The sequence below is a fragment of the Ruegeria sp. CG11 genome, from assembly GCF_056537245.1.
The window spans coordinates 171252-226251 of the sequence record NZ_JBQFRE010000001.1; the positions used below are offsets into that span (position 1 = coordinate 171252).

Annotated in this window: 60 protein-coding genes, 1 tRNA gene and 1 riboswitch (2 of these 62 only partly in view); of the genes, 34 read left to right on the forward strand and 27 right to left on the reverse strand. The window is 57.6% G+C overall.

Annotation, left to right across the window (positions count from 1 at the left end):
* Window positions 1-1003, forward strand: partial view of a PQQ-dependent sugar dehydrogenase gene (locus tag ACR0KW_RS00805; RefSeq protein ID WP_480803313.1) — the 3' portion only. Its footprint begins 92 nt before the window's first position; 1003 of the gene's 1095 nt are visible here — the last part of the coding sequence; its start codon lies beyond the left edge, outside the window; it ends in the stop codon at window positions 1001-1003.
* Between the two features lie 7 nt (window positions 1004-1010).
* On the opposite strand, the gene ACR0KW_RS00810 is transcribed toward ACR0KW_RS00805, so the two are convergent.
* Window positions 1011-2015, reverse strand: coding sequence for a GlxA family transcriptional regulator (locus ACR0KW_RS00810; protein ID WP_170324926.1), 1005 nt, complete (start codon window positions 2013-2015; stop codon window positions 1011-1013).
* 168 nt (window positions 2016-2183) lie between these two features.
* On the opposite strand from ACR0KW_RS00810, the gene ACR0KW_RS00815 reads away from it, so the two are divergent.
* Window positions 2184-3554 carry a class II 3-deoxy-7-phosphoheptulonate synthase gene (locus ACR0KW_RS00815; protein ID WP_480803314.1) on the forward strand — a complete coding sequence of 457 codons (1371 nt, stop codon included), beginning with the start codon at window positions 2184-2186 and terminating at the stop codon, window positions 3552-3554.
* Window positions 3555-3611: 57 nt separating this feature from the next.
* On the opposite strand, the gene ACR0KW_RS00820 is transcribed toward ACR0KW_RS00815, so the two are convergent.
* Window positions 3612-4286 carry a PAS domain-containing protein gene (locus ACR0KW_RS00820; RefSeq protein WP_480803315.1) on the reverse strand — a complete coding sequence of 225 codons (675 nt, stop codon included), beginning with the start codon at window positions 4284-4286 and terminating at the stop codon, window positions 3612-3614.
* 231 nt (window positions 4287-4517) lie between these two features.
* Here ACR0KW_RS00820 and ACR0KW_RS00825 point away from each other — a divergent pair, with 231 nt between their 5' ends.
* The 12 genes from ACR0KW_RS00825 to ACR0KW_RS00880 all read left to right on the forward strand — a co-directional run bounded on the left by ACR0KW_RS00825 (window position 4518) and on the right by ACR0KW_RS00880 (window position 16276).
* Complete coding sequence (locus tag ACR0KW_RS00825) at window positions 4518-5408, forward strand: YicC/YloC family endoribonuclease (RefSeq protein ID WP_480803316.1); 891 nt, start codon at window positions 4518-4520, stop codon at window positions 5406-5408.
* A gap of 17 nt (window positions 5409-5425) precedes the next feature.
* On the forward strand, window positions 5426-6067 hold the full coding sequence (gene gmk, locus ACR0KW_RS00830) for a guanylate kinase (protein WP_480803317.1): 642 nt from the start codon (window positions 5426-5428) through the stop codon (window positions 6065-6067).
* The gene (locus tag ACR0KW_RS00835; RefSeq protein ID WP_480803318.1) at window positions 6064-6588 is read left to right on the forward strand and encodes a gamma carbonic anhydrase family protein; all 525 of its coding nucleotides are present in this window, start codon (window positions 6064-6066) and stop codon (window positions 6586-6588) included. Before gmk ends, ACR0KW_RS00835 begins: the two co-directional genes overlap by 4 nt.
* Before the next feature lie 18 nt (window positions 6589-6606).
* Window positions 6607-7653 (forward strand): sensor histidine kinase, encoded by a 1047-nt coding sequence (locus ACR0KW_RS00840; protein ID WP_480803319.1) that lies wholly within the window; start codon window positions 6607-6609, stop codon window positions 7651-7653.
* A 203-nt stretch (window positions 7654-7856) separates the two neighbouring features.
* The gene (locus ACR0KW_RS00845; protein WP_480803320.1) at window positions 7857-8912 is read left to right on the forward strand and encodes a substrate-binding domain-containing protein; all 1056 of its coding nucleotides are present in this window, start codon (window positions 7857-7859) and stop codon (window positions 8910-8912) included.
* Between the two features lie 83 nt (window positions 8913-8995).
* On the forward strand, window positions 8996-10468 hold the full coding sequence (pstC, locus tag ACR0KW_RS00850; RefSeq protein ID WP_480803321.1) for a phosphate ABC transporter permease subunit PstC: 1473 nt from the start codon (window positions 8996-8998) through the stop codon (window positions 10466-10468).
* Window positions 10465-11826 carry a phosphate ABC transporter permease PstA gene (pstA, locus tag ACR0KW_RS00855; RefSeq protein ID WP_480803322.1) on the forward strand — a complete coding sequence of 454 codons (1362 nt, stop codon included), beginning with the start codon at window positions 10465-10467 and terminating at the stop codon, window positions 11824-11826. Before pstC ends, pstA begins: the two co-directional genes overlap by 4 nt.
* A gap of 12 nt (window positions 11827-11838) precedes the next feature.
* A complete protein-coding gene (pstB, locus tag ACR0KW_RS00860; protein WP_480803323.1) occupies window positions 11839-12636 on the forward strand; it encodes a phosphate ABC transporter ATP-binding protein PstB in 798 nt (265 codons plus the stop codon).
* A 16-nt stretch (window positions 12637-12652) separates the two neighbouring features.
* The gene (gene phoU / locus ACR0KW_RS00865; RefSeq protein WP_480803324.1) at window positions 12653-13354 is read left to right on the forward strand and encodes a phosphate signaling complex protein PhoU; all 702 of its coding nucleotides are present in this window, start codon (window positions 12653-12655) and stop codon (window positions 13352-13354) included.
* A gap of 11 nt (window positions 13355-13365) precedes the next feature.
* Window positions 13366-14055: a phosphate regulon transcriptional regulator PhoB gene (gene phoB, locus ACR0KW_RS00870; protein ID WP_170324914.1), complete on the forward strand. Its 690-nt coding sequence runs from the start codon at window positions 13366-13368 to the stop codon at window positions 14053-14055.
* Between the two features lie 111 nt (window positions 14056-14166).
* A complete protein-coding gene (locus tag ACR0KW_RS00875; protein WP_480803325.1) occupies window positions 14167-15396 on the forward strand; it encodes an acyl-CoA dehydrogenase in 1230 nt (409 codons plus the stop codon).
* A 112-nt stretch (window positions 15397-15508) separates the two neighbouring features.
* Window positions 15509-16276, forward strand: coding sequence for an SDR family oxidoreductase (locus ACR0KW_RS00880; protein WP_480803326.1), 768 nt, complete (start codon window positions 15509-15511; stop codon window positions 16274-16276).
* Here ACR0KW_RS00880 and ACR0KW_RS00885 read toward each other — a convergent pair.
* Both ACR0KW_RS00885 and ACR0KW_RS00890 read right to left on the reverse strand, forming a co-directional pair.
* Complete coding sequence (locus tag ACR0KW_RS00885; RefSeq protein ID WP_480803327.1) at window positions 16273-17142, reverse strand: acyl-CoA thioesterase; 870 nt, start codon at window positions 17140-17142, stop codon at window positions 16273-16275. The genes ACR0KW_RS00880 and ACR0KW_RS00885 overlap by 4 nt on opposite strands.
* Before the next feature lie 51 nt (window positions 17143-17193).
* Window positions 17194-18414: a serine hydrolase domain-containing protein gene (locus ACR0KW_RS00890; RefSeq protein WP_480803328.1), complete on the reverse strand. Its 1221-nt coding sequence runs from the start codon at window positions 18412-18414 to the stop codon at window positions 17194-17196.
* 175 nt (window positions 18415-18589) lie between these two features.
* On the opposite strand from ACR0KW_RS00890, the gene ACR0KW_RS00895 reads away from it, so the two are divergent.
* A complete protein-coding gene (locus ACR0KW_RS00895; RefSeq protein WP_480803329.1) occupies window positions 18590-19195 on the forward strand; it encodes a DsbA family protein in 606 nt (201 codons plus the stop codon).
* Here the strand turns inward: ACR0KW_RS00895 and ACR0KW_RS00900 are convergent.
* The gene (locus ACR0KW_RS00900) at window positions 19192-20214 is read right to left on the reverse strand and encodes a phosphotransferase family protein (RefSeq protein ID WP_480803330.1); all 1023 of its coding nucleotides are present in this window, start codon (window positions 20212-20214) and stop codon (window positions 19192-19194) included. The two genes, ACR0KW_RS00895 and ACR0KW_RS00900, sit on opposite strands and share 4 nt — an antisense overlap.
* 21 nt (window positions 20215-20235) lie before the next feature.
* Entirely contained in the window at window positions 20236-21054 is an 819-nt protein-coding gene (locus ACR0KW_RS00905) for an SDR family oxidoreductase (protein ID WP_480803331.1), read from the reverse strand.
* Window positions 21055-21187: 133 nt separating this feature from the next.
* On the opposite strand from ACR0KW_RS00905, the gene ACR0KW_RS00910 reads away from it, so the two are divergent.
* From ACR0KW_RS00910 to ACR0KW_RS00920, 3 genes are all read left to right on the forward strand, one after another.
* Window positions 21188-22201 (forward strand): NADPH:quinone oxidoreductase family protein, encoded by a 1014-nt coding sequence (locus tag ACR0KW_RS00910; RefSeq protein ID WP_480803332.1) that lies wholly within the window; start codon window positions 21188-21190, stop codon window positions 22199-22201.
* Between the two features lie 92 nt (window positions 22202-22293).
* Window positions 22294-22743: a type II 3-dehydroquinate dehydratase gene (gene aroQ, locus ACR0KW_RS00915; RefSeq protein WP_480803333.1), complete on the forward strand. Its 450-nt coding sequence runs from the start codon at window positions 22294-22296 to the stop codon at window positions 22741-22743.
* Window positions 22740-23495, forward strand: a complete 756-nt coding sequence (locus tag ACR0KW_RS00920) for a helix-turn-helix transcriptional regulator (RefSeq protein WP_480803334.1) — start codon at window positions 22740-22742, stop codon at window positions 23493-23495. The genes aroQ and ACR0KW_RS00920 overlap by 4 nt, the downstream gene beginning before the upstream one ends.
* A gap of 381 nt (window positions 23496-23876) precedes the next feature.
* On the opposite strand, the gene tsf is transcribed toward ACR0KW_RS00920, so the two are convergent.
* The 5 genes from tsf to ACR0KW_RS00945 form a co-directional block, all read right to left on the reverse strand.
* Window positions 23877-24752, reverse strand: coding sequence for a translation elongation factor Ts (tsf, locus tag ACR0KW_RS00925; protein WP_480803335.1), 876 nt, complete (start codon window positions 24750-24752; stop codon window positions 23877-23879).
* A gap of 77 nt (window positions 24753-24829) precedes the next feature.
* Window positions 24830-25618 (reverse strand): 30S ribosomal protein S2, encoded by a 789-nt coding sequence (rpsB, locus tag ACR0KW_RS00930; RefSeq protein ID WP_480803336.1) that lies wholly within the window; start codon window positions 25616-25618, stop codon window positions 24830-24832.
* A gap of 210 nt (window positions 25619-25828) precedes the next feature.
* Window positions 25829-26680, reverse strand: coding sequence for a lyso-ornithine lipid O-acyltransferase (gene olsA, locus ACR0KW_RS00935; protein WP_480803337.1), 852 nt, complete (start codon window positions 26678-26680; stop codon window positions 25829-25831).
* Entirely contained in the window at window positions 26667-27422 is a 756-nt protein-coding gene (gene olsB / locus ACR0KW_RS00940; RefSeq protein WP_480803338.1) for an L-ornithine N(alpha)-acyltransferase, read from the reverse strand. Before olsB ends, olsA begins: the two co-directional genes overlap by 14 nt.
* Window positions 27423-27520: 98 nt before the next feature.
* Complete coding sequence (locus ACR0KW_RS00945) at window positions 27521-27703, reverse strand: DUF3553 domain-containing protein (protein ID WP_170324899.1); 183 nt, start codon at window positions 27701-27703, stop codon at window positions 27521-27523.
* Between the two features lie 43 nt (window positions 27704-27746).
* Here ACR0KW_RS00945 and ACR0KW_RS00950 point away from each other — a divergent pair, with 43 nt between their 5' ends.
* The gene (locus ACR0KW_RS00950; RefSeq protein ID WP_480803339.1) at window positions 27747-28343 is read left to right on the forward strand and encodes a histidine phosphotransferase family protein; all 597 of its coding nucleotides are present in this window, start codon (window positions 27747-27749) and stop codon (window positions 28341-28343) included.
* Here ACR0KW_RS00950 and ACR0KW_RS00955 read toward each other — a convergent pair.
* The 8 genes from ACR0KW_RS00955 to ACR0KW_RS00990 all read right to left on the reverse strand — a co-directional run bounded on the left by ACR0KW_RS00955 (window position 28340) and on the right by ACR0KW_RS00990 (window position 35353).
* Window positions 28340-29602 carry a glutamate-5-semialdehyde dehydrogenase gene (locus tag ACR0KW_RS00955; RefSeq protein ID WP_480804183.1) on the reverse strand — a complete coding sequence of 421 codons (1263 nt, stop codon included), beginning with the start codon at window positions 29600-29602 and terminating at the stop codon, window positions 28340-28342. The two genes, ACR0KW_RS00950 and ACR0KW_RS00955, sit on opposite strands and share 4 nt — an antisense overlap.
* A 46-nt stretch (window positions 29603-29648) precedes the next feature.
* On the reverse strand, window positions 29649-30755 hold the full coding sequence (gene proB / locus ACR0KW_RS00960) for a glutamate 5-kinase (protein ID WP_480803340.1): 1107 nt from the start codon (window positions 30753-30755) through the stop codon (window positions 29649-29651).
* Window positions 30743-31777, reverse strand: coding sequence for a GTPase ObgE (obgE, locus tag ACR0KW_RS00965; RefSeq protein ID WP_480803341.1), 1035 nt, complete (start codon window positions 31775-31777; stop codon window positions 30743-30745). The genes proB and obgE overlap by 13 nt, the downstream gene beginning before the upstream one ends.
* A gap of 37 nt (window positions 31778-31814) precedes the next feature.
* A complete protein-coding gene (locus ACR0KW_RS00970) occupies window positions 31815-32351 on the reverse strand; it encodes a GNAT family N-acetyltransferase (RefSeq protein ID WP_170324896.1) in 537 nt (178 codons plus the stop codon).
* A gap of 249 nt (window positions 32352-32600) precedes the next feature.
* Entirely contained in the window at window positions 32601-32870 is a 270-nt protein-coding gene (gene rpmA / locus ACR0KW_RS00975) for a 50S ribosomal protein L27 (protein ID WP_010440093.1), read from the reverse strand.
* An 11-nt stretch (window positions 32871-32881) separates the two neighbouring features.
* On the reverse strand, window positions 32882-33502 hold the full coding sequence (locus tag ACR0KW_RS00980) for a 50S ribosomal protein L21 (protein ID WP_170324895.1): 621 nt from the start codon (window positions 33500-33502) through the stop codon (window positions 32882-32884).
* A 208-nt stretch (window positions 33503-33710) separates the two neighbouring features.
* Complete coding sequence (locus ACR0KW_RS00985; RefSeq protein WP_480803342.1) at window positions 33711-34511, reverse strand: DUF2059 domain-containing protein; 801 nt, start codon at window positions 34509-34511, stop codon at window positions 33711-33713.
* Complete coding sequence (locus ACR0KW_RS00990; RefSeq protein WP_480803343.1) at window positions 34511-35353, reverse strand: DUF2059 domain-containing protein; 843 nt, start codon at window positions 35351-35353, stop codon at window positions 34511-34513. The genes ACR0KW_RS00985 and ACR0KW_RS00990 overlap by 1 nt, the downstream gene beginning before the upstream one ends.
* A 123-nt stretch (window positions 35354-35476) precedes the next feature.
* Between ACR0KW_RS00990 and ACR0KW_RS00995 the strand changes: the two genes are divergently transcribed.
* Window positions 35477-35566: transfer RNA gene (locus ACR0KW_RS00995), tRNA-Ser, on the forward strand.
* 298 nt (window positions 35567-35864) lie between these two features.
* Here the strand turns inward: ACR0KW_RS00995 and ACR0KW_RS01000 are convergent.
* Complete coding sequence (locus ACR0KW_RS01000) at window positions 35865-37631, reverse strand: tetratricopeptide repeat protein (protein WP_480803344.1); 1767 nt, start codon at window positions 37629-37631, stop codon at window positions 35865-35867.
* Window positions 37632-37876: 245 nt separating this feature from the next.
* Between ACR0KW_RS01000 and ACR0KW_RS01005 the strand changes: the two genes are divergently transcribed.
* The 3 genes from ACR0KW_RS01005 (at window position 37877) to ACR0KW_RS01015 (ending at window position 40081) form a co-directional block, all read left to right on the forward strand.
* The gene (locus ACR0KW_RS01005; RefSeq protein WP_480803345.1) at window positions 37877-38155 is read left to right on the forward strand and encodes a hypothetical protein; all 279 of its coding nucleotides are present in this window, start codon (window positions 37877-37879) and stop codon (window positions 38153-38155) included.
* A gap of 73 nt (window positions 38156-38228) precedes the next feature.
* Entirely contained in the window at window positions 38229-38822 is a 594-nt protein-coding gene (locus ACR0KW_RS01010) for a hypothetical protein (RefSeq protein ID WP_480803346.1), read from the forward strand.
* Between the two features lie 98 nt (window positions 38823-38920).
* Window positions 38921-40081, forward strand: a complete 1161-nt coding sequence (locus ACR0KW_RS01015; RefSeq protein ID WP_480803347.1) for an MBL fold metallo-hydrolase — start codon at window positions 38921-38923, stop codon at window positions 40079-40081.
* Window positions 40082-40151: 70 nt separating this feature from the next.
* On the opposite strand, the gene ACR0KW_RS01020 is transcribed toward ACR0KW_RS01015, so the two are convergent.
* Together ACR0KW_RS01020 and ACR0KW_RS01025 are read right to left on the reverse strand one after the other, a co-directional pair.
* A complete protein-coding gene (locus ACR0KW_RS01020) occupies window positions 40152-40691 on the reverse strand; it encodes a DUF3987 domain-containing protein (protein WP_480803348.1) in 540 nt (179 codons plus the stop codon).
* Between the two features lie 24 nt (window positions 40692-40715).
* Window positions 40716-40958: a helix-turn-helix domain-containing protein gene (locus tag ACR0KW_RS01025; protein ID WP_480803349.1), complete on the reverse strand. Its 243-nt coding sequence runs from the start codon at window positions 40956-40958 to the stop codon at window positions 40716-40718.
* A gap of 255 nt (window positions 40959-41213) precedes the next feature.
* Between ACR0KW_RS01025 and ACR0KW_RS01030 the strand changes: the two genes are divergently transcribed.
* From ACR0KW_RS01030 to ACR0KW_RS01045, 4 genes are all read left to right on the forward strand, one after another.
* Window positions 41214-41732, forward strand: coding sequence for an alpha/beta hydrolase (locus tag ACR0KW_RS01030; RefSeq protein ID WP_480803350.1), 519 nt, complete (start codon window positions 41214-41216; stop codon window positions 41730-41732).
* Window positions 41733-41780: 48 nt separating this feature from the next.
* Complete coding sequence (locus ACR0KW_RS01035) at window positions 41781-42149, forward strand: hypothetical protein (protein WP_480803351.1); 369 nt, start codon at window positions 41781-41783, stop codon at window positions 42147-42149.
* 324 nt (window positions 42150-42473) lie between these two features.
* Window positions 42474-43622: a Hint domain-containing protein gene (locus ACR0KW_RS01040; protein WP_480803352.1), complete on the forward strand. Its 1149-nt coding sequence runs from the start codon at window positions 42474-42476 to the stop codon at window positions 43620-43622.
* Between the two features lie 151 nt (window positions 43623-43773).
* A protein-coding gene (locus ACR0KW_RS01045; RefSeq protein ID WP_480803353.1) for an IS630 family transposase occupies window positions 43774-44732 on the forward strand; the annotation gives its coding sequence in 2 pieces (ribosomal slippage) (window positions 43774-44115 and window positions 44118-44732; 957 coding nt in all).
* 71 nt (window positions 44733-44803) lie between these two features.
* On the opposite strand, the gene ACR0KW_RS01050 is transcribed toward ACR0KW_RS01045, so the two are convergent.
* The 5 genes from ACR0KW_RS01050 to ACR0KW_RS01070 form a co-directional block, all read right to left on the reverse strand.
* A complete protein-coding gene (locus ACR0KW_RS01050; protein WP_480803354.1) occupies window positions 44804-45700 on the reverse strand; it encodes a metal ABC transporter solute-binding protein, Zn/Mn family in 897 nt (298 codons plus the stop codon).
* On the reverse strand, window positions 45697-46599 hold the full coding sequence (locus tag ACR0KW_RS01055; RefSeq protein WP_480803355.1) for a metal ABC transporter permease: 903 nt from the start codon (window positions 46597-46599) through the stop codon (window positions 45697-45699). The genes ACR0KW_RS01050 and ACR0KW_RS01055 overlap by 4 nt, the downstream gene beginning before the upstream one ends.
* A complete protein-coding gene (locus ACR0KW_RS01060; protein ID WP_480803356.1) occupies window positions 46592-47350 on the reverse strand; it encodes a metal ABC transporter ATP-binding protein in 759 nt (252 codons plus the stop codon). The genes ACR0KW_RS01055 and ACR0KW_RS01060 overlap by 8 nt, the downstream gene beginning before the upstream one ends.
* Complete coding sequence (locus ACR0KW_RS01065) at window positions 47350-47484, reverse strand: hypothetical protein (RefSeq protein ID WP_480803357.1); 135 nt, start codon at window positions 47482-47484, stop codon at window positions 47350-47352. Before ACR0KW_RS01065 ends, ACR0KW_RS01060 begins: the two co-directional genes overlap by 1 nt.
* A 203-nt stretch (window positions 47485-47687) precedes the next feature.
* A riboswitch (cobalamin riboswitch) is annotated at window positions 47688-47896 on the reverse strand.
* A 122-nt stretch (window positions 47897-48018) separates the two neighbouring features.
* The gene (locus ACR0KW_RS01070) at window positions 48019-48564 is read right to left on the reverse strand and encodes a hypothetical protein (RefSeq protein ID WP_480803358.1); all 546 of its coding nucleotides are present in this window, start codon (window positions 48562-48564) and stop codon (window positions 48019-48021) included.
* A gap of 217 nt (window positions 48565-48781) precedes the next feature.
* Here ACR0KW_RS01070 and ACR0KW_RS01075 point away from each other — a divergent pair, with 217 nt between their 5' ends.
* From ACR0KW_RS01075 to ACR0KW_RS01105, 7 genes are all read left to right on the forward strand, one after another.
* Window positions 48782-49306: a hypothetical protein gene (locus tag ACR0KW_RS01075; protein ID WP_480803359.1), complete on the forward strand. Its 525-nt coding sequence runs from the start codon at window positions 48782-48784 to the stop codon at window positions 49304-49306.
* 221 nt (window positions 49307-49527) lie between these two features.
* The gene (locus ACR0KW_RS01080; protein WP_480803360.1) at window positions 49528-50556 is read left to right on the forward strand and encodes an alcohol dehydrogenase catalytic domain-containing protein; all 1029 of its coding nucleotides are present in this window, start codon (window positions 49528-49530) and stop codon (window positions 50554-50556) included.
* Between the two features lie 74 nt (window positions 50557-50630).
* Window positions 50631-51506, forward strand: a complete 876-nt coding sequence (locus ACR0KW_RS01085; protein ID WP_480803361.1) for a branched-chain amino acid ABC transporter permease — start codon at window positions 50631-50633, stop codon at window positions 51504-51506.
* Between the two features lie 4 nt (window positions 51507-51510).
* Window positions 51511-52608, forward strand: coding sequence for a branched-chain amino acid ABC transporter permease (locus ACR0KW_RS01090; RefSeq protein WP_480803362.1), 1098 nt, complete (start codon window positions 51511-51513; stop codon window positions 52606-52608).
* Window positions 52605-53369: an ABC transporter ATP-binding protein gene (locus ACR0KW_RS01095; RefSeq protein WP_480803363.1), complete on the forward strand. Its 765-nt coding sequence runs from the start codon at window positions 52605-52607 to the stop codon at window positions 53367-53369. The genes ACR0KW_RS01090 and ACR0KW_RS01095 overlap by 4 nt, the downstream gene beginning before the upstream one ends.
* A complete protein-coding gene (locus ACR0KW_RS01100; RefSeq protein ID WP_480803364.1) occupies window positions 53366-54139 on the forward strand; it encodes an ABC transporter ATP-binding protein in 774 nt (257 codons plus the stop codon). Before ACR0KW_RS01095 ends, ACR0KW_RS01100 begins: the two co-directional genes overlap by 4 nt.
* 4 nt (window positions 54140-54143) lie before the next feature.
* On the forward strand, window positions 54144-55000 hold the 5' portion of the coding sequence (locus tag ACR0KW_RS01105; RefSeq protein WP_480803365.1) for an AMP-dependent synthetase/ligase. 1030 nt of this gene lie beyond the right edge of the window; only the first 857 of its 1887 coding nucleotides appear in the window; its start codon is at window positions 54144-54146; the stop codon falls past the right edge of the window.

A 55000-nucleotide genomic window follows, 5' to 3' on the forward strand; every position in this document is an offset into this window, starting at 1 on the left:
GGAAATGGCCGGTGGTCTAGACACGCCGTGGGCAGTTGGAGTGTTGCCGGATGGCGCGTTTCTGGTGACGGAACGCGACGGAGAGCTTTTGCATGTCAAGGGCGGCGGCATTCAGCGTGTTTCCGGTGTGCCCAATGTTCTGGCCGAGGGGCAGGGTGGTTTGCTGGACGTGACTGTGGCCCGCGATTTCCCTCAGACCAGAGATGTTTTCCTGACGTTTTCGAATCCCCAACAGAGTGGTGCCGGAACGGCCCTTGCAGTGGCTCAACTGTCAGAAACGGGTGACCGACTATCCAACCTGCGCGTGATCTTTGAAGCGGTCCCGGGCGGATCAACCGGGCGGCACTATGGCTCGCGCGTGGTAGAGGCCGAGGACGGCACCCTTTTTGTCACGATCGGAGACCGGGGCGAGCGCCCAAAGGCGCAGGACCGCTCCAATTACAATGGCACGGTCATTCGCGTAAATAGGGACGGATCGGTGCCTTCAGACAACCCCTTTGTTCGGGAGGATGGCGTGCGCCCCGAGATCTGGTCTTTCGGCCACCGCAACCCGCAGGGGGCCGGGCTAGACGCGCGCGCGCGGCTTTGGATTTCCGAACATGGCGCCAGAGGCGGGGATGAGGTCAATCTGGTCCGGCCCGGTCGGAACTATGGTTGGCCCGTGATCTCTTACGGCGTGCATTACTCCGGCAAGAAGATCGGAGAGGGTACTGCGAAACCGGGCATGGAGCAGCCAGAGTATTATTGGGACCCGTCAATGGCTCCATCCGGGCTGATGGTCTATTCCGGCAAGCTGTGGCCCGAGTGGAAAGGCAATATCTTTGTCGGCTCGCTGAAATACGACTATATCGCGCGGCTGGCGGGATCGCCGTTGCAAGAAGTCGAGCAGATCAAAGGCCCCGAGACCGAACGCGTGCGCGATATTGTCGAGGCTCCGGACGGATCGATCTGGTTCATTTCGGTCGGGCAGGGGGGAGTCTATCGCATGGCGCCGGGCACTTAGGGGCGGGTCATATCGACAGCCGGTCGCCCTGTGCACCGCGTTCCCGATAGGGCGTGGTGTTGTAATGCGCCCGGTAGCATTTCGAGAAATGCGACGGGCTGGCGAATCCACAGGCGAGCGCCACGTTGATCACGCTCATATCCGTCTGCATCAGCAGGTTGCGTGCCTTGTGCAGGCGCAGCTCCATGTAATAGCGCTTGGGCGAGCGGCTGAGGTAGCGGCGGAACAGACGTTCCAGCTGCCGGGTGGACATGCCGACATCCTTGGCCAGAATCGAAGGCGAGATCGGTTCTTCGATGTTCTTTTCCATCATCAGGATGACCTGGCTCAGCTTGGGGTGACGTACACCGATGCGGGTCGGGGTCGACAAGCGCTGGGTGTCCTGATCGGTGCGGATCGAGGAATAGATCATCTGATCCGCCACCGCATTGGCAAGGTCCTCGCCGTAGTCGTCGGCGATGAGCTTCAGCATCAGGTCGATGGACGATGTGCCCCCTGCCGTGGTCATCCGGTTCCCGTCGACGATAAAGACCGATTTGGTCAGTTCGACCTCATCGAATTCCTCAACAAAGCTGTCGGCGTTTTCCCAGTGGATCGTGGCGCGCTTGCCGTCCAAAAGCCCGGCCTTGGCAAGCGTATATGCCGCAGTGCACAGACCACCGATGCGCAGGCCTCGGCGTGCCTCCCGGCGCACCCAGTTCAGCACTTTCTTGGTGGTTGCGGCCTGCACGTCCACGCCGCCGCAGATCAGAACAACATCGTCTCGCTGAAGTTCGATCAGGTCCTCGTCCAGTGAAAAGTTGGTACCAGCCGAACAATTGACCGTTTCGCCGCCTTCGCCCATCAGGGTCCAAGTATACAGCGTTCTATCCGCCATACGGTTGGCAATTCGCAGGCTGTCCAACGCGGAAGCGAACGACAGCAGCGAGAATTTGTCCAACAGGACAAATACGAAGTTGCGCGGGTTGGCCGCAGTGTCTTCCACCGTGACAACTTGGCGTTGCTCTTGCATGGCGAGGTGTCCTTGATTCGGCGCTCGGTCGTTTTTACCCAGCGGCAGATTTGGCAGCCACCATGATCAAAGCTTGTTTACGACGTCAAGGGGCGCAAAAGGGATATGGTCACTCTTGAACGCATTTTGTATAGAGACCACCTGAACACTTCAGCGGAGATCAAAGCTATGACCGAATGGCAAAAATCGAACTGGCGCAACAAGCCCCGGGTTCAGATGCCAGACTATACCGACGAGGCCGCTTTGGCCAAGGTCGAGGCTCAGCTTTCCCAGTATCCCCCGCTGGTCTTTGCCGGTGAGGCGCGGCGCCTCAAGCAACATCTGGGTGCCGCCGGTCGCGGCGAGGCCTTCCTGCTGCAGGGTGGGGATTGCGCCGAAAGCTTCGAACAATTCAGCGCGGATGCGATCCGTGACACTTTCAAGGTGATGCTGCAAATGGCAATGGTGCTGACCTATGGCGCCAAAGTGCCGGTGGTGAAAGTTGGCCGCATGGCTGGTCAGTTCGCCAAACCGCGCAGCGCGCCGACCGAGGTTGTGGATGGCGTAGAACTGCCCAGCTACCGCGGTGACATCATCAACGAGCTGGCCTTCACGCCCGAGGCACGTATCCCGAATCCCGGCAAGATGCTGCAGGCCTATACCCAGGCCGCCGCAACGCTGAACCTGCTGCGCGCGTTCTCGACCGGTGGTTTCGCGGACATGAGCATGGTGCACTCCTGGACTTTGGGCTTCACTGACGAGCAAGATGTCAGCAAGTACTCGGAAATCGCCGACCGTATTCAGGACACCATCGACTTCATGCACGCGGCCGGGATCACGGCTGATACTACGCATGAATTCTCGACCGTCGAGTTCTACACCAGCCACGAAAGCCTGCTGCTGGAATACGAAGAGGCGCTGACCCGTCTTGATTCGACCTCGGGTAACTGGCTGGCCGGTTCCGGCCATATGATCTGGATTGGTGACCGCACGCGTCAGCCGGACGGCGCGCATGTGGAGTTCTGCCGCGGCGTGCTGAACCCGATTGGTCTGAAGTGCGGTCCAACGACCACTGCTGAAGACCTCAAGGTTCTGATGTCCAAGCTGAACCCCGAGAACGAAGAAGGCCGTCTGACCCTGATCGCGCGTTTCGGCGCGGGCAAAGCGGGTGAGCACCTGCCGCGTCTGATTCAGGCCGTCAAGGAAGAAGGCGCCAAGGTGACCTGGGTCTGCGACCCGATGCATGGCAACACGATCAAATCGGCGACTGGTTATAAAACCCGTCCGTTCGACTCCGTGCTGCGCGAGGTGCGCGACTTCTTTGGTGTGCACCAGGCCGAGGGCACCATCCCCGGCGGCGTGCATTTCGAGATGACCGGTTTGGATGTCACCGAATGCACCGGCGGTGTGCGGGCTGTGACCGAAGAGGACCTCTCGGATCGTTACCACACAGCTTGCGATCCGCGTCTGAACGCGTCGCAATCGTTGGAACTGGCCTTCCTTGTTGCGGAGGAGCTAACCAATCTGCGTCGCAATGGCAGCAAACGCGCAGCCAGCTGAGTTCTGGGCAAATTGCAAAAGAAAGGCGGGCCATTCGGTCCGCCTTTTTTGTTGGGATCAGTCGTCGCGGGACGAAACCAGTCGCAGATGTGATCCGGGGCGTTTGAACGCCTCCTGATCCTCGGCAAAACCGGCAAGTTCGCGTTCCACCTGTTGCTGCGGCGCCTGCACGTCGGAAACCGCCCGAATGCGTGTGTCCGGTATGGTGAACCAGCGGGGCGTTGCGCCGATTGCTCCGTCACAGACCATCACACCCAGCACACGGCTGACGTCGCCAAGATCGCTTTTCAGCGGCAACAGGATCATGCGGGCCTGCAATTGGATGCGGCCCAGTCTGCCAGCGGACACCAGGCCAAGCTCGGCAATCGCAGGCCCGGCAAAGACCTGCTCCAATGCGTCCGAGATCTGGCCGCGGGCACTGGGTTCGAAAAACGCGGTCAGGGGCATTCCTCGCACTTCCATGCCCGCCAGTTTGTTCAGATGACTGCCGGCCAAACGGAACCGGGCCAGCCCCGGCGCAATGCGCTCCAGAATGAATGTGTATTCCAGAATATTCTCAAGACCACGCGGATCGACTTGCGATCGTTTGGGCACGCTGTCACCAGTCAGAAGCGCAGTCCAGTACGCTTCGACCTGTCGGATGGGCGAGAGGCTGCGCCCGCTGGCAAAACGATCCATAGCGACGATCTTTCCAAAACTTGACCCGGAACCGTTTCCGAAAAAGGTTTTCATTTCATCACCCTAGCGTCGATTGACCGTCATTTTTCTAAAATGCCAGATACCGGGACCATTTGCGTCCGATCGGCCTTTGGCCTTGGTCAGGTTGACACGGGTTAAATCAATTTTGGAGTAATTCTTTAATGAATGGTTAACTTCTGGCGTTCGGTTCAAAGTGAGCAAACTCTTGCCCTGCGCCTGCCGATGGCATTAGGTGCAGCAAGCGAGCAGACAGGGGCAGCTAAAATGATCAGATCCATGACCGGTTTCGCCTCGGGCAAAGGGGCTTTCGGCCCCCATAGCTGGACGTGGGAGTTGCGCAGTGTGAACGGCAAGGGGCTGGACATGCGCCTGCGCGTGCCCGACTGGCTGACCGGACTTGAAGCAGCATTGCGTTCGCAAATCTCAAAAGCATTGAGCCGGGGCAATGTCACGCTGTCGTTAAAGCTAAGCCGCGATGAAACTGCGCCCGATCTTGCCCTGAACGAAACCGCCATGACCGCCGCGCTGACCGCGTTAGCCCGCACGCAGGAAATGGCAGCCGCAAGCGGTGTCACACTGGCACCGTCAACGGCGGCTGACCTAATCGCTATCAAGGGCATGTTGGACGCTGGTAGCGAAGTCGATAACCCCGCGCCGCTGGTCGAGCAGCTGACCAAGGAGTTCGCTCCGCTTTTGGTGGCCTTTGTCGATATGCGCCAGACTGAAGGCAAGGCGCTGGCCGACATACTGGACGGGCAACTGACGCAGGTGTCTAAACTCACCGAACAGGCGGCTGACCTTGCCGAGCAGCGCAAGGACAAAACCGCCGAGGCGTTGCGGGAAAATCTGGCGCGGGTTCTGGACAACGCGCAGGGCGCTGACCCGGACCGGGTGGCGCAGGAACTGGCGCTACTTGCCGTCAAATCGGATATCACCGAGGAAATCGACCGTCTTAAAGCCCATGTTGTCGCCGCGCGGGACTTGCTGTCTCAGGACGCGGCCGTCGGACGCAAACTGGACTTTCTGATGCAGGAGTTTAACCGCGAGGCCAACACGCTGTGTTCGAAAGCGCAAAGCGCCGATCTGACCTCGGTGGGGCTTGAGTTGAAGGCGGTAATAGACCAGATGCGCGAGCAAGTGCAAAATGTTGAATGACTATGGGAACGACTGACATGGCAGATCGCCGCGGCCTACTTATTATCCTGTCTTCGCCTTCGGGCGCTGGGAAATCCACTCTGGCCCGTCGGCTGATGGCGTGGGACGAGGGGCTTGAGTTTTCGATCTCGGCCACAACCCGCGCACCCCGTCCGGGTGAAGAACACGGGCGCGAATATTACTTTCTGTCGGAAGATGAGTTCAAACAACAGGTCGCGGATGGGCAGATGCTGGAACACGCCCACGTGTTCGGGAACTTCTATGGCTCGCCCGCTGGTCCGGTGCGGGATTCCATTAATTCAGGGCGGGATGTGCTGTTTGACGTCGATTGGCAAGGTGAAGTTCAGATCCGCAATTCGGATTTGGGCAAGCACGCGCTGTCGATCTTCATCCTGCCGCCCTCGATTCCCGAACTGCGCCGCCGTCTGGAGACCCGCGGGCAGGACAGCGAAGATGTGATCGCCAAACGGATGCTGAAAAGCTGGGATGAGATCAGCCACTGGGGCTATTACGACTATGTTCTGGTGAATGACGATCTGGATGCGACCGAGGAAAAGCTGAAAACCATCGTCAGTGCCGAGCGGATGCGCCGTATTCAGCAGCCAAACCTGCAAAACCACGTGCGCACCCTGCAAAACGAATTCGAGGGGCTGTCATGACCATCTACGCTTTGGGGGAACACACTCCGCAAATCCACGAGAACACTTGGGTCGCACCCGATGCCAACCTGATCGGCAAAGTGGTAATGGAGCAGGGCGCATCGGTCTGGTTCGGTTGCACCATCCGCGCCGACCATGAAGAGATTCGCGTGGGCGAAGGCAGCAACGTGCAGGAAGACTGCATCATGCATATCGACGCGGGTTATCCTCTGACCATCGGCAAGAACTGCACGATCGGGCACAAGGTTATGCTGCATGGCTGCACAATCGGGGAAAACACGCTTATCGGGATGGGAGCCATTGTTCTGAACGGGGCGAAGATCGGCAAGAACTGCCTGATCGGGGCAGGGGCCTTGATCACCGAGGGAAGGGAAATTCCCGACAATTCGCTTGTCATGGGCGCGCCCGGCAAGGTCGTGCGGCAACTGGATGAGGTGGCGGCGCAAAAAATCACCCTCAGCGCGTTGCACTACCAGCAGAACATGCGCCGGTTCCGCGATGAGATGAAGCCCGTGGTCTAGTCTGGAAAGATTGAGACAATGTCAGACGACCTGCTCGCCGAATTCGTTTCGGCCATTCCAATGCCAGCCCTGATGGTCGATCAGACAGAGCGAATCATCGCAGCCAATACCGACGCGAAGACCCTGCTGGCGCAGAAAATCGTCGGGCGGCATTTCGCGACGATCCTGCGGCAGCCACAGGTCATTGACGCGATTGAACAGGCCCTGCTCACCAAAGGCCCGACCAAAACGCGCCACCTGTCCAATGATGGCGCGCAGGACACCACGTTCGAGGTTGAATGCCGGTATCTGAACGGTGTCGGTGCGGTGTCCGGTGGGGCGCTGCTGGCGATCTTTCAGGACGTCACGCATGTCGAACAGGCCAGCCAGATGCGCCGCGATTTCGTCGCCAATGTCAGCCACGAACTGCGCACACCACTGACCGCCTTGATGGGTTTCATCGAAACGTTGCGCGGACCGGCCCGCGATGATGCGGTCGCCCGCGAACGCTTTCTTCAGATAATGAACGACGAGGCCAATCGGATGAACCGGTTGGTTGGTGATCTGCTATCCCTGAACCGCGTCGAAAGCGAAGAGCGTGTGCGGCCGAAAGAGCAGATTGAACTGACAGGCCTGTTGCAATCGACGTTGAACTCGCTGCGCCCTCTGGCTGAGGATGCCGAGGTGCAACTGACCCTGACAGTGCCGGAAGAACCGGTTTCGCTGACCGGGGACAACGACCAATTGCGCCAAGTCTTCACAAATCTGATCGAGAACGGAATCAAATACGGCGGCAGTGGCGGCAGCGTCGAAATTCAGGTGCTTGCGTCTGAACGTGATTCAGCAATGCGGGGCCCGGCAGTTCGGGTTCAGGTGATCGACAAGGGTCCAGGCATCGACGCGGTGCATTTGCCACGCCTGACCGAACGATTCTATCGCGCCGACAGTCACAGGTCCCGGCAATTGGGCGGGACAGGGCTGGGCCTTGCCATCGTGAAGCACATCATCAACCGCCATCGCGGGCGACTTCGGGTCGAAAGCGACTTGGGCAAAGGCACGACGTTCACCGTTATTCTGCCGCGGTGACCCGTTAATTTCTCAGCGATCAGAGCAGTTTCGTTTACCTATGTGACTGCTGCATGTCTGCAATGCGTCATGACGGTAAGAAATTCTGCCGACTGTCATAAAGCTGTTACAAACCTGTCACAAAAGGCTTACGCGCGGACCGTAGAGGTGCCAGCAAGATCATCATGGGGGTGATCACCAACTACATTCTCAAGGAGACTGAGATGTCCTTTGTAAAACTGTCGGCTTCGGCTCTTGCTATCGCTGCTGTCTCGGCCACTGCGGCCGCCGCTCGTGATCAGGTTCAGGTTGCCGGTTCCTCGACCGTCCTGCCTTACGCTTCGATCGTTGCAGAAGCCTTCGGTGAAAACTTTGACTTCCCGACACCGGTTGTTGAATCGGGTGGTTCCTCGGCAGGCCTGAAGCGTTTCTGTGAAGGTGTTGGCGAAAACACCATCGACGTTGCAAACGCATCGCGCCAGATCCGCGAAAAAGAAATCAAAGCCTGTGCCGACAACGGCGTGACCGACATCATCGAAGTTCAGATCGGTTATGACGGCATCGTTTTCGCATCCGACATCAACGGCAACTCGTTCGAGTTCACACCGGAAGATTGGTACAAAGCCCTGTCCGCTCAGATCGTCGTTGACGGCCAGCTGGTCGCAAACCCGAACAAAACTTGGGCCGACGTGAACCCCGAGTTCCCGGCGCAGCCGATCGCGGCCTTCATCCCCGGCACCAAGCACGGCACCCGTGAAGTGTTCGAAGACAAAGTGATCCTGTCTGGCTGTGAGCACCTGGGCGACTTTGATGTCTATCTGGCCGCCGCAGAAGGCGACAGCGACAAAGCCAAGAAGAAAGCGGCTGAGAAAGCCTGTATCGCTCTGCGCACCGACGGCGTTTCGGTCGACATCGACGGCGACTACACCGAGACCCTGGCTCGCATCGACAGCAACAAGGACGGCATCGGCGTCTTTGGTCTGGCGTTCTACGAGAACAACACCGACAAGCTGCAGGTTGCGACCATGTCCGGCATCGTGCCTTCGACCGAGTCGATCGCATCCGGCGAATACCCGGTTTCGCGCCCGCTGTTCTTCTACGTGAAGAAAGCCCACATCGGCGTGATCCCCGGCCTGAAAGAATATGCCGAGTTCTTCGTTGCTGACGAGATCGCAGGCCCCGACGGCCCGCTGGCCGAGTATGGTCTGGTTTCAGATCCGGAACTGGCAAATGTTCAGGAAGCCGTTGCCAACGAAACCGTTCTGGGCGGCGGTTCCTAATCACCCTTGTGAATGGAACCGGGGCGTTTTATGCGCGCCCCGGTTCTTTTTGACTCCATCTCTGCCATCCTCACGGAGTTATCATGGCGTTATCCTGGCTGTTGCTTATCCTGCTTGCGCTGGCAGTGATCGGATATTTCACGGGTCGGTCCCGTGCACTGGCAAGCGCGGGTGGTGACACACGCGAACTGCACTCTCTGCCGTCCTACTATGGCTACAATGTTGCCTTGTCGGCGCTTGTTCCGGCTTTGGGCGTACTGATTGTCTGGCTTCTGGTGCAGCCGATGATCGTGAACAGCACGGTGTCCGGTCTCATCCCTGATACGGCGATTCCCGAAGGATCGGATCGCGGCCTGATCATGAGCGAAGTGCGCCGCGTTGCTAACGGCCTGAACGGTGCCGTGGCCACCGGAGCGTTGACCGAGGCCCAGGCTCAGGACGCGAACGCGGATATTGACGCGCTGACGTCGGCACTGAAAGACGCGGGTCAGGTTCTGACGCAGGACGTCACCCAACCCATTCTGGTTGCGGCGCAGAAATACCGCAGCATGACCGGGACCGGGGCAGTGGCGATGCAAGTTATCGTGCTGGCGCTGGCTCTGATAGGCGCAGCCTTTGCCTATGTGCGGACGCACAAGGAATTCCGCGCGCGCAACGTAGTCGAGCAGGGCGTTCTGGCGCTGCTGCTGCTGGCCGCATCGATTGCGATTCTGACCACGGTCGGCATCGTACTGTCGATGCTGTTCGAAACCATGAACTTCTTCCAGTTGCATTCTTGGAAAGACTTTTTCTTCGGCAGCACCTGGGCTCCGAACTTTCGCGGCGGCAGTGAGCTATCGATCCTGCCGCTGCTGTGGGGCACGCTCTATATCTCTCTGATCGCGCTGCTGGTGGCCGTGCCAATCGGCCTGTTCGCCGCGATTTACCTGTCCGAGTATGCCTCGGGTGCGACCCGTGCGATTGCCAAGCCGCTACTTGAAATTCTCGCCGGTATCCCGACCATCGTTTACGGTCTGTTTGCCCTGCTGACGGTGGGTCCGGCGCTGGTGTCGCTGTTCGGAGCGGGAGGTGCGCTGGGTCTGGGCTGGATGGCCAGTTCCAATGCAGTTCTGACCGCAGGTCTGGTCATGGGCATCATGCTGATCCCGTTTGTTTCGTCGCTGTCGGACGACATCATCAATGCGGTACCACAGTCGATGCGCGATGGCTCTTTGGGGCTGGGCGCGACCAAATCCGAGACCGTGCGTCAGGTGGTTCTGCCCGCCGCGCTGCCGGGGATCGTGGGCGCCGTCCTTTTGGCCGCCAGCCGTGCCATCGGTGAGACGATGATCGTGGTGATGGCCGCAGGTGCAATCGCCAAATTCTCGGGCAACCCGTTCGAGGCGATGACCACCATCACCACCCGGATTGTCAGCCAGTTGACCGGCGACACCGACTTTGCCAGCCCCGAAACGCTGGTGGCCTTTGCGCTGGGTCTGACCCTGTTCATCATCACGCTGGGGCTGAACATCTTTGCCCTCTACATCGTACGCAAATACCGGGAGCAGTACGAATGACCGATATTTCCCAAAACTCTGACGCTGCTCCTGCTGCGAAGCCGAAAGGCGGGTCGCTGTTCGAAAAGGATGCGCGCACCAAACGTCGGAATGCTGCGGAAGGCCGCTTCAAACTGTACGGCATCGCGGCCATCGGTATCGGTATTCTGATGCTGGCCGTTCTGGTGACCAATATCGTCACCGCCGGTACAGGCGCATTCCAGCAGAGCTTTCTCGAACTGAGTGTCGAGCTGAAAGAAGACAAGTTGGACAAGAAGGGCAACCGCAATATCGAGGACATCAAGAAGGTATCGACCTTTGGTTATGCGCCGCTGATTGCGTCGGCCCTGGAGACAGAGGTCGCTCAGCTGGGTATCCAGACGGACCTGTCGCCCAAGGACATGGGAAAAATCCTGTCCAAGGCGGCGCAAGCTGAGCTGCGGAACTATGTCATCGCGAACCCCGATGAGATTGGCAAAACGGTCAGCTTCCGCTTTTTGGTCAACAGCCGTGTCGATGGCTATATGAAGGGCCGCGTGACACGCGACTCGATTGCCAATGACAAGAGCATCTCAGTCGAGCAACTGGATTTCGTGGATAAACTGCGGGACGCGGGTATCCTGTACAAGGCGTTCAACCCGGATTTCATCTTCGGTTCCGACGCGTCCGACCAGCGGCCCGAAGCTGCCGGGATCGGCGTATCGATGTTGGGCTCGCTGTTCATGATGTTTGTCGTGCTGGCGCTGGCGCTGCCCATTGGCGTTGCGGCCTCAATCTATCTTGAGGAATTCGCGCCGCAGAACCGGCTGACCGACATCATCGAGGTCAATATCTCGAACCTGGCAGCAGTTCCGTCCATCGTGTTCGGTATCCTTGGTCTGGCCGTTTTCATCAACTACATGCACCTGCCGACCTCGGCACCGCTAGTGGGTGGACTGGTGCTGACGCTGATGACACTTCCGACGATCATCATCTCGACGCGCGCCTCGCTGAAAGCGGTTCCGCCGTCGATCCGCGATGCGGCGCTTGGGGTAGGGGCCTCGAAAATGCAGGCGGTGTTCCACCATGTCCTGCCGCTGGCCGCGCCCGGCATTCTGACTGGTACCATCATCGGTCTGGCGCAGGCGCTGGGGGAAACCGCACCGCTGCTGCTGATTGGGATGGTGGGCTTTATCGCCTCGAACCCGCCGGACGGCATTGTCGCTGGCTTCCTGTCACCGAACTCGGCCATGCCGGCGCAGATCTACGAATGGTCCAAACGCGCCGACCCGGCCTTTTACGAACGCGCATGGGGGGGCATCATCATCCTGTTGATCTTCCTTGTGACAATGAACACCATCGCGGTTATCCTACGCCGCCGCTTTGAACGCCGCTGGTAAGAGGGGCCTATGATGAACGACATGACACGAGTGGAGAGAACCGTGGACTCCAAAGATATCAAGATCGCCGCGAAAAAGGTTCAGGTCTACTACGGTGACACCCATGCCATCAAAGACGTGGATGTTCAGATCGAAGACAAGACCGTGACCGCCTTCATCGGCCCGTCGGGCTGCGGCAAATCCACGTTCCTGCGCTGCCTGAACCGGATGAACGACACCATCGACATCTGCCGTGTCGAAGGCGATATCCTGTTGGACGGCGAAGACATCTATGACAAGCGCGTCGACCCAGTGCAGCTGCGCGCCAAGGTGGGCATGGTGTTCCAGAAACCGAACCCGTTCCCCAAATCGATCTATGACAATGTGGCCTACGGTCCGCGCATCCACGGCCTTGCTAAGAACAAGGCGGAACTGGATGAGATCGTTGAGAAATCCTTGCGTCGCGGCGCGATCTGGGATGAGGTCAAAGACCGTCTGGATGCCCCCGGCACCGGTCTGTCTGGCGGTCAGCAGCAACGTCTGTGTATCGCCCGCGCCGTCGCGACCGAACCCGAAGTTCTGCTGATGGACGAGCCGTGCTCGGCCCTGGACCCGATTGCGACGGCACAGGTCGAAGAGCTGATCGATGAGCTGCGCTCGCGTTATTCGGTGGTGATCGTGACCCACTCGATGCAACAGGCCGCGCGGGTCAGTCAGAAAACCGCATTCTTCCACCTCGGCAACCTCGTCGAATTTGGCGAGACGGGGCAGATCTTCACCAACCCCGAAGATCCCCGCACCGAAAGCTACATCACCGGCCGGATCGGCTGAGCACAGGTATTCAGATATGACCGAACAACATATTGCATCTGCTTTCGACCGCGATCTCGAGGCAATTCAAGCCCATATCATGAAGATGGGTGGGCTGGTCGAAGCCGCTATTATGGGCGCAGCCCGCTCCCTGGAAACCCGCGACGAAGAGCTGGCCCAGCAGGTCCGTCAGGGTGACAAGGCCATCGACGCTTTGGAGGAGTTGATCGACGAAGAAACTGCGCGCCTGATTGCGTTGCGGGCGCCGACAGCCAGTGATTTGCGTTTGGTTTTGTCGGTGCTCAAAGTGTCCGGCAACCTCGAGCGCATTGGTGACTATTCGAAGAACATCGCCAAGCGGACCACGGTTTTGGTCAATGCTGGTGAGATCAACGGTAGCGCTGCCGCTCTGCGCCGCATGGCGCGCGAGGTTGAACTGATGTTGCGAGATGCGCTGGACGCATATATTCAACGCGATGCCGAACTGGCCACCGATGTCATCAACCGCGACGAGGAAGTGGACCAGATGTATAACGGCCTGTTCCGCGAGTTCCTGACCTTCATGGCCGAGGACCCGCGCAACATCTCGTCCTGTATGCACCTGCATTTCATCGCCAAGAACATCGAGCGTATGGGCGATCATGTGACCGCAATTGCTGAGCAAGTTGTCTATCTCGTGACCGGGGAACGCCCGACCGAGGCCCGCCCTAAAGCTGATATAACCTCGCAATCCGCCTAGGAGTTTGACGAATGTCCGCTGATCAACCGACCGTTCTGGTTGTCGAGGATGAACCGGCACAGCGTGAAGTGCTTGCCTATAACCTCGAAGCTGAAGGTTTCCGCGTGTCCAAGGCCGCCAGCGGCGACGAAGCCATGCTGTTGGTCGATGAGGAACACCCGGACATCATCGTGCTGGACTGGATGATGCCGAACCTCAGCGGCATCGAGGTCTGCCGCCGCCTGAAATCCCGCCCGGATACGCGGTCGATCCCGATCATCATGCTTTCGGCCCGCACCGAAGAGGTCGACAAGGTGCGTGGTCTGGAAACCGGCGCGGATGACTATGTGGTCAAGCCGTATTCGGTGGTCGAACTGATGGCGCGGGTGCGTACCCAGCTGCGCCGCGTGCGTCCGGCAACCGTTGGTTTACGGCTGGAATTTGACGACATCGTCTTGGATTCCGAGACACATAAGGTCAGCCGTGACAGCAAGCCTTTGAAACTGGGTCCAACCGAGTTCCGCCTGCTGAGCACTTTCATGGAAAAGCCGGGCCGCGTCTGGAGCCGTGAACAACTGCTGGACCGGGTCTGGGGCCGCGATATCTATGTCGATACGCGCACCGTCGACGTCCATATCGGCCGCCTGCGTAAAGCGCTGACGCAGCACGGCGGTGAAGACCCGGTGCGCACCGTCCGCGGCGCAGGATACGCGCTGGGGTAAAAACCGGGGCAGGGGTATGAGTTTTGCTCATGGTCAGATGCAAAACTCTTACTGTCTTTTGGTTTGGGGCCGGGTTAGGTTGCGTCGAAGCTGACTAAGCGGAGAAGCACCATGAACGCCCCAAACACCAAGCCCGCATTGCGAGCCAAAGATGCGCCCGACATGGGCAAGTTTGCATGGGATGACCCGTTTCGTCTGTCCGATCAGTTGAACGAAGACGAACGCATGATCGCGGCCAGCGCGCAGGCTTACGCGCAGGAAAAGCTGCAGCCGCGCGTGACTGAGGCGTTCCAGAACGAAGAAACTGACCCCAAGATTTTCCGCGAGATGGGCGACATGGGCCTGCTGGGCACCACGATCCCCGAGGAATACGGCGGCCTTGGGGCAGGGTACGTCTCCTACGGTTTGGTCGCGCGTGAGGTCGAGCGTGTGGATTCTGGCTACCGCTCGATGATGTCGGTGCAAAGCTCGCTGGTGATGTATCCGATCTATGCCTATGGCAGCGAGGAACAACGCCGGAAATACCTACCAAAACTTGCCAGCGGTGAATGGATCGGCTGTTTCGGTCTGACCGAGGCTGACGCAGGTTCGGATCCGGCCGGCATGAAAACAAAGGCCGAGAAGATTGACGGTGGCTATCGTCTCACCGGCAGCAAAATGTGGATCTCGAACGCGCCGATTGCGGATGTGTTTGTGGTCTGGGCCAAGTCCGATGCTCATGAAGGGAAAATCCGCGGCTTTGTTCTGGATAAGGGCCTCAAAGGTCTGAGCGCACCGAAAATTCAGAACAAACTGAGCTTGCGCGCCTCGATCACTGGCGAGATTGTTCTGGACGGTGTTGAGGTCGACGAAAGCGCGCTGCTGCCGCATGTTCAGGGCCTCAAGGGTCCGTTTGGCTGCCTGAACCGTGCGCGGTATGGCATCAGCTGGGGGGTTATGGGGGCCGCCGAATCCTGCTGGCACGCCGCGCGTCAATACGGTCTGGATCGGAAACAGTTCAATCGACCGCTGGCGCAAACGCAGTTGTATCAGCGAAAGTTGGCGGACATGCAGACCGAGATCGCCTTGGCGCTGCAAGCGAGCCTGCGCGTTGGCCGTCTGATGGATCAGGCCGAAGCCGCGCCCGAAATGATCTCGATCGTCAAACGCAACAATTGCGGCAAGGCGCTGGATATCGCGCGGATGGCGCGTGACATGCACGGTGGCAACGGTATCTCGTTGGAATTCCAGGTCATTCGACACATGGTCAACCTCGAGACGGTGAACACCTATGAAGGCACGCATGATGTACACGCGCTGATCCTTGGGCGGGCACAGACTGGGCTACAGGCGTTCTATTGAGGATGTCGTGTAATTGGTATTATGGTTAAACGATATTGACGACAAAAACCAGATTGCACAACAAATCAAACAAGTTACCGTACGAACCTGAACCAGCATTCGGGATTGAGACATGGAACTGAGCGGAAAAACTGTGGTTGTCACCGGAGCCGCTCAGGGTATCGGCAAAGGTCTGGCTGAACGGTTCGCCCGTGATGGTGCCAATGTCATTTGCGCGGATATTGACGAAGACGGTGTTCAGAGCGTGGCCAAGGACATTGGTGGTCACGCGCTGGTTTGCGATGTTTCGCGCGAAGTTGACATCAAAACGTTGATTGAGACCGTCGAGGATACGATTGGTCCGATTGATCTGTTCTGTGCGAACGCTGGTATTCTCACCCTTGGCGGCCCAGAGGTTCCTGACGAGGATTGGGATCGGATCTGGAAGATCAATGTGATGTCCCATGTCTGGGCCGCGCGCCACTTGGTGCCGCGGATGATGGCGCGTGGCAGCGGCTACATCATGATCACGGCCTCGGCTGCAGGATTGTTGAACCAGCCCGGCGCCGCGCCGTATGGCGTGACGAAACACGCGGCCGTTGGTTTTGCCGAGTGGTTGTCTTTGACCTACGGACACAAAGGCCTGCGTGTGTCGGTTCTGTGTCCGCAAGCCGTTCGGTCAGAAATGACGCGTGGCCACGAGGTTTCGGTCGCGTCGATTGATGGCATGTTGGAACCTGAAGACGTGGCTCAGGCTTGTGTCGAGGCCATCCGTACCGAGCAGTTTCTGGTGCTACCGCATCCTCAGGTGTTGGATTACATCCGCCACAAAGCCGGAGATTATGACCGTTGGCTTGGCGGTATGCGTAAGTTAAATCAGCAGTTTATCGAAGACAGCTAAGGCATTTTGCGCGCTTTACGCATCAGGCCTTCTTGTGCGACCGAGGCGACTAGGGTGCCGTCCTGTGCGTAAATCGAGCCGCGGTTGAAGTTGCGTCCCTGCCCGCTCCATGGCGACTCCATCGCGTAAAGATGCCAGTTTTCAAAGTGAACCGGCGCGTGGAACCACAATGCATGATCCAGGCTGGCAAAATTGACCTCACTACTGAACAAACTCAGCCCATGCGGCCGCAATCCTGATGTCATCAGGTACATGTCTGACGCGTAAGCCAAAAGAAGATGCTGAGTTACCGGATCGGCCCCCGCGGCGGCGCCCATGCGGAACCAGATCTGATTGTGATCGTCAGATTTTTCGGGGCTAAAGGGATTCAGGTGGTTCACTTCACGCACCTGGATTGGACGTTCACGCAACAGTTCTCCGCGCAGTTTTTCGGGAACCAGATCAACGTATCGCTGCCGCAACTCGGATCGTTCCGGGTAGTTTTCCGGGGCCTCGGTCAGTGGCATGGCATGTTGATGTTCCCAACCTTCATCCTGAACATGGAAAGAGGCCGACATGTTGAGGATTTGCTTGCCGTTCTGGATCGCGACTACGCGCCGCGTGGTCATTGAACCTCCATCTCGTGCCCTATCAACTTGATAAATAACGGGAATGGATGGGTCTCCGGCGCGAATGAAGTAAGCGTGCAGAGAATGGCACAACCGATCTTCGACAGTGCGGTAAGCGGCGGCCAGTGCCTGAGCAATAACCTGTCCGCCAAAGATACGGGTCGGCGTCTCACCGCCGGAACCGGTGCCGCGAAACAGGTCGACTTCAAGCCTTTCGATGTTCAAAAGGTCCAGAAGGATGCGTTCTGCCTCGGTCATGTTAAGGTCTCCGGTTGGTCATCTTGGGCATGGGTATCAGCGCCGGAAAGGTCATTCAATCATTGCCCCGAGGACAAGTGCTTTAAGCTCTGCCCGTGATGGATAGGAACTGGATGGCGACAACTGCGTGAAGAAGACGGTTGTCAGATCGTTCACCCGGTCGATCCAAAAAAAGGTCGAGGCCATACCGCCCCAGCTGAAATCACCAACCGAGCCTGGGACCCGGGTTCGACCAGGAGTCAGCACCACCGCACCACCCAAGCCAAAACCGGTGCCCTCCATGGGTTGCTCGGCAAAACTCTGTGGTCCCATCGAAGCAATATCGCCTGGTAAGTGATTGCACAGCATGTAATCCACGGTTTTGAGCCCCAACAGACGGTGCCCGTTGCCCTGCCCCCGGTTCCGCAGCATTTCGGCAAAGCGGGAAAAGTCGTCGATTGTGCCAACCAAGCCACCGCCGCCCGAAAACGTGCTGGTGTGTTCAAACGGTGACTCTCCGGCCTGATCGACAAGTCGCAGGGTGTCACCGCCGGTTTCAGCCGAATTCAATGCCATCGCGTCTCCGGCCAGCGGTGTGTAGAGCGAGGCGAACCGATCCGCTGCCCCAGGTGATACCCGAAACCCGGTATCCTGGATCCCCAACGGCCCCAATATTTCCTGCGCGAAGAACTGATCCAGCGTTTGGCCCGAGACCACCTCGATCACGCGACCCAGAACATCTATGCCGACGGAATACTCCCAGCGGCTACCTGGCTGAAACGCCAGTGGAAGGGCGGCCAGATCGGTCACACGATCCGCCAGAAGTCCTTGATTTGGCTTGAACATCAGGTCCTGTTCATCCATCGCCTTGGGCAGCACTCCGGGGTTGAACGGATAGCTTAAGCCGCTTGTGTGGGTCAGCAATTGATGCAGCGTCGGTGTCGGAGCATACTCGGTCTGGTCTATTCGTTCCGCACCCGGGATCAAAGCTTGCACATTGCGAAATTCTGGAAGGAAATCCGATAGTTGTGCGTCCAGATGAAACAACCCACGCTCGGCAAGCATCATCAGTGCGACAGTGGTCACGGGCTTGGTCATCGAATAGATGCGTGCGATCGTATCGCGCTGAAACGGTAGATCGTTTTCGATGCTTCTCTGCCCGCAGGCGTTGAAAAACACCTCGGTTCCTTTGTGCTTCACCAGCAAGGAACTGCCCGCATATTTCCGTTCATCGACATAGCGTTGCATCCAGTCGGTGATACGGTTCAGGCGCGTGGAGTCGAACGCTGTCATTTGTTGTCTGCCCTCTGTCTCATGGCCGCGATCTTGCGGTCTTACACGCTGAATTGACAGGGAATTCGTCCGGAATGATCCGTTTGAGCCATTGGGCTGCTACACTGGGCAGGTAGCGGATTCGCTGGTTACGAGTTGGAGACATTTCGCCACCCAACCTTCTTGGAGGAGAAATATGACGCAACATATTGAATTTGTGTACGACTTCTGTAGCCCGAATGCTTTTCTCGCCTACAAGGCCCTACCCGCTCTTGCCGACAAACATCGCGCCAAGGTGAACCACGTTCCCGTTCTACTGGCTACGGTTTTCAAGGCCACCAATAACCGGAACCCGTTTCAGGCGTTTTCGGAAAACCGCCAGAAAACGGCCTATCTGACCCATGATCTGCACCGGTTCGCTCGCGCCCGGGGCTTGAGTTTTCACATGAGCCCACATTTTCCGGTCAACACCAAATTTGCTATGCGCGGGGCGGTGTTCGCGTCGGGAAAACCCTGGGAAGGCAATTATATAGGCGCTATTTTTGACGCCATTTGGGTGCACGGTCAAAAGGTCGACGAGATCGGAGTTCTCACAGAGATCCTGCATGAAAACGACCTGCCGGTGCGCAAGATCCGCGAGGCGATGACCAGCGTCGAGGTCAAGCAGCAGCTCAAGGATCAGACCAAGGCCGCCGTTAAACGCGGCGTGTTTGGTGTTCCCAGCATGTTCGTGGGGTCCGAGATGTTCTTTGGCAAGAACAGTCTGGGAAACATGGAACTAGAACTTTCAAAGGTATCCTAGGCCTTTAGCGCGGCCAGCCCATGCTGAGCGAACATCGGGACATACGAGCCCAGAACAAGGGCGCGTTTCGGGTCCGATGCGTTGCCGTCCTGCGCGCGTTTGTAGACACCCTGCAGAATTCCCGCCATTCGGAAGAAGTTGAACGCCAGATAAAAGCCGAAATTGTCGATGCCGGACAGACCGCGGCGTTGGCAGTACTGTTCGATAAAGGCCTGATCGGACGGTAGCCCCAGACTGTCACGGTCGATACCTGCCAGCCCCCGCCCCTCGGTTCCAGGCGGCATTCTCCACTGCATGATCACCGCCGCCAGATCCGCGTAAGGATGGCCGATGGTTGACAGTTCCCAATCCAGAACGCCGATGCACCGGGTCCCGTGTTTTTCGAACATCAGGTTGTCGATGCGATAGTCCCCATGTACCAGCGTCCTTTGGCCGTCATCCTCGGGCACTGCATGTTCAAGCGCTTCGATCAGCGCGTTCATCTCAGGGATGTCCGAGGTTTCCGAAGCGCGGTATTGCTTGATCCAGCGCGCAATCTGGCGTTCGAAGTAGTTTCCCGGCGGACCATAGTCGGACAGCCCGACCGCCTCGACATCGACCATGTGCAGCGCGGCCAGAACTCGGTTCATCTCAGTCAGAACGGCGGTGCGCGTTTCTTTGCTTTCACCTTTCATAGTGGGGTCCAGAAATATGCGTCCGTTCAGGTGCTCCATGACGTAGAAGTCCGATCCGATGACGCTGTCATCCTGACACAGCAGATACATTCGCGGCACCGGCACTGCACTGTCGGCCAGAGCGGCCTGCACACGGAATTCGCGATCCACCGCGTGGGCGGATTTCAACAATACCCCCGGAGGCTTGCGTCGCAAAACATACGCTTTCTCGGGGGTTTGCAGTAGAAAGGTCGGGTTGGACTGGCCGACCGCAAACTTGGTAGCCTCCAGCGAACCTTGATACCCCGGAAGATGGGCGCTGAGATAGGCGTCGACGGCTGCGATGTCCAAGTGCGTGCTGCTCATCCTGATCCTCCGTGTCTCAGCTTACAACGCTTCGGCAAAGATATTGCCTGCCGTCACCACATTGATGCCGCCGGACACCGGGATCACCGCGCCGGTCACATAGCTACCGCCGCGCCCGCAAAGAAACAACATGCAGCCGGCGATATCCTCTTCACGCCCCACGCGGCCCAAGGGGACGGATTTGCCGACCTTTTCCCGTGTCTCCTCGTCGCCTGTGGCAAAAGCGGTCATGCGCGAGACAAAAGGCCCCGGTGCCAGCGCATTGACCGTGATGTGGTATGGCGAGAACTCCTTGGCCATTATCTTGGTCAGATGCAGAACGGCGGCCTTTGACGCCGAATAGCTGTAGGCCCCGTCGCCCATCGGCACCTCTCCCATAACCGAGCCGACGTTGATCACCCGCGCGGGATCGTCGGCTGAGCCGGATTTCATCAGCATTGGCAGCAGCTTTTGGGTGAGGTCAAACAGGCCCGCGACATTGACCGACATGATCTTTTCCCAGGCTTCATGGGGAAATTGACCCATCGGTGCACCCCAACTTACACCTGCGTTATTCATAAGAATATCAAGGTGATCCGTGCGGTTTTTGATCTCGGATGCCAGTGCCTCAATGCCTTCTTTGGTGGCGACATCGCCGCCGAACCCCTCGGCCCGGCCGGGGGCGTCCAGCGCATTCAGTTCCTCTGCGACAGCAATACAGGCATCGGCTTTGCGAGAGGCGATCAGAACGCGCGCGCCTGCCCGCACCAGAGCCTCGGCAGCCATGCGGCCGATCCCGGTTGCTCCACCGGTGACAAGCGCAGTCTTGCCCTGCAATGAAAAAAGCGTTTCGGGGGTCATGGTCTGCTCCTGTGTTCTGTGGCGGGTGCTTCCCCGTAATTGAGGGCGATGAGCAAAACAGGTGCTTTCTTGACAAGACCTGTTGCTGCGCCAAAGCTCTTATCTACTGAATAACAAGGATAACGGGTCTGATATGCAAGCTTTACTCAGCGTCGCGCCGGGCGGGCCGGATACATTGGAATTGACCACCCTCCCCGATCCATCACCCGGACGGGGTGAGTTGCTGATCGGAATCAGGGCAGCCGGTGTCAATTTTCCGGACACGTTGATCATTCAGGACCGTTATCAGATCAGACCGCCTCGTCCTTTTGCACCGGGCGGTGAAATTGCAGGCGAAGTGCTGGCCGTCGGTGAAGGCGTTAGCGGGTTCGAAATCGGTGACCGTGTTCTGGCACTGACCGGGCATGGCGGGTTCGCCACGCATCTGACGATCCCATCGGCCACTGCCGTCAAGTTCCCTGACTTGATGCCGTTCGAAGACGCGGCCTGTTTCATTTTCACCTACGGCACCTCCTATCACGCCCTGAAGGACCGAGCCGATCTGCAGCCCGACGAGACGTTGCTCGTGCTGGGCGCCGCGGGCGGCGTAGGGTCCGCGGCGATCGAACTGGGCAAGGCCATGGGTGCGCGGGTGATTGCTGCCGTATCCTCGCAGGACAAGGCGGATTTCTGCCGGAGTCTCGGTGCAGACGAAACGGTTCTGTATGCGCATGACATGGATAAGGATTCTCAGAAGAAGTTCACCTCTGAAATCAAAGACTTGTCCGCGCCACTAGGAGTAAATGTCGTCTATGACGCGGTCGGTGGAGACTATGCTGAACCCGCGCTACGAGCCATGGCTTGGAACGGGCGTTTTCTGGTGGTGGGCTTTCCGGCAGGCATTCCCAAAATCCCGCTGAACCTGCCGCTGCTCAAAGGGTGCCAGATTATGGGTGTGTTCTGGGGCGCTTCGGTGATGCGCGACCCGGTTAGACATTCAGAAAATGTGAGGGATTTGTTTAGGTTATACAGCGAAGCTAAGATCAAACCAAAGATCAATGCACGGTATCCGTTGGACCGCGCTTCAGAGGCGTTGACGCATATGACAAGCCGTTCCGCGCTTGGGAAGACGGTGGTGACAATGCCGGCTCACGCCGAAGGTGAGTGACGTAACTTCCCTCACTCGCCCTATGCGCGCGCAGACTGGTGGACATTGGCACCGTTTCGCGTCTATGAACCTGTAATGGGAACAGTGAAATAATGCACAAAGCTCTGATTCTAAACGGCCCGAACCTGAACCTGCTGGGAACCAGGCAGCCCGAGGTTTATGGCAGCACCACTTTGGAAATGGTTGAGGAACTGTGCCTGAGCCATGGATCTTCCATCGGGTTTGACGTGTCGTGCTTTCAGTCCAACCACGAAGGGGCGCTGATTGACGCCATTCATGAGGCAAAGGGGGATCAGGATGGCATCGTTCTGAACGCTGGCGCCTATACCCACACCTCAATCGCCCTGATGGATGCGATCGCCTCGGTCGAACTTCCAATGATCGAGGTGCATCTGTCCAACATTCATGCGCGCGAGGCGTTCCGGCACGTGTCCTATATCTCAAAGGTTGCCATCGGCCAGATTTGCGGCTTTGGCGCGCAGGGATATGTTCTGGCGCTGGATGCACTGGCCGCGCATCTGAAAGACAGGTCGTCTGCATGACGCTGAGTGAATACCTGCACTTTCTCAGCTACGCTAAAACTCTGGAAGAGCTCTGGGATGCCCATTGTCGCCAGATGGCGCGTTTCGGTTTTGATCGCCTGATTTATGGATTCACCCAGTACCGCACGGAAACTTCGCTGGGCGACCCCGAAGATTTTGTGATCCTGACCAATCATGAAAAACCTTATCTGGACGGGTTCCTGCGGGATGGGATGTACTTCCACGCTCCGATGTTGAAATGGGCGCTGCACAATGAAGGCGCGGCCAGCTGGAGTATTGCGCAGGACATGGTGGCCAACGGAAAGCTGACGGCGAAAGAGCTGGATGTGCTTGAGTTCAACAGGTCGCAGGGTGTGTCTTTCGGTTACACGGTCAGTTTCACCTCGGTCTCGATGCGGTCGAAAGGGGCGATTTCCCTGTCGGCCGGCGACGTGGCCAGTCAAGCCGAAGTGGACGCGATGTGGGCCGAGCATGGTGATGACATCCTTCTGATGAATAATGTTGCACATCTGAAAATCCTTACCCTGCCCTACAACGCCCCCAACCGAGCTCTGACCAAACGCCAGCGCGAGGCGTTGCAATGGGTCGGAGACGGTAAGACCACGCAGGATATTGCGCTGCTGATGGGGCTGACTTCGGCGACAGTTGAAAAACACCTGCGCCTGGCGCGCGAAGCGCTTTCCGTCGAGACCACGGCGCAAGCAGTTTTGAAGGCAGCTCTGCAGAATCAGATGTTCGTAATGGAGGCCTAGAGCCCCAAAAAATTGACGCCAAATTGCGTCAATTTACCCTAGGTAAGGAAATCATGACTTTCCATTCCTGAGGCGGAGTTGCAAAGTGAGATTGTTCCGTGAGTGGTGGCTTTAGCCAGGGAACATTTGGTTGGATCTTTGCAATAACAGGGCTCTCCAGCCGCTCTGACAAGAAGGCGCTTATTTGTCCGCGTCGAATTGCCGGAATTTTGGGGGGCCTCGACCATCCCCATCATGCGGGGCCCCTCAATCAAATCCATGAAAACCAAGACGCTTCGGCGTCCTTTTTATTTCCGAACGACAAAAAAAACCGGTCGCGTTTGGCGCAACCGGTTTCGACATTTGCATGTCCGGACCTCCTGCGAGGTCCGGAGATAGTCCTTAGCCCTGAGCGGCCTTGGCAACTTCGGCTGCGAAGTCTTCTTTTTCGACTACGATGCCTTCGCCAACTTCCAGACGAATGAAGCCAGTGATGGTTGCGCCCGCTTCTTTGGCCGCTGCTTCAACGGTCAGGTCAGGGTTCACAACGAAGGACTGGTTCAGCAGAGTCGATTCGGCGACGAATTTCTTCATGCGGCCTTCGATCATCTTTTCGATCACCTGCTCCGGCTTGCCGGATTCGCGAGCGATGTCCATCTGAACCTGCTTTTCTTTCTCAACAACAGCCGGGTCCATGTCTGCCTCGGACAGAGCCGCCGGGTTCACAGCTGCGATGTGCATCGCAACCTGCTTGCCGATCGCTTCGTCGCCACCGGTCAGAGCAACCAGAACGCCGATTTTGCCCATGCCGTTGGTGGCTGCGTTGTGGACGTAGGACACAACGGTGTCGCCCGACAATTTGGCCATACGACGAACCGACATGTTTTCACCAATGGTGGCGATCTTGTCGGTCAGGGTGTCGGCAACGTTTTTGCCGCCCAGATCAGCAGCCAGCAGCGCTTCGACATTGTCGACGCCTTCAGCAGCGTATGCGATCTTGCCGACCATTTCCTGGAATTCGGCGTTTTTCGCAACGAAGTCGGTTTCCGAGTTCACTTCGACAGCAACACCGTTGCCACCGTTTACGTGAACAGCAACCAGACCTTCTGCTGCGGTACGGCCCGATTTCTTGGCCGCCTTGGCCAGACCTTTGGTGCGCAGCCAGTCAACGGCTTCGTCCATGTTGCCGCCGGTTTCGGTCAGCGCTTTTTTCGCGTCCATCATGCCTGCGCCGGTCTGGTCGCGCAGTTCTTTCACCATTGCTGCTGTGATTGCCATCTTTTGGCTCTCCTCAATTCAAACGGAATTGGGGCAGGTCATACCCTGCCCCATATGTCATTTACGTGACGGGCAGCTTACGCTTCGGCAGGTGCTTCTGCTTCGGCGGCTTCTTCTGCAACGGCTTCTTCAACCGGTGCTTCTTCGAATGCGCCCAGGTCAACGCCTGCTGCACCCATCTGAGCAGTCATGCCGTCCAGAGCTGCACGTGCGGCCAGATCGCAGTACAGAGCGATTGCGCGGGCTGCGTCGTCGTTGCCGGGGATGATGTAGTCAACACCGTCGGGCGAGCAGTTGGTGTCGACAACAGCCACAACCGGGATACCCAGCTTGTTGGCTTCGGCGATGGCCAGTGCTTCTTTTTTGACGTCGATGACGAACAGCAGGTCAGGAACGCCGCCCATCTCACGGATGCCGCCCAGCGAAGCCTGCAGCTTGGCCTGGTCACGTTCCATGCCCAGACGCTCTTTCTTGGTCAGGCCTTCGGCGCCCGATTCCATCGCTTCGTCGATCTGGTTCAGACGGTTGATCGACTGGGAAACGGTTTTCCAGTTGGTCAGCGTGCCGCCCAGCCAGCGGTGGTTCATGTAGTACTGAGCCGACTTTTCAGCAGCGTCTGCGATCGGGCCAGCGGCCTGACGCTTGGTGCCAACGAACAGAACGCGGCCACCTTTTGCAACGGTGTCACGAACAGCCTGCAGAGCCTGGTCCAGCATCGGAACAGTCTGGGTCAGGTCCATGATGTGGATGCCATTGCGCGAGCCGTAGATGAACGGGCCCATGCGGGGATTCCAACGCTGTGTCTGGTGACCAAAGTGAACGCCAGCTTCCAGCAGCTGACGCATGGTGAACTCGGGAAGAGCCATGCTATTTTCCTTTTCCGGTTTACGCCTGGGCGGGGGTGAAAGAAGCGGATGCTCCAACCGGCGGTCTTGATGAGGATGTCTCCCTCAAAAAGGCCAAACCCCGCCTGCGGGTTTGAATGGCGCGCGTATACGGCAGCAGAGTTCACCCTACAAGGGAAAAATCACCATAATTTATGATTTTTCACCTTAAAATGTGAAAATCACACCGAATTATGATAGCCGCGCCAAGCTGTGCGCGTGACGCACGGACTCTTCGCAATGTGCGGCCAGCGCCTTGCGGTTTTCAAAGTCACTGACCTTGGCGGGGGCATGATAGATCAGTTCGACGTAACCTTGCCTGCGGGCGCCGAGTGTCTTGAGCAGATGGGGGCCGAACTCCATGTCGCCCCACCAGCCATAGAACCGATCCGGTTGCCCTTTGGGCGCGTGAAAGATCACCGATACCGGCTGCACATACATGAAGTCCTGCAGTTCATGCGCGAAGAACGCGGCAAAGAGCGTTGTTTTGAATGGTAAAACCCGCAGACCGTCGGTCGATGTCCCTTCGGGGAAGAACAGCAGTTTGTGGCCGGCCTTCAGGCGGGTCTCGAACACTTTTGTCTGCTCTTTGGCTTTCTTTCGGTCCCGCTCGATGAACACGGTGCCAGTCGCGCGGGCCAGCCAGCCGATGCCGGGCCATTTCGCCACTTCAGCCTTGGACACGAAATAAACCCGTTTCCGCGCGTTCAGTGCAAAGATGTCCAGCCAGGACGTATGGTTCGCAACCACGGCCCCGCGTTGCTGCATCAACTCGCCGGAGGTTCGAAAACCCATCCCGAGTATTCGAAACGCATTGCGGCTGACAAATTGCGCGATGAACGGCGTGATCGGGCGGCGCACGCCGAACAATGGGAGTTCGACCAAACGAATAGCCAAAAGGATGATCAGACCACCAAACACCAGAAGCGCCAGAGGCACCCCACGCAGGACGACCAGAACCCAACCCACCAGACCCAGATTGATCGGGTCCGGCGCGTCCTCACTGTTCCACAGCGCGTCGTTCACCGGATTACGCTCCGCCATAGATGCGTTTCTGCCGTTCGTTCATACGCGCGGTGTCGAGGATCAGGCACACGTCGGTTGTGTTGAAGGCATGGTCGATGAATGCCCCCTCGCCTACAAAACCGCCAAGGCGCAGATAGGCTTTGATCAGTGCCGGAACCTGCACCATCGCCGCGCGGCGATCCAGATCATCCGGTGCGACGAGATTCATGGATTGAAACACGTCCGGCTGCGCCCTCACCCGCAGATCGGGCGGCGCCAGATGGTTGTGGTGCAGCATCGACAAGGGCTGCGCCAGCTCCTGAACATCGGTGCCGTGAAAGCTGGCGACACCGAAAAGAACCTCGATCTCGCGCTCGTTGACATAAGCTGCCAAACCGTTCCACAGGTGGTACATCGCCGTACCGCCGCGATAGTCGGGATGCAGACAGGACCGGCCTAGTTCCAACAACTTGCGACCAGATTGTTTTAGGACGGTCAGATCGTATTCGTCCTCGGAATAAAACTGGCCCAGTTCTACTGCACGTTCGCCCGGTAACAGCCTGTAAACGCCAACAGTTTTGCCGGTAACGTTGTCGATTGCCAGCATGTGATCGAAATACGGATCGAACTTGTCGCGCTCCAAACCGGCCTCGTGATCGACCATCTCACCACCGCCGCCAAGTTCGCGGACAAACACGTCGTAGCGCAGTCGATGCGCCGCGCGCAGTTCATCCTCGGTCTCGGCGAGTTTGACGGTAAAGGAAGGGCCTGCATCCGGCATCAGAAGTTCCGATCTTGTTTGCGCGCTGATACCGCAGTTTCCGGGGGGATGGCAACAAGAGCGGATTTGCCGGGGTGTTAACCTTTCCTAAACCAGTTTCAGGGATCAAAGACCGGCATCAGGGCGATGCGTGTCCCGTCAATCACCACTTTCCCCTGCTCGCGAAAGTTGACGGTGATCTTACCTCCGATGTTGGACTGCACCTGTCCAACGCCCCAATCGGGGAAATCGGGGTGGCGGACATACATGCCCGGTGCAAGAATGGCATTGAGGTCTGACATGTCTGGGCTCCAGGTCCGGCAGCAGATGCAGCAGGAGGTACGCATGAGCGACACCACAGTCAACCTGGCCGAGCTTATCGGTTCCCGGATCTGTCACGATCTGATCAGCCCCATTGGCGCGATCACCAACGGGCTGGAGTTGCTTGAGATGGTTGGCGGCACCCAGGGCCCCGAGATGGAACTGATTTCGGGAAGCGTCGGCAGCGCCGGGGCGCGGATACGGTTTTTCCGCGTCGCCTTCGGCTCGGCCAGTGATCAGCCTCTTGGACGAGCAGAGGTGTCAGAGCTGCTGAAAGATGTTGAACGTGCGGGCCGTGTACGCGTCAACTGGCACCTGATCGAAGCAGTGCCGCGCAATCAGGTGAAACTGGCGTTTCTGGCACTGATGTGCTGCGAAAGCGCGATGCCCTTTGGCGGTGAGGTCACAATTTCCAGTGCCTCAGATACCTGGTCGGTGACCGGTTCCGCCGACAAGCTGAATCTGGATAGTGATCTGTGGAAGAACCTGCCTCTAGGCCGGTTTGCCAATAAGGTCACCCCCGCGCAGGTACAGTTTGCCCTGCTGCCCGAGGCCGCTGCGTCGATGGGGCGGCGGGTTGCGGCGGAAACCACCTCAACCCGCATTGTGATCCGGTTCTAGGATCGGGTCGTTCCGTTCCCACGCACCAGATACTTGAAGCTGGTCAATTGCGCTGCGCCCACGGGCCCGCGCGCGTGCATCTTTCCGGTGGCAATGCCGATCTCGGCGCCCATGCCAAACTCGCCCCCATCGGCGAATTGAGTCGAGGCATTGTGCATCAGGATCGCGCTGTCGAGGCGCTCAAAGAACCGCGCGGCGGCGTCCACATCCTCGGTCATGATGCAGTCGGTGTGGTTTGAGCCATACTGACGGATATGCGCGATGGCCGCGTCGATATCTGCCACTGGTTTGGCGGCAATAATGCTGTCGAGGAATTCCTTGCCCCAATCGTCCGCTGTGGCCGCAATCGTGCCTTCCCCAGCCAGCGCACCTTCGGCATGGACCTCAACGCCTGCGGCCTGCAGCGCGGCAATTACGTCCCGGCCCAGCGTTTCGGCTAGGTCCTGATGGATCAGCAGACACTCGGCGGCGCCACAAATTCCGGTCCGACGGGTCTTGGCGTTCAGTACTACATCCAGCGTTTTCTGCGGGTCGGCGGCCTTGTCGATATAGATATGAACAATGCCTTCGAGATGCGCGAACACGGGAACGCGAGCCTCGCGCTGCACCAGCCCGACCAGGCCTTTGCCGCCGCGCGGTACGATAACGTCCACGTAGTCGGTCATGGTCAGCAATTCCTGAACCGCCGCACGGTCGCGGGTGGGGATCAACTGGATCGCATCCTCGGGCAGGTTTGCGGCCATCAGCCCTTCGACCAGGCAAGCATGGATTGCGCCTGAGGAGTGAAAACTCTCGGACCCGCCGCGCAGGATCACGGCATTGCCGGATTTCAGGCACAACGCACCCGCATCCGCCGTCACGTTCGGGCGACTTTCGTAGATCACACCGATCACGCCCAAAGGTGTGCGCACGCGCTGGATGTTCAGGCCCGAAGGCATGTCCCATTCGGTCAGAACTTCGCCAACCGGATCAGCTTGATCTGCCACAGTGCGCAGACCGTCAACCATGCCCTGAACGCGGGATTCGTCCAGCATCAGGCGGTCCATCATCGCCGGGCTCAGGCCCTTTTCGCGGCCGAACTCCAGATCTTTCTTGTTTGCCTCGATGATTTCGGCCCTGTTTGCCCAGACCGCATCCGCTGCGGCAATCAGCGCGGCGTGCTTACGTTCGGCGCTGGCAAAGGCCAGATCGGCCGAGGCCGCCTTGGCGCGTTTTCCAAGATCGGCCATCAGGGTGGGAATGCTGTCGAAATCCTTCATCTCATGTGCCTTTCGGTCGGTATTCTGGTGTTCTAGCATCGCGCGTCTACAGCGCCAAATCGTCCCGGTGGATCAAAACGGCCCGGCCCGGATAGCCCAAAGTCGCTTCGATTTCCGAGGACTTGCGCCCTTTGATCGCATCCGCCTCTTGCGCGGTATAGCGGCTGAGGCCTTGCGCCAGTCGGCGCGAGGTCGGGTCGAGAATGGCCACAGGATCACCGCGGCCAAAATCTCCTGTCACTTCGACGATGCCTGCCGGCAGCAGGCTTTTCCCATTGCCGAGCGCCCGCGCGGCGCCGGCATCCACCACAATCTCGCCCCGCGGTTTCATCGCCGAAATCCAGCGTTTCCGGGCAGCGTGCGGGTCCAGCGTGGCCGTAAACCAAGTGCAGTTTGCGCCATCCTCAAGTGTTTTCAACGGGTTCAGAGGCGACCCTTCGGTGATCGCCATGTCACACCCCGCTGCCGTGGCCATCTTGGCGGCCAGCAGTTTGGTCTTCATGCCGCCCTTGGACAGACCCGAGCCAGCATCGCCCGCCATCTCTTCGATCTCAGGCGTGATGTCGTCGATCACATCATACCGCGTGGCCGAGGCGTCCTCGTTCGGGTTGCCGGTATAGAAACCGTCCACGTCTGACAGCAGAATTAGTTGGTCCGCACCAACGGTTACCGCGATCTGGGCGGCCAGTCGGTCGTTGTCACCATAACGGATCTCATCCGTGGCGACCGTGTCGTTTTCGTTGACAATCGGAACCACTCCGAGGCTCAGCAATGTCTCAAGTGTCGCACGTGAGTTCAGGTATCTGCGCCGGTCGGCACTGTCCTCCAGCGTCACCAGCACCTGCGCGGTGGTGATATTGTGCGGGGTCAGTGCTTCTTCGTATGCGCGGGCCAGCCGGATTTGACCCACGGCCGCGGCGGCCTGAGACTGTTCAAGCGGCAAGGCCTCTATCGGCAGGTTCAGCACCCCACGACCCAACGCAATCGACCCGGAGGAGACCAGAATGACATCTGTCCCCTGCCCCTTGAGCCACGCCACGTCCTGCGCCAGTGAATGCAGCCAGTCTGACCGCAACAACCCCGTATTCCGGTCCACCAGTAAGGCGGACCCGATCTTGACCACCAGACGTTTCGCCGAGGTCAGGGTTGCCACGTCTTCGCCTCCTCAGCGGGCTTTTGCCGCAAGCGGTTTTCGTCGATCTGAGCACGCAGCGCCCGTAGAACCTCAGTCACGCCCAGATGGGCCACGCCGGACATTGTCATGACGGGGCCACCAACGGCCTCTTCCAATTCGGCCTTGGCCAGATCACGTTCTTCATCGTCCAGCGCATCGACCTTGTTCAGCACGGTGATGCGGGGCTTTTCAGCCAGCTCGCCGCCATAGGCCTCAAGCTCGTGGATAATCGTGCGGTAATCGTCGGCAACGGTCTCAGAGGTTGCGTCGACCAGATGCAGCAACACGGCGCAGCGTTCGACGTGACCCAGAAACCGGTCACCGATGCCACGGCCTTCATGCGCGCCTTCGATCAGGCCGGGGATGTCGGCCACGACGAATTCGACGTTATCGACGCCGACAACGCCCAGATTGGGGTGCAGCGTGGTAAACGGGTAATCCGCAATCTTCGGACGCGCGTTGGAGGTTGCGGCCAGAAAGGTCGATTTGCCGGCATTGGGCATGCCCAACAGGCCAACATCCGCGATCAATTTCAGCCGCAGCCAGATGGTGCGATCAATACCCGCCTGCCCCGGATTGGCCCGACGCGGCGCCTGGTTGGTTGCAGATTTGAAGTGGAGGTTACCAAAACCGCCATTGCCGCCTTTGGCCAGCAACACACGCTGGCCGACCTCGGTCAGGTCACAAATGACGGTCTCTTCGTCTTCGTCCAAAATCTCGGTGCCCACGGGCACGCGCAGAACAATGTCGTCGCCGTCCTTGCCGGTACGCTGTTGCCCACGCCCGGGTTGGCCGTTTTTGGCAAAGAAATGCTGCTGATAGCGGAAGTCGATCAGGGTGTTCAGCCCATCAACAACCTCGGCCCAGACGGAACCGCCTTTACCGCCGTCCCCGCCATCGGGACCGCCGTATTCGATGTACTTTTCGCGTCGGAAGCTGACGCAGCCGCCACCTCCGGCCCCGGACCGGATGTAGACCTTTGCAAGATCGAGAAATTTCATGGCTGTCCCCTACTGCAAAGGCCCCATCGGCCACAAGTCAGAGTTTTTTACTGTATGTCCAGGTGGGCACGTTTGCATCACGCGCCACCGAATAGTTTTCCGCATCACCAAGGTACTGGAACCCGCAATGGGTCAGAACCCGGGCCGAAGCCGGATTGTCCTGAAACACGCTGGCGAACATGTTCGCGTTTTCCAGCGGGTTGGCCTTGACCAGCGCCTCGACGGCCATCGACGCGATGCCCGTGTTCCAATACACCGGCGCGACCCAATAGCCGACCTCGGACTGGTTGCGATCCAGCCGTGTCAGCGTGATCAGACCGATCAGTTCCGGGCCACCGTCCTTGGTGGCATCCATGACCCAAACGTCCTCATCGCGTTCCTCGGCCATGGACCGGGTCACGAAGGCCTCGGTCGAGCCGGGCGGCAAGGGATGCGCAATACTGGTTGTCATGCGCGCCACGCGCTCATCGCCTGCGTAATGTTCAATGAGACCCATATCCGACCGACGCAGCGGGCGCAGGTCGAACCGCTCGGTTTCTATGACCGGCTGGTTTATTATCGTCTCAAGTTTCATGAGTTCGTTCCTCCTCCGAACAACACGTAAATCGCGGACGCAACGGTGAAACCAATTAACGTCCCCATCAGATATTTCCGCCCCATCCGATCTTCAACCGCAGGGGCGATCCGGCCCTGAATCAGGGATGGGATTATGCTTGCTGCGTGTGTCATCGGGGCCATTGATCAAAACTGCGTTAAAACGAGAAAGGGGACCGGCATTTTCTGCCGGTCCCCCAGGAATTTTTCAAACCTTATGGGTTTCGGCTTACTCTGCGGCCTCCGCCACTGGCAGGACCGAAATAAAGGTGCGGTTTTTGAGTCCCTTGTGGAACTTCACGGCGCCATCAACAGTTGCAAAGATGGTGTGATCTTTGCCCATGCCTACGCCTTCGCCCGGCCAGAACTTGGTGCCGCGCTGACGCACGATGATGTTGCCTGCGATGGCTGCTTGGCCACCATACAGTTTCACGCCAAGGCGGCGACCAGCTGAGTCGCGACCGTTACGGGAGGAACCGCCAGCTTTTTTATGTGCCATTCTCTCTCTCCTTAGCCTTGAGCCAGCTCTTTGGCTTGCTCAACCCATTCGGGCTTCACTTTGATGGTGTCGATAGCAGCAATCTGCTCGTCCGACAAGGCGGCCAGAGCGGCAAAGCTTTCGATACCGGCTTCTGCCAGCTTCTTGGCAGCGGCGGGGCCGACACCGTTCAGCTTGGTCAGATCGTCGGCGGCAGCAGCGGCAGCAGCGGCGGGTGCCTCTGCTTTGGCTTCAGCTTTCTTGGCAGGCTTTGCAGCAGGTGCCGCTTCGCCAGCCGGTGCCGAACCGGTTGCAGCTTTGATGCCCGACTTGTCAGCGCCCGACGACAGGATGTCGGTGATTTTGACCAGGGTCAGTTTCTGACGGTGGCCAACGGTACGCTTCGAGCTGTGCTTACGACGGCGCTTGACGAACTTGATGACCTTGTCACCTTTGACCTGTTCGATCACTTCGGCCTGTACGCCTGCGCCTTCAACGAAAGGTGCACCAACAACCGGAGCGTCGCCGCCCAGCATCAGAACATCGTTGAATTGGACTTTTTCACCTGCGTCGGCAGCCAGTTTTTCAACGCGGAGCACGTCGCCCGCCTGAACCTTGTACTGCTTGCCGCCAGTCTTGAGGACCGCAAACATGCGTCTTTCCTTTTCTAACCCGCGTTCTGTGGTCCCCATTTGGGAGTTTCTGGCCTCGGCCACCTCGAACAGCGCGCCCTTTTCGGGCTGTGTGACGACCCTAGGGGCAGGCCCTATGGGTCAATAATAACGATACCCGGCGCGGAAATCCGGCCGGGATGCGCGCTTATCCATAGATTACAGGGGAAAGTCAACATCAAATACAGGCTTAAAGGTCGGACCCTCGCAGGACCTGCCCGACCGCCTGACCAAGTTCGAAATAGATCGTGTCGAACATCTGATCAAAACTCTCGAACAGGGCAGCGTTGACCGCCCTACCCGTCTCGGTTCGTGAAAACGCGATATTCTCACGTATCTGGGCATCGTTCAGCGGTTGATAGGCCAGCAAAAAGAAAGAGTACAGCCACGTTTGCGTCTCTTCAGTCATGCTGTCCTTTTGCGCCAGTAGTTGTGCCAAAAGTTCAGTATCATCCAAAACACCGCCGAAATCCATTCCGCGGAAAAAGTTGTAGTCCGCGCTGATAGAGTTCTGGACGTTTTCTTCGATCAGGTTGTTGATCTGAATGAACTCATCAACCAGCCGGTAAAGTTCGGTGTCCTTATCACTGTTCTGATAAGCGTCCTGCGCCATTTGCTCGATGGCCTCATCGGCAAGCGCGATGCGGGCGGTAATCTCAAGCGAAACGATGGCCTGACCCAGATCGCTTTCGTAAAACAGGATGGCGCGGTCCAGTTCTCTATCGGTGAGGGACTGATCGAACACCGTCACAACCTGGCTGCGCATTCTGTCGGCATCGTAAATCCGATCGACCTGCTTCTGAAAAACCTGCCCGCCATTGTTGTCCAGAAAGGTTTCCTGCAGGACCTTCCCCATTTCGCCGCCTTCATCCCGCAGAATCTCGATGACCTCATCCATTTGCAGGGCTTGCAGTAGGCGTTCGACCTTTTCTTCGGCCTGCAACGGCAAGGTCCACAGAAAAAGTGCGGCTGACGCTAAAAACAGTCGCATCAGATGTCCTGCGCCGGGTGCAGTTCAGCCATCCGAGAGGCCAGTACCTCGAACTTCATTGCCATGATTTCATATTGAACCGCATTAAGAAGCTCGTAAACCTCCTGCATCAGCGGCTGTTCCAGCGCCTCGGCATAAGCGATGACATCAGCATCCGAGAAATCCTGATAGGTATAGGCCGCACCCGCAAGCGCGGATAACTGCAGCGCCTGCCTCATGCCGGTTTCGTTCTGCTTCATCATCTCACGTAGGTCATCAGCACTCAGCTGCAGGTCAATTACCCCGGAAGCGCTGGCGGCAAGCAAAAAGCGCAGCTGAACCTCTTGCAGTGCCCGCAGCGCCGTTCCACTGGAATCGATGGCGGCGTTCATGCGCTTGAGGCTTTCGACCCGCTTTGACCCCTTCTTGATCAAACCGGCTACAATTTCCTGACCCTGCTGCTGTTTGGCGTCGTCGTCCTCGAGCATATGAGACGCATTTTCCGCCTCGACCAACCGCTGCCCAAGATCCGACGCATAGAATTCGACGGCATGGTTCAGCGCTTCGTCACTCAGCGTCTGTTCCAGAATCGCAACGGCGGTTTCGTGCATGTCTTCGGTGTCGAACACCTCTTCTGTCAGGCGCGTCCAGTCCGACCCGAACCCATCGGGATCGATTCCCAGCATCCGAGGCGCCGAGGCCGACGCAAGCGCGATACTTTCCAATGCCACATCAAAGCCGGTTGTGGTCAGAAACGCCTCAATCCGGTCGCGCCCGGCGGCCCATGTTGGAGCAGCCAACATGGCAAAGGCCAAAAGCAACAGGATAAAGGGCAAAGTGAGGCGGCGTAGGTAATAAGTCATATGCAGAATCCTAGGTGTTTTGCGCCATCTGGCAATGGAAAATCCCGTCTAGGTGAATTTCAAGAATTTTCTGCTTGCACCTCCGCGCGTTCCTCACTAAATCCCCCCCTCACAGACCCCCGCGGAGAGGTGCCGGAGTGGTCGAACGGGGCGGTCTCGAAAACCGTTGTGGGTGCAAGCCCACCCAGGGTTCGAATCCCTGTCTCTCCGCCATATTAACCCTCACGTTATTTGGCTTACTACTATCGCAATCGCTAGGAGCTGTTGCGAATTCTCCGGAGCCTCGCACTGTACGGAATCGCTGATTTCAGCCCACAACCGACGCCCAATTGGGTCTCGGATAGTAATTGTCACTAGTCCGAAAGTTGTCTGCGATCCCCCCCAAAAAAAAGAAAAATTGCTTGGCGATGCACCCAGACAAAAACCTTTAAACTGTATTGAAGTTTTGAGTAGGTAAATGTTTCTGCGTAAAGCACGACGTTAGACCGACGGGAAAAGGCTTCAACTGGAGTTATTTCTTGTCGGCCAGTAATCTGGCCTTTTCGTATTCCGACAGAACTGGCTGCATCATCTTGGGATCGTAGATCACCCGCTCCAGCCACCATCTGAGCGGAAAGGTTTCGCCTTCAGCGATCATCGCTGAGAGGCTTTCGAGGATTGCCGCTTCCTCGTCGAACTGCTCAAGCGCAGCGTTAGCAGCGGCCTGGTAGACCATCATGTGTATCCCAAACGGCCCGCCGAGGTCCAAGTTTTCCTGCAATGTGTTTAGGCTGTCCCGGTAGTATCCCGCGTGGAATTGAGACACCCCGAGCATGTTCCTATAGGGTCGCCGAATACTTAGCGGGTCCAGGCTAAGCGACCGTTTGAGGGGTGTGATGGCCTGTTCCGGCTTGCCCGCATACAACAGGAACATTCCTAGATAGCCATGAGCCAGACTGGAACTCGGCTCTTGCTCCACAGCGCGTTGGCCAAATTCAATCGCCTTCTGTGGCTGACCCATCAACATTTCAAGATTGCCCAGCGTCAAAAGGGCGCGCACATTGGCAGGGTCTTTTTCCAGCGCGATTTCAGCATGTTGCCGGATTGTGTCGCGTGTTTCATCTGTGTTCGGAGCCAAGCCAAACCAAGCTCGGTGCGATTCCGCGAACCCCAGCCCTGCATGACCATGAGGCGCGTCCGGTTCCAGGTCCACCACACGCTGCAGCAAGGCGTGCGCTGCATCAAACCGGGCCGGGTCGCTTGGGGGGTGAATAATGTCCAGAGCCTGTTGATATAGGATTCTGGCGTCTCGGCGCGTCCAGCGCGCATCCTCGATCCGGGAGGTCAGTTCGGGAAATAATTCGATTGAGAAGGTGGCGCTGATCTCTCGCGAAATCTCGGTCTGCGTATCAAACCGGTCCGTCGCTTCGTAGTCGAACCGCTTGGCCCAGATTTCGCTGCGGCTGTTCACGTCGACGAGACCGATGTTGAGACGATAGCCATCTGTCATCGTCTGCAGGCTACCACGCAAAATATGCGTCGCACCCAGCTGTCGCCCCTGATCTATCAGGTCAACCGCTCCGTCGGACAACCCGGCGGTAGACGCGTACGAGATCACCCGAAGCCCCTGCACACGCGCCAGATCGGTTGTGATATCTTCGGCAATCCCTCGGGCTGCGACCGATGAAACCGCACTATTGCCCAGCGGGTTGAACGGCATCACGGCAACGATGGGCAAATCTCCCCACAGATCCGGATTGGTTGTGGCCTGATCTCTGGGCGGGTTGTCCGGTTCAAGGCTTTGGAGCAGCAGGAAGCCTGACACCGCGACCAATAACACCAGCAAAAGAAGCAAAAGCCAGTTTGGCGCGCGCCAGCCAGCTCTGCCCGCCCTTCTTGTTTTTTCCCCAGCATTGGGAGCTCCCGTAGTTTGATTCCGGAATTCGAACAAAGGCACATATGACCCTTTGGGAATGGTAATCTCCAAAGGGTCATTGCTTCCGTCCGTCAGATAGTAGTGCTCCAGTTCGCGCCGCAGGCGACGCGCCTCCAAACGTACAACCGGATCGGACGTCGCGTCGAAGTCTTCGGAACGACCCAGAACGGAAACGCCAATCGAATACCCCTTCAGACGGTCTGCGCGTCCTGCCAAGGTCTCTTCGACAATGTATTTGAGGAACGCGCGCCGGCGATCATTGGCACCAAACTGAGAACTCTCGAACATACGGGCGAGTTGGTCGCCAATGGCCGCCTGTTCTTGCGGCGGCTCAGACTTCCGCTCGGATAACTGACTTTCCATCGAAGTATCTGTTGGCTGTGTTTGTTCCATCCGCTCGGTTCAAACAGTAACTGGCTGAGTCGCGTTGCGTCTAGTATAACATTCAAATCAAAGAATTTTTAATTGTTTTTACATGTTCCAAACATGTTCTGTACCCCAAACCCCTGTTCTCAGCTGCTATTCTGGTACCTCCACGGAATGTCCGTGCGATGTTTCGCTGGAAAGAGTTTCTCACTGATGGCCTTTGGCTGTAACGGGGGGAGCAAGTGGAAAACTATCTTTCTGCCGGGCGTTCCGAACTGGTGAACCAGTCGCCCAGCGATGAGTTCACAATCATGTCCTTGTCGCGGAGTGATCCAAAGTTTCAGGCCATTTGCCGCGACTTCGGCGAGGCGGTGACCGCGTTGCGCGGTTTTGAAGCCCAGGGAAAGCGCGGACGGGTCCGAGCCGCTGAATTTCGACAGATCTCTGAGGACCTGAGACTCGAACTGATGGAATACGTCAATCAGGAAACGACCGGCTCCAAGGCTCAGGGGCACAGATGAAAAATAAGCGGTCGGTTGAACAAGTAGGTTCCCCGACACGATGACCCCCGGTCACGCATACAAGGAGATGGGAATGGTTAAACGATTTCGCAAAATGCTTCTCGCAGCAATTACCATCAAGATCGGTCTCATGTCCGTCGCTTACGCACAGGACAGCAGTAGCGAAGAATGCAAGGCGCTGTTTGTGCACAATGCCGGTTCCGTTTCTATGGCCGGTGACACGATAACCATGGAAGATGTCAGCCCGATCGTCACATTCTTCTGTGATCGTCCGGTTCGCTATGCAGGTGTGCTGAGCATAGAGGGCTTTTTGGACGTGGTGTCCGAAGGCGATGACAGTTTTGCCGTAGACCCGCCCAACGCCTTGCTGACCATCGTCGCCGATGGAGCGCAGCCCGTAGACGTAGTTGTCGAACTATCGCAACGCCCGCTGAGTGAGACGGGAACGATGACGTATTCCGGGGTCAAGGTGATCACGGGAGATATTCCACAAACCACAGGTCCGGGCACATTGTTCATCGACCATTTCGGTCACCCCATGTCGCCGGGTTCGGTGGCGGGCGTGCATCGTCGCCACGAGCGTCGCGAGGTTCGTCACTGCGCCGCCGATAATGTGAATGATCCGGACGATTTTTGTAATTGCGGACCTGGCCTAGTCTGCAACTGAAGCGTGAAGGGCAAATCAGGAATTCTGAAGGGAGGCTTGCATCAAGAATTCCGAATTCTCTGATCATACGCAAAACAGCAATAATTAGGGAGGAAGTTATGTTTTCAATTCTTGGCAACTACCCGCGGAAGATGGTCTCAGGAACCACTTTCGCATTTGCAGCCAGCGTCGCGTTGTGTACCGCCGCCTGGTCTCAGTCCTATGAGGAAAATCTTGCTGCGGGGGCCGCGGAAACGGAACAGAATTTTCTGAACGTTCCCTTCGTAAAACCCGAAAATTATAAGACACCCTATACAAGTCCAAACTATTGGCCGACCAATTACCCACGTGGCCCGATTGACCGGTCGCCAGCGGATTCCTCAACCAAAGTGATCACCCTTGGAACCGGCGACCCGCCACCCAACCCCTACCGTTTTGGTCCTGCTCATGCGGTGATCGTAAACGGTTTTCCATATTTTGTTGACGCCGGCGAAGGCTGGTTCAGGTCACTTGGAAAGGCTGTCCTTTCTCAGGGCGCAATGGATCTGGCAACCGTTTTTGATCTACAGAACATCAAGTACATGTTTCTGACCCATCTGCACGAAGATCACACAGTGGGATTGCCATCGTTTATTTCAGGCCCGTTCAAATTCGGCCCAGGCCCCGACAAGAAGATATATGGACCCGAGGGCGTTGACGAGATGATTGCAAATATCAACGCCGCTTGGCGGCTCGACAGGAACGAAATGTTCCAGGGCTCAACAACCCAGAAAGCCGACGGGGCAACTGCGATCGGCGTGCCAGTCTGGCCATCGACCGACCCGAAAGGGCGGTTAATTTTCGAGGACGACAACGTAACGGTTGAAGCTTTCCCGACAGAGCACGGTTTTCTTCATCATACCTACGCTTATCGGTTCACGGCCAAATCGGACGGACGCGTTATCGCATTTGGCGGCGATGGGCACTATTCTGAAGGTCTTGTCAACGCAGCAAAAGATGCTGATGTTCTGGTCATTGAAAGCATAACGAGAAAGAACATCATGTTCGTGGTGTGGGGTGGCGACACGGAAGACGAAAAAGTGAAGATTATCGGTGCCTATCACATGTTTCCGGAAGACATGAAAAAGGTACAGGACGACAGTGGTGTCAAACAAATCGTCATGACGCACGTCCAAAACTACAACGATCCCGAGCATTTCGACCGTCTGAGCGTGTTGAAGGAAATGCAGGATGCCGGCGTCACGAATATCCTCATGGCTGAAGACGGCGACATCTACTGAGCAAAAGTCGCAATGTTGGTGGAAAAGTCATGTCCCGCATTTCCACCAACATAAACCGAACCACACGTACTCAACTGTACGCCCTGAATGGGTCACGCTTGCACCGAGCTTTCGCTTGGTTTGGAAAGCTAGCTTGGGTTTTAACCGACCGTAGCAAGCGACCGCTTTCCCACCCATCTGTAATTTCATTCCCGACAAAACCGACACAACCTGTCTGCAAATGGGTTCTGGCAGTTTTGTCGGTTTTGTCACTGGGAGGTTCACGCCCCATACGTTCGACCGTATAAGCACGACCGCCATAGGCTTCGAGCCAGAAAGGTCGATCCGATCCGCCAACGGAATAGCGCGTCATGCCTTGCAGCCACCCAGCCAACTTATCCCGCGCTGCTAAAGTCCCGCGCGCCTGCTTTTCCAAGATCACTGCCAACTGCTCGACCGTACCGTCGGCAACGCACAAACGCGGTAAGAAAGGCTCCTGACCGGGCTTGGCCGCGTCGGGTCGCTCCGGTAGCGTTGACCCTTCTTTAATCGCGGCCTTGGTTGCTTCTTTCCAGGTACTCTCGGCAATCTTGGCAATCTCCGCCGCTTCGCGCCACTGGCGAGTTCGCATTCGGATGTCTTGCGAAGCTCCCGCTCAGTTTTGCGCAGCGGTGTCAGCACAGCATCCAAGCCGGGAGATTTGCCGCTGGACGGCAGGCCAACGGCACACAAGTTGCCGACTGTTGCCCATGGTCTCGGAGATCGCGTCAAACAGCGCATCTTTGTTTTCAAAGTGCTTGAAGAGAGTTCGGTCTGAAACATCCACGCGTTTGGCGATTCGGGTCTCGTTGGCACCCAGAAATCCCTGCTCCCGGCGCTTATCGAACGCGGTTTTCATGATGTCTTTTTCCTTATTTTAGGCGTGTAAAAGCTTCTCCCTTACAAAAGTAAAATGAACCATTTACATACCACGCTTTGACTCCTAAATGTAAACACATCGTTTTACTGCGCGGCCGAAAAGGGGCATTATCTTGATCGACCACTCACGGCACCGCGACCGCAAAAGCGCATCCATCGCTTGCCTGCCATCCGTCGCGGATTGGGGAGCAGCGCAAAACAAACCTCACAAACTTCAGATGAAGGACTTACTGACATGACCCTCACCGCTGGCAAAAACCAAGTTACCTTCAAATCCTTTGGTGTGGATTTGGCGGGTGATCTTTACCTTCCCGAAGGTTTTAATGCGTCAAAGAAGTACAGGGCAATCGTGGGTGCAAGCCCGTTTCCGCAGGTCAAGGACCAGATCCCGGCAACCTACGGGCTGGAAATGGCCGCGCGCCGCTTTATCTATCTGGGTTTCGACTATCTCGGCATGGGCGAGTCTCCGGCGCTTCCGGGTGAGTTCAAACAGTCTCGCTACATGTTCCGCCTGATCGAAAACACCTGGGATGCTGTCTCCTATCTGGGCAAGCTCCCCTTCGTTGAAGATATCTATGGTCTGGGCGTGTGTCAGGGCGGCTCGATCATCGCGTCGGCGGCCGTGACCGACCACCGCATCAAGAAAATTGCCATGGTGTCCGGCATGATGGCCGCGGACGCGTTCCAATGGACTGACCGGGACATGGCCAACCAACTCATCGCGGCTTCGAACGCCTCGACGCAGAAGATGTAAGAGACCGGAGAACCGGACTACGTCGCCCCCTTCGGCCTGAACGACGATATGTCTCGGCAGGATTTCATCGACTTGGGTATCAACCCGATGGCTGGCGAAACCTATGACTACTACGGTCGAGATGGCGCCAAAGGCCCGGTTGCGGTTCCGAACTTTACCAACATGCATATCGGCGATCAGGGTATGCAGTCCCTGTTCTCCATCTGCGAAGCCTATGCAGACAAGATCGTGCAGCCGTCTTTGACGATTTACAGCAAATCGGCCTTTACGGCGATTTGCTCGACTGCATTTGCCGAAAAACTGACCAATGACCACAAAGAACTGGCCTTTGAGGAGTTCAGCCACGTCGATTTTTACTACAAGCCAGAGGCCGTAAAAGCATCGACTGACGCAGTGGCCGAGTTCTTTAACGCCTGAACCGATTGGGTAGAGGTCATGCTATGACCTCTACCTTCTCCTATTCGAATGGCTGCAACTTCAGATTGACCACCTTACACCTTCCGACAATATTGTTGCTACCGGCAACAACAACTGGCGCGTGAGAACTCAGAACCCTATTACCGCGGGCCCGCAGCCGTTTTGTTAAATGAGGGTTATGCAGCGCCGGGTCCGCCGTTCATTCAGGAAAATGTGATGCTGATTGACACAAAAAACAGAATAAATATAACGGCCTAATAGTTGGGATCAGCATGCCTCAGGAATACAGTCTGCCTGGGGTATGACAGGAGCTTAGTTTATTCAGTGGTTGTTTATTACGGTTACCAGAACGCGATTTTAGGCACGCAATCGACTGTCAACGGAGGTTCCGTCGACTACGGTGTCGGGCCTTCGGTCGGAGCAACCTGGAGTTGGTCTGGCACAAGCACAAATTTTGCCGTCAAGGAAAATGATGGTGCCGTCAATTTTAATGGTGATGGCCCCGGTAACGGCCTGTCCAACGAAGAAATAGCCGCGCAAGAGCAAATCGGGGGCCAGTGGCAGCAGACGATTGAAGTCGGCGGGATAGATCGTCAGGCGATCTGGGACTACACCTTTGAATTGACCGCTTCGGATGGAACGGTTTATCGTGTTGCGGTCATAGACGTCGACCTGAATAACGATGACGATGTAGGCGTTAACGACAACTCCGGCGACCCCGGCGAGGATGGGTATTTCCTGGTCTTTCCCGACGGAATTCCACCTGCAGATACCGATTTAACTGTTGGGAACATCATCGAAAATGGGCCTTCCGTTCCCCACGCCAGTCTGGGGGCTCAAGTTGTCTGTTTCTGCCGTGGGTCTGTGATAAGCACACTGAAAGGTCCCAAAAAGATCGAAGATTTGTCTGTTGGCGACCTTGTGCTGACCAAAAACAATGGCCCCCAAGTCCTACGCTGGATTGGATTTAGAACGATCAACCTGACAACTTGTGGCGACGAAGCCGAAAAGCTACGTCCGATCCACATAACCGCCGGTGCACTTGGCCAAGGGTTGCCGACACAGGACCTGTTGGTCTCTCGCCAGCATAGAATGCTGGTTTCGTCGAAGATATCAGAGCGTATGTTCGGGTGTTCCGAGGTTTTGGTCGCTGCAAATAAACTGACCGAACTTCCCGGAATTTATGTCGACATGGACGTTGATGAGGTAGAGTATTTTCATCTCATGTTTGATCAACATGAACTTGTCTTCGCGGAAGGTGCCCCCACTGAAAGCCTCTATACCGGCCCTGAAGCGCTGAAGGCTGTTTCCGACGAAGCGCGGGAAGAAATCCTTACAGTTTTTCCAGAAATGACCGATCTGAACTATGAGTTCCTTGCGGCTTGCCCAATTCCCGCCGGACGGCTTCAGAAAAAACTTGTAGAACGCCATGTGAAGAATGGGAAATTGGTTCTCGAGACGTTTTCGGCTTAGTCAGTGGAGCTGACAGAGCCTTGATGTGGGCGATACGCTTCTGAAAAGCACCCTACCGTCAAATCGACCTAAAGCGCGCCGCCCAAAACCTGAATCGCGGGGATTCCCAACAAGCTGATTTTGTGATTCACCCTGATTGGGAGGATGGATTATGTCAGCACCTTTGCCGGAAGCCCTTCGGGCGCGGTTTCAGAGATTGATTGAGGAAGGGTTAAGCGGACGGGCGGCGGCCTTGCGATTGAAGCTTTCGCCAGCCACGGGAGCCCGATGGGCATTTGCGATCCGACAGAAAGGTCGGGCGGAGGCAGCGCCTCAGGGGCGACCGAAAGGTAGGGGCAAGCTTGACCCGCACCGAGCCTTGTTTGCCGAGATCATCGGTCAGGATGGCGACATAACGATGCCAGAGTTGAGCGCGGCCCTGTTCGACGCAACGGGCGTTCGCGCTCACCCCAATGCCATTGGCAAGTTCCTTCGCAAGCTCGGCTATACGTACAAAAAAAGACACTGGTCGCCACCGAACGCCGCCGCGCCAAGGTAAGGCAACGGCGAGAGGACTGGCTCAAGCATCGCATTCCAGCAGTGTCAAAGCATCCGGAACGCGCTGTCTTCATTGACGAGACATCAGTGAAGACAAATCTGACCCGACAGCGAGGGTGGGCCCCTTGCGGAGATCGTCTGGTCATGGACGCGCCGTTCGGGTCCTGGGGCACCCAGACCTTCATCGCTGGGCTGAGCGCCGACGCCATGATCGCACCCTGGGTGATCAGGGGGGCCATGGATGGCCCGGCCTTTGCCGCCTACGTCGAAAAGGTGCTAGTGCCGGAACTCTCGCCGGGAACCGTGGTCATTCTGGACAACCTCGCCACGCATAAGAACGCTGAAGCGGCCAGAGCAATGCGCAACGCTGGCTGCTGGTTCCTCTTCCTGCCGCCATACAGTCCCGACCTCAATCCAATCGAAATGGCATTCTCCAAGCTCAAGGCCCATCTGCGCCGGATCGGTGCACGTACCTTCACCGACATGTTCGACGCAATCGCCGAAGTCTGCGATCTCTACTCATCTCAGGAGTGCTGGAACTACTTCAAGGCTGCCGGATATGTCTCAGGTTAAAGACGGATTGCTTTAAACCGGCCATTTGGGGTTTGAGGCGGCGAATCGATCACCGCCTCACACATGCCTGTTTAGCTGGCGGTTTCGTGCGCCAGCGCGTCCAGTAGCGTGCCGAGGTTGTGCTGGAACATCGCCAGATAGCTGGTCGCTGGACCGCCGCGCTCGGACAGGGCGTCCGAGAACAGACGACCGCCGATCGCAATCCCGGTCTCATCCGAGATCTGCTGCACCAAGGCCGGGCTGGTGATGTTTTCGACAAACAGGGCCGCAGCGCCCTCTGCCTTTAACTGATCGATCAGAGCAGCAAGATCCTTGGCCGACGGTTCGGCCTCGGTGGCGATACCGACCGGAGCCAGAAAGGTCAGGCCGTATGCGTCCGCCAGATAGCCGAACGCATCATGCGCGGTCACGACAGTGCGGCGATTTGCAGGAAGGTCCGCCAGTTTTGCTTTGGTTACAGCATCCAGCGCTTCCAACTCAGCAATATAGGCGTCAGTGTTGGCGTCGATCTCATCAGCGTGGTCAGGCATCGCCTCTTTCATTACAGTGGCCACGTTGGTCACGTAGATCACACCATTCGACAAAGAGTTCCACGCATGCGGGTCTGTTTCACCGTCAACCTTGACTGGAGTGATACCGTCTGTGGCCACGTGGACAGTCGCTTCGGTTCCGGATTCCGAGATCAGGGTGTCGGACCATGTCTCAAAGCCCAGACCGTTGACAAAAATGATGTCCGCTTGGGCCACGGCGCGCGCATCGGCGACCGACGGCTGGTAGACATGCGCATCCGCGTCAGGGCCCACGATAGTCGTGACGGTGGCCAGATCGCCCACAACTTCTTCGACCATGTCGCCCAGGATCGAGAAGCTGGCGACAATCTGAACGTTGTCTTCAGCAGCAGCAGGTAGTGCGGTCATAGCTAATGGAGCCGCGGCAATGCTGGCATAGAGGGATTTCACAAGAGTCATTTGGCTCTCTCTTCTTGATGGATTTGCGCAACGGGGAGGTCTTTGGAAACGGACGGTTTGCGCAGCCGTCCGCCAAAACCGAGGGGGCCGAAAATGGCCGAGATCATGAAAAATCCACCTGCAACCAGCACGATCGCCGGACCAGAGGGTGTTTCCGGGAACAAGTACGACAGGGTCAGACCGATCCAGCAACTGGACAGCGCAAAGACGAAGCCCAGAACCAGCTGCACCGTGATCGTGCTGGCCCAGTAGCGGGCAGCGGTTGCGGGCAGGATCATCAGGCCAACCGCCATCAGCGTGCCCAGCGTTTTGAAGGCCGCCAGCAGGTTCAGCACCAACAGCAACATAAAGCCCTGATCAATCAGCCACGGTCGGCGCGTCTGGGTTTCGAAAAATACTGGATCACAGGTGCTGACGATAAGCGGGCGCAGCAGAAGGGCGAAGGCAACCAGCGTGACGGTGGCAACGCCACCCACAAGCAGCATCGAGGCATCGTCAATGCCGAGGATCGATCCGAACAGGAAGCTTTTCAACGGGACCGCGGACCCTGCGGCAGACAAGATGAAGATACCGACAGCAAGTGCGATCAGGTAGAGCGAGGCAAGGCTGGCATCGCTGCGCAAGATCGTCCGGCGCGCCAGAAAGGCCGTCAGAATGGCAACCCCCAAGCCCGCGATCAGCCCGCCAACCAGCAGCGACATCACCGACAGGCCCGTCGTGACAAAGCCAATGACGATGCCGGGCGTGATCGCATGGGCCATGGCCTCGCCGGCCAGTGACAAGCGCCGCAAAACAAGGAATGCCCCCACAGGCGCCACCGAGGCCGACAGGACCGTGGTTGCCACAAAGGCACGCTGCATGAAGGCAAAGCTCCACATTTCGCTGAGGAGGTCAAACATGTGCGTTCTCCGATGTTGAACGACTGCCCCGGAACATCCATGATGCCTGGCTTTCCGAAAGATACCCTTGGGCCACCAGCCGGTCGGGTGTCAGCACATCGCTGACCTTGCCATAGGTTGCCTCTTGCCCACCCAACAGCAGGACGTGGCTGCAATGGTCCAGAACTGAAGACAGATCGTGCACCACCAGCACAACGGCTCGACCCTCATCACGCCACCTCTCGATGATCGACAGCAGATGCGCCTCGGTGTTTTGATCGACGGCCGCAAAGGGTTCGTCCAGCAGAACAAGCGGAGCGTCCTGCATGATCACCCGGGCAAACAAGGCGCGCTGCAATTGCCCGCCGGACAGCATGTGCAGGGGCCGATCCGCGATATCCAGAACTCCGGCCTCGTCCAGCGCAGCGGTCATCCGGTCACGCGCCGCACTGTCCAGACCCGAGCGGTATCCGAACCCGCGCCAGGCTCCCATTGCGGCCAGGTCCCTCACACGGATGGGAAAGCGCCGGTCAAACTCGGTCATCTGCGCCAGATAGCCGATTTCGCGGGGGCGGCCTTGCGGCCAGTCAACACTGCCCGAAAGCGGGTCGATCAGGCCCAAAAGCATCTTCACGAATGTGCTTTTGCCAGAACCGTTGGCACCCAAAACGGCCAAAGTCGATCCGGTTTCGATATCCATGGACAAGCGGCGGAACAAAGTCAGGTCGCGGTAGCCAAGCGTCAGATCGCGGATTTGCAGAACAGCCGACATCAGATCACCGCATAAATCGCAAACCACAGAGCCGCTGACAGCGTCAGCGCGCCTGCAACCAGCACTGGAACGCTGAATTCAGTCAGGCAGCGGCTGCGTTGCGCAACGCCATAGTCGGTGGACCGCCGCGTCATCGGGCTGCCCCACAAGAAACAGAAAGGCCAGACAGGGCCGAGGTGACATTCACCCCACGCGTTTTGCAGGGTCGGGATTCAGAATTCCGCAACGACAATGACTTCGCCTCCTCAGCTTGGACGAGGGCAAAGCGAGTGCAAGGTTCTGAACGGCAAAGGCCGTGTGAAACATTGTCATCTCCCTCTGGGACACCCCGCCCAGGTTAGTAAATACTCGGATGGCAGGTCTCCTGACTTGCGGGTCGAAGCTATCCCGATCCTTCCCAGGCGTTTGCCCAGTGGCCGATCTCGGGTCGCTCACCGCCTACAGTTGCGGGGGCAGTCACGGAATTGGCTTTTTCAGGGCCGCACCGTATTCCCTTTTATCCCAGTCCGCAGAACGCGGTCGGGAACCATCCCGGCCACAAAACACAAATCGAGTTGATTCGACAATAGCGCGCACTAGCGGAAGCAATTGGCCGCTTGCATTACAGCGGATGTTTGAAGGTTCTCTTAACCGTCATCACGCGACATATCGGCGACGTCAGTGTCGCACTAGGCGAAGTTCTGCAGGTACTCATAACCGCTCAACCACGCTTCGGCCAAGCGCGCTGCATCTTGCCCTGCCCGATGCGGTGGCGGCCCTGCACTTTCCAACGTGTGATAGACGAGCGAAATAGCTGCATCCTCGATCAGGCTCATCCGGACATAGCTGTCAAAATCCAGAAGCTGGACTTTGGGAAATGGCATATCCGTTTCCAACAATCGTATGAGCCAACGCCGTTCAAACTCCGGGTTGTCCGTCACTGCAATTCCGGTGTTTTTGGCCTTGAACCACTGTGCGACCTTGTTCGGATCATCGCCTTCCGCTTCCAGATAGGCGCGGCTTAATCCGTGGATTTCGGCACTGACATCCGACCAGCCAGCTGCATCCCAGTCAGGGTGGGGTTTGATAAGACGCGACCCGGTTTTCACTTTGCCTTGGGCCACGCGCGCAATCCCAATCTCGATCGGCCAACTGATCGCACTCAGGGAACTGGCTTCGAAATCGAGGAAATATGCAGGCTGGGTCTGGATCAGATTCTGTGTTCGTTCGGTCAAATCAGTCTATCCAATCTTATTGCGATGGGCTTAACGGGTGGGTGTCACGCACCAATTGTTACTTCGATAGTATTGCGGCATGTTATTGCCATTGCGTTTCAGCGGATAGGCATAGCATGGCTCAATCCCCGGATTTGAAAAGAATTTCCGGGAATTCCCCTTTGCATCCGGTAAGATTCAACCCATCTCGGCGACACATTTTCCAAAGGAGAGACACATGTCGCGCACTATCCTATTAGCTGTAGCCATCGCCGCCATTGGCGCTGGCGCGTATTATTATCTTACTCAACCCGAACCCACGCCCGCCGAGCAATTGCAATCGGCGGCGCAAGATGCCGGCGACGCGGTCAGCGAGGCAGCGCAGAACGCAACCGAGGCGGTCAGCGAGGCTGCAAGCTCGGTCGCGGATCAGGCGACCGAAGGGGCCTCGTCCATCGCGGAACAGGCAAACGATGCCGCCGAACAGGCCGGGCAAACCGCCACGGACCTGGCCAATCAAGCCGGTGAAGAAGTTGCCGCTTTGGCGAACCAAGGCCAGGATTTGCTGAACTCGTGGATCGAGAACGGCACGCTGAGCCTCGAAAATTTCGACTATGACACGATGGTCGCCTCAATTCAGGAAAGCCAACTGGCGCAGGACCTGAAAACGCAGGCCATTCAAATTCTGGACGACATCAAGGCATCACCTGAAACAATCGCGGTGAAGATTCAGGAACTCCGCGACCTGCTGTCGGGACAGTGAAGCTGACGGGTCGCCCGGTTCGGGCGGCCCGCCTTGCGGAAGTGGCGCAGGTTCCATCCACGTCAGGGCGTCGGTCGATTGACGCGCCTCAGTTCATTTGTTTGGCTGTCACCGAGTTGTAAACAAACCCAAATTCATGCGTTGCACAGGGCGGCCCAGAGTTGCCGCCAGTGACGGGGTTTCGTCAACGATACGATCAGTTCATAAAACAAGGAACGACCATGACCGCCCTGCCCCAAACCATGTTCGCAACCATTCTGTCGCACGACGACTATTCCGGCGAAGCCACCGGGCCATATATTGAGAATGCCGGGGATTGGCTGGCCGAGGCCGAGTTGCCGCTTCCCGAACCCGGCCCCGGACAGGTTCTGGTCAAGCTGCGCGCGGCCTCGGTGAACCCATCCGATATCCATTTCATCAAGGGCGAATACGGGCAGCCCCGCGTCAAAGGAGCCCCCGCCGGGTTTGAGGGCTGCGGCGATGTCGTCGCGACCGGTCAGGGCGCCGAGGGGCTGATGGGTCAGCGCGTCGCCTTCATCACCGCCGGTTCCGGCGCCTGGGCCGAATACGTTCTGGCCCCGGCAATGATGTGCATCCCCCTGCGTCCCGAGATTTCCGACGAGGACGGCGCGGCGCAGATCGTGAACCCTCTGACCGCCATGGCGATGATCGATATCGCCAAGGGCGCCGGGGATGCGTTTGTCGTTTCGGCGGCCACCAGCCAGTTGGGCAAGCTGATGTGCGGACTGGGGCGCGATCTTGGGCTGAAACCCATCGCCTTGGTCCGGCGCGGCGAAACTGTCGGCATGTTGAAAGATCATGGCGCGGCAGAGGTTCTGGTGACTACCGATCCGGATGTCGCTCAGAATTTTGCCGAAGTCAGCCGTTCACTGAAACCCCGCGTTTTCCTTGATGCAGTGGCCGATCAACTGTCCGAGCAGGTGTTCTGCGCCATGCCCAATCAGGCGCGTTGGATCTGTTACGGCAAGCTGAGCGCCGAACTGCCGAAACTGACGCAGATGGGCCAGTTGATCTTTATGGGCAAGCAGATCGAGGGCTTCTGGCTGACCAATTGGGTGACCTCCACTCCGCCGCAGGATCAGGCGCGTGTCGTGGCCGAGGTTCAGGCCCGCTTTGCCGATGGCCGCTGGAAAACCGATGTTTCCGAACGGCTTGCGCTGAGGGATTTGGTGCCAAATCTGGCAGAAGCCCTGAAAAAGAGTGACGGAAAGGTGATTATCACGCCATAGTAGAACAAAGCCCCGGGTGACGGAGGACCTCCGGGGCGTTCAAAACGCCGGGCCTACCGGCTGGGAGGGTGAAATTGGACAACGCGCAGCTGCTGATCAGCGGGCTGGCAAATGGCTGTGTCTATGGCCTGATCGCGCTTGGTTTTGTGTTGATCTACAAAGCGACCGAGGCGGTGAATTTCGCGCAGGGCGATTTCATGATGCTGGGCGCTTTTGTCACCATCGGGCTTACCAACACTGAATATATGGGTTTGCCGTTCTGGCTGGCGCTTCCGATCTCGCTGGGGATCATGGGCGCGCTTGGGTATCTGCTTGACCGACTGATCATCCGTCGCCTTTTCGGGGAAAGCCAGACCGCGGTGGTGATCCTGACCATCGCTCTGGGTTTTGTGATCCGTTTTGTGGCCGGGCTGATCTGGGGGCATGAGCCGCAAACTCTGCAGAACCCACTGGCCGGAAAGGAATTCGGGTTTGGGGGCATTGTCCTGGGGGTGGAGGATGTGGCCGTCATCGTCGTCACCGTTTTGCTGACGTGGGGGATGTATGTGTTCTTCAACCGGACAAAACTTGGGTTGGCGATGCAGGGTGCTTCTCAGAACCAACTGGCGGCCTATTACATGGGCATTCCGGTCAAACGCGTTCAGGGATTCATCTGGGCCATGGCCGGTGTGGTCGCCGGTATTGCGGGCGTGTTGTTCGCCGCCAAAGGCGCTGTTGATCCGACAACCGGCCTTTTGGGGATCAAAGCCTTCGCTGCTGCAGTGATCGGCGGGCTTGGCAGCTTACCGGGCGCACTGGCCGGAGGGTTGATCGTCGGCGTCATCGAGCCCTTTGCCAGCCGTTACATCGCTGCCGGTTACAGTCAGATCGCGCCTTACGCGCTGTTACTGGCGGTGCTGATCTTCCGCCCTAACGGGCTGTTCAGTCAGGTCCGGGTCAAGAAGGTTTAGGCCCATGCGGATCGTGTTCAAAACCGACTATCTGCAGGATATCCGCCCCTGGAAAGATCGCTTTCAGCTCAGCCTCCACCTGATCCTTTTGGCCATCGTTGCCGCCGCGCCGTGGTGGCTGGATGATTTCTATTTAGGGGAGCTGACAAACGTCCTGATCTGGGCCATCGCCGGGCTCGGCCTGATGGTACTGACCGGCCATACCGGGCAGGTCAGTCTGGGTCATGCCGCCTTTTTGGCCTTTGGGTGTTACGCCAACGTCATCCTGATTGAGGCGGGCGTGCCGTTTCTGGTCGCCTTCCCTCTGGCCGGGATCCTGACGGGGATCGCCGGGGTGACGGTTGCCATCCCTGCCCTGCGACTGCACGGTATCTATCTGGCGATCTTCACCATGGCGCTGTCGATCCTGATGGATGACGTGATCGTTCTGGCCGAGCCGCTGACGGGCGGCGTGGCGGGCAAATATCTGGGCGGGGTTGAGATTTTCGGTAATGTGGTCGATCGCTGGGCTACGCCCGATCAATTCTTCTGGCTGGTACTGGGTGTCGCTGTTCTGGTGACACTTGGCTATATCAACCTGCTGCGCGCGCCCTTGGGACGCTCTTTCATCGCGGTGCGCGATTCCGAGATTTCGGCGCAGGCGATGGGGATCGATATTGCCCGCACCAAGATGATTTCGTTCGCCCTGTCTTGCGCCGTCACCGGCTGGGCCGGCGCGCTGATGGGCATGTATGCGGGCGCGTTCAACAACGAGACCTTCAGCGTTCTGATCTCGATCCAGTTGCTGATGATGATCGTCATCGGCGGGTTGGGCTCGATCCACGGCGCATTCCTTGGCGCCATCGTGATCGGGTTTCTGCCGCAGTTCCTGTCGATCTCAAAGGAATACGTGGGCGTGCTGTTCGGTGGCAACACGGTCGCCATTCCGGGGTTGGAGTTCGGGATCTTCGGAATGATCCTGATCGCCTTCATCCTGTTCGAACCGATGGGCCTCTACGGCCGCTGGCTGAAAATCCGCACCTGGTTCGAACTGTTCCCCTTTTACCGAAAGGACATGTTCAAGCGCCAGAAATCCTACCTCAAGACGGAACGCCTGCGATGAGCCTGTTGGAGTTCGAAAACGTCACCCTGAAATTCGGCGGCCTGATCGCGGTCAACGATCTGTCCTTTTCGGTCGAACAAGGGGAGGTCTTTGCCATCGTCGGTCCGAACGGTGCGGGCAAGTCCACGGTCTTCAACCTGATATCGCGGTTCTATGATCCCTTTGCCGGGGCGATCCGTTTCGACGGTCATGACCTGCTGCAGGTCAAACCCTCGGGCGTGGCGGCCCATGGCGTGGCGCGCACGTTCCAGAATATCGAGCTGTTCGAGCACGCAACTGTTTTGCAGAACCTTTTGGTCGGACGGCACCGGCATCGCCTCACCAACCTGCTGTCCGAGGTGTTGTTTCTGCCCTCCGCCCGACGGCAAGAGGTCGAAAACCGCGAAAAGGTCGAAGAGATCATCGATTTCCTCGACCTGCAGGCCTATCGCGACAAGATGATTTCGGGCCTGCCTTATGGCGTTCGTAAAGTGGTTGAAGTCGCCCGCGCACTGGCCACCGACCCCAAGCTGTTGATGCTGGACGAACCAGCCTCGGGGCTGTCGGTCGAAGAAACCACGGACATGCGTTGGTGGATCGACGATATCCGGCAGCAGATGGGCATCACGGTGCTGATGGTCGAACATGACATGGGGCTTGTCACGGGCGTATCTGACAGAGTTCTGGCCATGGTCGACGGTGCGAAACTGGCACTTGGTACGCCCGCAGAGGTGCAATCCCACCCCGCCGTGGTGGAGGCCTATCTGGGGAAAGCCTCATGAGCGATCCGATCCTGACCATCCGCAATGTCGAAAGCTTCTACGGCCCCATCATGGCCATTCGCGGCGTGTCGCTGGACGTGCATCGCGGCCAGATCGTCTCGATCTTGGGGGCAAATGGTGCGGGAAAGACGACCCTGATGAAAACCGTCTCGGGCGTGATGGATCCGGAAAAAGGCAAGATCACCTTTGATGGCATCGAAATACAGGGATCCGAACCGCATAAGGTTGTCGAGATGGGCATCGTTCACGTCCCCGAAGGGCGTGAGGTTTTTCCCCTGATGACGGTCGATGAAAACCTCAACCTCGGCGCTTATACATTGGCCGACAAATCCCGGATCGATCACAATCGGGAACTGGTGTTTACCTACTTTCCCATCCTGAAGGAACGGCGCACCCAAGAGGCCGGAACCCTATCGGGTGGTCAGCAACAGATGCTGGCCATTGGCCGCGGTCTGATGGCGAACCCGAAGATCATGCTGCTGGACGAGCCGTCTCTGGGCCTGTCCCCGCTGCTGGTGCAGGAAATCTTTGGCATCCTGAAGCGCCTGAACGACGAGCAAAACATGACCATGATGCTGGTCGAACAGAACGCCAAGGCTGCCCTTGAACTGGCCCAGCACGGCTATGTGATGGAGGTCGGCCGCATCGTCATGGATGGCGCGGCAGATGTGTTGATGCAGTCCGAGGACATCCAGAACTTTTATCTGGGCGTGCGGGAAGACGGCGCGCGGGAAACCCGCCGTTGGAAACGCAAAAAGACGTGGAGGTGAGCGGTTGAATATCAGCACCCTGCCCCCTCAGACCAACATCAACGGCGTCTGGTTCAACGCCACCGCCGGTCAGCGCCCGGTGCATGTGGACGAATGCACCACCATCACGCAGCTGTTTCGGAAACGCTGCACCGCACTGGGGGACCGCACCGCGCATCGCGAAAAGGACCTTGGGATCTGGAAGTCCTATTCATGGTTCGATTATTGGCAGCACGCCAAATGGATCGGGCTGGCCTTGCGCAAGCTAGGCCTGAAACGCGGTGAAGTCGTTTCGATCCTGTCTGAAGACCGTAAGGAATGGGCCTGGTTCGACATGGGCATTCAGGCCGTCGGCGGCATCGTGTCGGGCGTGTACACGACGGATTCAGCAAACCAGTTGAAATACTTGATCAATGATAGCGGCAGCCGGTTTCTGATCGTGGAAAATGAAGAGCAGCTGGACAAATTCCTTGAGGTCGAACCCAGTGTACCAAACCTGCTGAACGTCATCATTCTTGAGGATGAAGGCCTGCACGACCTGACCCATCCCCGCTGCATGATGATTGACGATCTGTATGAGCTGGGCCAACAGGCCGAGACCGAAGACCCGACGCGGTTTGAGGCCGAGCTGGCGCTGACGTCCCCTCAGGACACGGCGCTGCTGATCTACACCTCGGGTACCACCGGAAAGCCCAAGGGGGCTATGCTGAGCCACGAGAACATACTGGCCGCCATCGAAAGCGGCGCGCGCGCCCTGCCCGCCTTTGAAACCGACGAACAGCTGTGTTTCCTGCCGCTCTGCCATATCCTCGAACGCGCGGTTTCGATCTATTTCCCTCTGGCAGCGAAATGCGTGGTGAATTTCGCCGAAAGCCCCGAGAC

Bases quoted from the DNA above. Each gene is read 5' to 3' on its own strand.
- ACR0KW_RS00810 (WP_170324926.1), bottom strand. From the start codon at position 2,015: ATGCAAGAGCAACGCCAAGTTGTCACGGTGGAAGACACTGCGGCCAAC.
- ACR0KW_RS00815 (WP_480803314.1), top strand. From the start codon at position 2,184: ATGACCGAATGGCAAAAATCGAACTGGCGCAACAAGCCCCGGGTTCAG.
- ACR0KW_RS00820 (WP_480803315.1), bottom strand. From the start codon at position 4,286: ATGAAAACCTTTTTCGGAAACGGTTCCGGGTCAAGTTTTGGAAAGATC.
- ACR0KW_RS00825 (WP_480803316.1), top strand. From the start codon at position 4,518: ATGATCAGATCCATGACCGGTTTCGCCTCGGGCAAAGGGGCTTTCGGC.
- gmk (WP_480803317.1), top strand. From the start codon at position 5,426: ATGGCAGATCGCCGCGGCCTACTTATTATCCTGTCTTCGCCTTCGGGC.
- ACR0KW_RS00835 (WP_480803318.1), top strand. From the start codon at position 6,064: ATGACCATCTACGCTTTGGGGGAACACACTCCGCAAATCCACGAGAAC.
- ACR0KW_RS00840 (WP_480803319.1), top strand. From the start codon at position 6,607: ATGTCAGACGACCTGCTCGCCGAATTCGTTTCGGCCATTCCAATGCCA.
- ACR0KW_RS00845 (WP_480803320.1), top strand. From the start codon at position 7,857: ATGTCCTTTGTAAAACTGTCGGCTTCGGCTCTTGCTATCGCTGCTGTC.
- pstC (WP_480803321.1), top strand. From the start codon at position 8,996: ATGGCGTTATCCTGGCTGTTGCTTATCCTGCTTGCGCTGGCAGTGATC.
- pstA (WP_480803322.1), top strand. From the start codon at position 10,465: ATGACCGATATTTCCCAAAACTCTGACGCTGCTCCTGCTGCGAAGCCG.
- pstB (WP_480803323.1), top strand. From the start codon at position 11,839: ATGAACGACATGACACGAGTGGAGAGAACCGTGGACTCCAAAGATATC.
- phoU (WP_480803324.1), top strand. From the start codon at position 12,653: ATGACCGAACAACATATTGCATCTGCTTTCGACCGCGATCTCGAGGCA.
- phoB (WP_170324914.1), top strand. From the start codon at position 13,366: ATGTCCGCTGATCAACCGACCGTTCTGGTTGTCGAGGATGAACCGGCA.
- ACR0KW_RS00875 (WP_480803325.1), top strand. From the start codon at position 14,167: ATGAACGCCCCAAACACCAAGCCCGCATTGCGAGCCAAAGATGCGCCC.
- ACR0KW_RS00880 (WP_480803326.1), top strand. From the start codon at position 15,509: ATGGAACTGAGCGGAAAAACTGTGGTTGTCACCGGAGCCGCTCAGGGT.
- ACR0KW_RS00885 (WP_480803327.1), bottom strand. From the start codon at position 17,142: ATGACCGAGGCAGAACGCATCCTTCTGGACCTTTTGAACATCGAAAGG.
- ACR0KW_RS00890 (WP_480803328.1), bottom strand. From the start codon at position 18,414: ATGACAGCGTTCGACTCCACGCGCCTGAACCGTATCACCGACTGGATG.
- ACR0KW_RS00895 (WP_480803329.1), top strand. From the start codon at position 18,590: ATGACGCAACATATTGAATTTGTGTACGACTTCTGTAGCCCGAATGCT.
- ACR0KW_RS00900 (WP_480803330.1), bottom strand. From the start codon at position 20,214: ATGAGCAGCACGCACTTGGACATCGCAGCCGTCGACGCCTATCTCAGC.
- ACR0KW_RS00905 (WP_480803331.1), bottom strand. From the start codon at position 21,054: ATGACCCCCGAAACGCTTTTTTCATTGCAGGGCAAGACTGCGCTTGTC.
- ACR0KW_RS00910 (WP_480803332.1), top strand. From the start codon at position 21,188: ATGCAAGCTTTACTCAGCGTCGCGCCGGGCGGGCCGGATACATTGGAA.
- aroQ (WP_480803333.1), top strand. From the start codon at position 22,294: ATGCACAAAGCTCTGATTCTAAACGGCCCGAACCTGAACCTGCTGGGA.
- ACR0KW_RS00920 (WP_480803334.1), top strand. From the start codon at position 22,740: ATGACGCTGAGTGAATACCTGCACTTTCTCAGCTACGCTAAAACTCTG.
- tsf (WP_480803335.1), bottom strand. From the start codon at position 24,752: ATGGCAATCACAGCAGCAATGGTGAAAGAACTGCGCGACCAGACCGGC.
- rpsB (WP_480803336.1), bottom strand. From the start codon at position 25,618: ATGGCTCTTCCCGAGTTCACCATGCGTCAGCTGCTGGAAGCTGGCGTT.
- olsA (WP_480803337.1), bottom strand. From the start codon at position 26,680: ATGGCGGAGCGTAATCCGGTGAACGACGCGCTGTGGAACAGTGAGGAC.
- olsB (WP_480803338.1), bottom strand. From the start codon at position 27,422: ATGCCGGATGCAGGCCCTTCCTTTACCGTCAAACTCGCCGAGACCGAG.
- ACR0KW_RS00945 (WP_170324899.1), bottom strand. From the start codon at position 27,703: ATGTCAGACCTCAATGCCATTCTTGCACCGGGCATGTATGTCCGCCAC.
- ACR0KW_RS00950 (WP_480803339.1), top strand. From the start codon at position 27,747: ATGAGCGACACCACAGTCAACCTGGCCGAGCTTATCGGTTCCCGGATC.
- ACR0KW_RS00955 (WP_480804183.1), bottom strand. From the start codon at position 29,602: ATGAAGGATTTCGACAGCATTCCCACCCTGATGGCCGATCTTGGAAAA.
- obgE (WP_480803341.1), bottom strand. From the start codon at position 31,777: ATGAAATTTCTCGATCTTGCAAAGGTCTACATCCGGTCCGGGGCCGGA.
- ACR0KW_RS00970 (WP_170324896.1), bottom strand. From the start codon at position 32,351: ATGAAACTTGAGACGATAATAAACCAGCCGGTCATAGAAACCGAGCGG.
- rpmA (WP_010440093.1), bottom strand. From the start codon at position 32,870: ATGGCACATAAAAAAGCTGGCGGTTCCTCCCGTAACGGTCGCGACTCA.
- ACR0KW_RS00980 (WP_170324895.1), bottom strand. From the start codon at position 33,502: ATGTTTGCGGTCCTCAAGACTGGCGGCAAGCAGTACAAGGTTCAGGCG.
- ACR0KW_RS00985 (WP_480803342.1), bottom strand. From the start codon at position 34,511: ATGCGACTGTTTTTAGCGTCAGCCGCACTTTTTCTGTGGACCTTGCCG.
- ACR0KW_RS00990 (WP_480803343.1), bottom strand. From the start codon at position 35,353: ATGACTTATTACCTACGCCGCCTCACTTTGCCCTTTATCCTGTTGCTT.
- ACR0KW_RS01000 (WP_480803344.1), bottom strand. From the start codon at position 37,631: ATGGAAAGTCAGTTATCCGAGCGGAAGTCTGAGCCGCCGCAAGAACAG.
- ACR0KW_RS01010 (WP_480803346.1), top strand. From the start codon at position 38,229: ATGGTTAAACGATTTCGCAAAATGCTTCTCGCAGCAATTACCATCAAG.
- ACR0KW_RS01015 (WP_480803347.1), top strand. From the start codon at position 38,921: ATGTTTTCAATTCTTGGCAACTACCCGCGGAAGATGGTCTCAGGAACC.
- ACR0KW_RS01020 (WP_480803348.1), bottom strand. From the start codon at position 40,691: ATGCGAACTCGCCAGTGGCGCGAAGCGGCGGAGATTGCCAAGATTGCC.
- ACR0KW_RS01025 (WP_480803349.1), bottom strand. From the start codon at position 40,958: ATGAAAACCGCGTTCGATAAGCGCCGGGAGCAGGGATTTCTGGGTGCC.
- ACR0KW_RS01030 (WP_480803350.1), top strand. From the start codon at position 41,214: ATGACCCTCACCGCTGGCAAAAACCAAGTTACCTTCAAATCCTTTGGT.
- ACR0KW_RS01035 (WP_480803351.1), top strand. From the start codon at position 41,781: ATGTCTCGGCAGGATTTCATCGACTTGGGTATCAACCCGATGGCTGGC.
- ACR0KW_RS01050 (WP_480803354.1), bottom strand. From the start codon at position 45,700: ATGACTCTTGTGAAATCCCTCTATGCCAGCATTGCCGCGGCTCCATTA.
- ACR0KW_RS01055 (WP_480803355.1), bottom strand. From the start codon at position 46,599: ATGTTTGACCTCCTCAGCGAAATGTGGAGCTTTGCCTTCATGCAGCGT.
- ACR0KW_RS01060 (WP_480803356.1), bottom strand. From the start codon at position 47,350: ATGTCGGCTGTTCTGCAAATCCGCGATCTGACGCTTGGCTACCGCGAC.
- ACR0KW_RS01065 (WP_480803357.1), bottom strand. From the start codon at position 47,484: ATGACGCGGCGGTCCACCGACTATGGCGTTGCGCAACGCAGCCGCTGC.
- ACR0KW_RS01075 (WP_480803359.1), top strand. From the start codon at position 48,782: ATGTCGCGCACTATCCTATTAGCTGTAGCCATCGCCGCCATTGGCGCT.
- ACR0KW_RS01080 (WP_480803360.1), top strand. From the start codon at position 49,528: ATGACCGCCCTGCCCCAAACCATGTTCGCAACCATTCTGTCGCACGAC.
- ACR0KW_RS01090 (WP_480803362.1), top strand. From the start codon at position 51,511: ATGCGGATCGTGTTCAAAACCGACTATCTGCAGGATATCCGCCCCTGG.
- ACR0KW_RS01095 (WP_480803363.1), top strand. From the start codon at position 52,605: ATGAGCCTGTTGGAGTTCGAAAACGTCACCCTGAAATTCGGCGGCCTG.
- ACR0KW_RS01100 (WP_480803364.1), top strand. From the start codon at position 53,366: ATGAGCGATCCGATCCTGACCATCCGCAATGTCGAAAGCTTCTACGGC.